The organism is Pseudomonas sp. GL93 (assembly GCF_003408955.1).
In the GTDB taxonomy this organism is placed as follows: Bacteria; Pseudomonadota; Gammaproteobacteria; order Pseudomonadales; family Pseudomonadaceae; genus Aquipseudomonas; species Aquipseudomonas paracarnis.
The window spans coordinates 1-57,108 of record NZ_NKRF01000005.1 but is presented as its reverse complement, the minus strand read 5'-3'; the positions used below and the strand labels follow the sequence as shown (position 1 = coordinate 57,108).

Sequence of the window (57,108 nt, the reverse complement as noted above, 5' to 3'; positions counted from 1 at the left end):
GGCCCTCGAACACAAACAGTTGTTCGCTCCACCCTTCCAAGTCAGGGTCCGGGCAATAACGATCACCAGGCTCAAGCCGCCACTCCCATAATTCGACCTCACGCCGTGCCGTAGCCTTGGCCAGCAACACCGCCTTACTGCCGACAATCTCGCCCGCCCAGGCCAGCTCATTGATACGGCTGTGGTCGCGCACATCCGGCGCCTGAATCAGATCACTGAACGCCACGTCCAACGCTTCGGCGACACGGTCCAGGGTCGACAGGCTGACGTTCTTCTCCCCTGCTTCTATCGCCACCAGCATGCGCCGGCTGACCCCGGATTTTTCCGAGAGCGCGGTCTGGCTCAGGTCGGCGGCATGGCGCAGGCGACGAACGTTCTGGCTGACGTGCTGCAGGACCGAAGCCCGTTGCGGATTTTCTTTGTGCACTATATTGCTCAATAGGTGGGTGTGCGCAGTATACTGCCCAGCGTGCGGCGCATTGTGCGGTCCGTGCTTTCCCCTTGCAAGACCGAGCCGCCATGACCGCCCCGAACTCCCCTTCGCGTTTCAACCGTTTCAGCAAAGCCGAATGCATCCTGGTGGTGATCACCATGATCTGGGGCGGCACCTTCTTGCTGGTGCAGCACGCCATGACTGTCAGCGGGCCGATGTTCTTTGTCGGCCTGCGCTTCGCGGCGGCGACGATTGTGGTGGGGCTCTTTTCCTTGCGCACCCTGCGCGACCTGACCCTGTTCGAATTGAAGGCCGGGGTGTTTATTGGGGTGGCGATCATGTTCGGCTACGGTTTGCAGACCATCGGCCTGCAAACCATCTTGAGCAGCCAGTCGGCGTTTATCACCGCGTTGTATGTACCGTTTGTGCCGCTGTTGCAGTGGCTGGTGCTGGGCCGTCGCCCCGGCTTGATGCCCAGCATCGGCATCATGCTGGCGTTTGCCGGGTTGATGCTGTTGACCGGCCCGGCGGGGGCCTCGCTGAATTTCAGCGCGGGTGAAATCGCCACCTTGATCGGTGCAGTGGCCATAGCGGCCGAGATCATTTTGATCAGCGCATTTGCCGGCCAAGTGGATATTCGCCGGGTGACCGTGGTGCAACTGGCCACGGCTTCAGTGCTGTCGTTCATGATGGTGGTGCCGATGGGCGAGGCGTTGCCGGGCTTTTCGTGGTTGCTGCTGTTCAGTGCCGTAGGCCTGGGCTTGACCAGTGCGGTGATCCAGGTGGCAATGAACTGGGCGCAGCAAAGTGTTTCGCCAACGCGGGCGACGTTGATTTATGCCGGTGAGCCGGTGTGGGCAGGCGTTGTGGGGCGGATCGCCGGGGAGCGGTTCCCGCCGATTGCGATGCTGGGCGCGGTGTTGATTGTGGTGGCGGTGACTGTGAGTGAGTTGAAGACGAAGGGGCAGAAGGCCGTTGAGCAGGCAGATGCCTTGGAACAGGAGCGTCAGGGCTAACCTGGGAACGCTGTGGTGCCAGGTCTATCGTCATCGCGGGCAAGCCCGAATACCAGTCAGTTAAGGCTCTTTGTAGGAGCGAGGGGGACGCCTAGTTCTTGCTCGCGAAAAACTTACAGGCGCCGCGTTCATTCAGCAAACCCACGTTATCGTTGACGTTTTTCGCGAGCAAGCTCGCTCCTACAGTAGGCGAGGGCAAGCCCGGCTCCCACAGGGTCGGCTTTTCAGTTCAGAGGGAGGTTGAAACAGTGCCAAATGGGAGGTTTCAGCCTACCTTGTAGGATCCTGCCACATCTTGCCGTTTGGTGATCGTGAAAGCGGCACGTATGATGCATCCCAAACTCCCGCAGATTAGAAGCCTATGTCCCTGATAGTTCTACTGCTTCTGCCTTTTATCGGCAGCTGTCTGGCGGCCTTGCTGCCGCATAACGCACGTAACACCGAATCCCTGTTGGCCGGCCTTGTGGCACTGGTCGGTACTATTCAAGTCGCCCTGCTCTACCCCCAGATCGCCCACGGTGGCGTGATACGCGAAGAATTCATGTGGTTGCCCAGCCTGGGGCTGAACTTCGTGTTGCGCATGGATGGGTTTGCCTGGCTGTTCTCGATGCTGGTGCTGGGCATCGGCACGCTGGTGTCGCTGTATGCGCGCTACTACATGTCGCCGGACGACCCGGTGCCGCGTTTCTTTGCGTTTTTCCTGGCGTTCATGGGCGCCATGCTTGGCCTGGTGATCTCCGGCAACCTGATCCAGATCGTATTCTTCTGGGAACTGACCAGCCTGTTCTCGTTCCTGCTGATCGGCTATTGGCACCACCGTGCCGATGCGCGACGCGGGGCGTATATGGCGCTGATGGTCACCGGCGCAGGCGGCCTGTGCCTGTTGGCGGGGGTGATGCTGCTGGGGCATATCGTCGGCAGCTATGACCTGGACCAGGTGCTGGCGGCGGGCGATCAGATTCGCGCGCATTCGCTGTACCCGGTCATGCTCGCCCTGGTGCTGATCGGCGCCTTGAGCAAAAGCGCGCAGTTCCCCTTCCATTTCTGGCTGCCCCACGCCATGGCGGCGCCGACGCCGGTTTCGGCCTACCTGCACTCGGCGACGATGGTGAAGGCCGGCGTGTTCCTGCTGGCCCGCCTGTGGCCGTCGCTGTCCGGCAGCGAAGAATGGTTCTGGATCGTCGGCGGTGCCGGCGCCCTCACTCTCCTCCTCGGCGCTTACTGCGCCATGTTTCAAAACGATCTCAAGGGCCTGCTGGCCTATTCCACCATCAGCCACCTCGGGCTGATCACCCTGCTGCTGGGCCTCAACAGCCCACTGGCCGCAGTTGCCGCTGTATTCCACATTCTCAACCACGCCACCTTCAAAGCTTCGCTGTTCATGGCCGCGGGCATCATCGACCACGAAAGCGGCACGCGGGATATCCGCAAGCTTAGTGGGCTGGTGCGCCTGATCCCGTTTACCGCGACCCTGGCGATGGTCGCCAGTGCGTCCATGGCCGGGGTGCCGTTGCTCAATGGCTTCCTGTCCAAAGAGATGTTCTTTGCCGAAACCGTGTTTATCTCGTCGACCCAGTGGGTGGAAATCGCCCTGCCGCTGATCGCGACCATCGCCGGTACGTTCAGCGTGGCCTATGCCTTGCGTTTTACCGTGGATGTGTTCTTCGGCCCGCCCGCCACGGACTTGCCGCACACGCCCCACGAGCCGCCGCGCTGGATGCGTGCACCGGTCGAGCTGTTGGTGTTCACCTGCCTGCTGGTGGGGATTTTCCCGGCCCAGGTGGTCGGCTCGATCCTCGCCGCTGCCGCCCTGCCGGTGGTGGGCGGTACGCTACCGGAATATAGCCTGGCGATCTGGCACGGCTGGAACGCACCGATGATCATGAGCCTGGTGGCGATGACCGGCGGCGTGGTGCTGTACCTGCTGCTGCGCAAGCAACTCAAGCGTGGCCGCTTCGAATACCCGCCGCTGATTGGCTACTTCAACGGCAAGCGCGGGTTCGAGCGCTGCCTGGTGGTGATGATGCGCGGTGTGCGCCGCATCGAGAAACGCATCAGCACCAAGCGCCTGCAAACCCAGTTGTTCCTGTTGGTGCTGCTGGCGGTGATCGGCGCGATGATCCCGATGCTAAACAGTGGCCTCAGTTGGGGCGACCGCCCGAAAATCCCGGGTTCCATCGTCTTCGTCACCCTGTGGTTGCTGGCGATTGCCTGCGCCCTCGGCGCCGCCTGGCAAGCCAAGTACCACCGGCTGGCGGCCCTGACCATGGTCAGCGTGTGCGGCCTGATGACCTGCGTCACCTTCGTGTGGTTCTCGGCGCCGGACCTGGCCCTCACCCAATTGGTGGTGGAAGTGGTCACTACCGTGTTGATCCTGCTTGGCCTGCGCTGGCTGCCACGGCGTATCGAGGAGGTTTGGCCATTGCCCAACACCTTGCGCAAGGCGCGAATTCGCCGGGTGCGCGACTTGCTGCTGTCCACCGTAGTCGGCGGCGGCATGGCGCTGTTGTCCTACGCGATGCTGACCCGCCAGACGCCCAACGATATCTCCTCGTTCTACTTAAGCCGTGCCCTGCCCGAAGGCGGCGGCAGCAATGTGGTGAACGTGATGCTGGTGGACTTCCGTGGCTTCGACACCCTGGGCGAAATCACCGTACTGGGCGCCGTGGCCTTGACCGTGTACGCCTTGCTGCGCCGCTTCCGCCCGTCCAAGGAAAGCATGGAGTTGCCACCCCAACAGCGCCAACTGGCGCCGGACGTGGCCACCGACCTGGTCAACCCGCGCCAGGCCAGTGACACCGCCCTGGGCTTTATGATGGTGCCGGCGGTGCTGGTACGCCTGCTGCTGCCGATTGCGCTGGTGGTGTCGTTCTATCTGTTCCTGCGCGGCCACAACCAACCTGGGGGTGGCTTCGTCGCCGGGCTGGTGATGTCGGTGGCGTTTATCCTGCAATACATGGTCGCCGGTACCCAGTGGGTCGAGGCGCAGATGAGCCTGCGGCCGATGCGCTGGATGGGCTTCGGCCTGCTGTCGGCCACCTTGACCGGGCTGGGCGCGCTGTTCGCCGGGTACCCGTTCCTCACTACGCATACCTGGCATTTCAGCCTGCCGCTACTGGGCGATATCCATATCGCCAGTGCGCTGTTCTTTGACGTCGGCGTGTACGCCATGGTCGTGGGCTCGACCCTGTTGATGCTCACCGCCCTCGGCCACCAGTCGGTGCGCGCGCATAAACCGAGCAACCAGCCCAAAGTGGTTGCTGCAACCGAAGGAGCCGCCTGATGGAAGAAGTCATCGCAATAGCCATTGGGGTCCTGGCGGCCTCTGGCGTCTGGTTGATCCTGCGGCCACGGACGTTCCAGGTGGTGATGGGTTTGTGCCTGCTGTCTTACGGGGTCAACCTGTTCATCTTCAGCATGGGCAGCCTGTTTATCGGCAAGGAGCCGATCATCAAGGACGGCGTGCCCCAAGACCTGCTCAACTACACCGACCCACTGCCCCAGGCCCTGGTGCTCACGGCCATCGTGATCAGCTTCGCCATGACCGCGTTGTTCCTGGTGGTGCTGCTGGCATCCCGGGGCCTCACCGGCACTGACCATGTAGACGGCCGGGAGCCCAAGGAATGACGTGGATGAATCAACTGATCGTCGCGCCGATCCTGCTGCCGCTGCTCACCGCCGGGCTGATGCTGATGCTGGGCGAGAAACGCCGCCCGCTGAAAGCCCAGATCAATCTGTGCTCCAGCATCGTCGGCCTGGGCGTGGCCATCCTGCTGTTGTACTGGACGCAACAAGGCGGCCCCGGCTCCATTGGCGTGTACCTGCCGGGCAACTGGCAGGTGCCGTTCGGCATCGTCCTGGTGGTGGACCAACTGTCGGCGATGATGCTGGTGCTTACCGGGGTTATCGGCGTCAGCGCGCTGCTGTTCGCCATGGCCCGCTGGGACCGTGCGGGCACCAGCTTCCATGCCCTGTTCCAGATCCAACTGATGGGGCTGTATGGCGCCTTCCTCACGGCCGACCTGTTCAACCTGTTCGTGTTCTTCGAGGTGCTGCTGGCCGCCTCCTACGGCCTGATGCTGCACGGTTCCGGCCGCGCGCGAGTGTCGTCGGGGCTGCATTACATTGCGATCAACTTGCTGGCGTCGTCGCTGTTCCTGATCGGCGCGGCGATGATCTACGGCGTCACCGGTACGCTGAACTTCGCCGACCTGGCGTTGAAAATACCGCTGGTGCCGGAGGCCGATCGCGGCCTGTTGCATGCTGGTGCAGCGATCCTGGCTACGGCGTTCCTGGCCAAGGCCGGCATGTGGCCGCTGAACTTCTGGCTGGCGCCCGCCTATTCCTCGGCCAGCGCGCCGGTGGCGGCAATGTTCGCGATCATGACCAAGGTCGGCGTGTACACCGTGCTGCGCCTGTGGACCCTGCTGTTCTCCGGCCAGGCCGGCGCCTCGGCGCTGTTTGGCGGCGACTGGCTGGTGTATGGCGGCATGGCAACCATCATTTGCGCGGCACTGGCGATGGTGGCGGCGCAGCGCCTGGAGCGCATGGCCAGCCTGAGTATCCTGGTGTCGGCCGGGATCCTGCTGTCAGCGGTAGGGTTTGCCCAGCCGAGCCTGACCGCTGGGGCGCTGTTCTATCTGGTCAGTTCAACCCTCGCACTGAGCGCGCTGTTTTTGCTGGCGGAGCTGATCGAGCGTTCGCGTTCGGCCAACGACCTGCCGCTGGATGAGGAGATTGATGCGCTGCCCAAAGCCATGGAATCGCTGCATCCGCGCCCGGGCGTGAACCTGGACGATGAGCAAAAAGCAGTGATCGGACAGGTCATCCCCTGGACCATGGCCTTCCTCGGCCTGAGCTTTATCGCCTGCGCGCTACTGATTATCGGCATGCCGCCGCTGTCCGGGTTTATCGGCAAGCTCAGCCTGTTGAGCGCGCTGATCAACCCACTGGGCCTGGGCAACGCCGTGGACGAATCGATCCGCCCGGCGGCCTGGGGCCTGGTGGCGCTGCTGATTCTCTCTGGCCTGGCCTCGCTCATCGCTTTCGCCCGCCTCGGCATCCAGCGCTTCTGGACCCCGGAAGAACGCCCATCACCGCTGCTGCGCCGCTACGAGTGTGTGCCGATCTTCCTGCTGCTGGGGTTGAGCATCGCGCTGACCTTCAAGGCCGAGGCGCTGATGCGCTACACCCAGGCCACCGCCGAAAGCCTGAACAACCCGGAACACTACGTGATGGCAGTGCTCGCGACCCGGCCAGTGCCCAGCCCTGAAGCCAAGGCCGCCGCTCTGGAGGTGCAGCCATGAAACGTCTGTTCCCTGCCCCCTGGCTGTCGTTGGCGTTGTGGGTATTGTGGCTGGTGCTGAACCTGTCGATCAGCCCCGGCAACCTGCTGCTGGGCGCACTGCTGGGTTTTCTCGCGCCACTGCTGATGGCACCGCTGCGCCCGCTGCCGATCCGCATCCGCCGCCCTGGGGTGATCATCCGCCTGTTTTTCCGGGTCGGCCTCGATGTGATCATCTCCAACCTGCACGTGGCCTGGGGCGTACTCACTTGCGGCTCACGCCCACCGCGCTCGCGCTTTATCAAGATCCCCCTGGACCTGCGCGACGCCAACGGCCTGGCTGTGCTGGCGATGATCACCAGCGTGACCCCCGGCACCGTCTGGTCGGAACTGGCCCTGGACCGCAGCATCCTGCTGCTGCACGTCTTCGACCTGGATGACGAAGCCTCGTTTATCCAGCAATTCAAGCACGCCTACGAACGGCCCCTGATGGAGATCTTCGAATGAGCGCCCTGCTCGCCAATGCGATCCTGTTCAGCCTGTTCCTGTTCTCCCTGGCGATGGTGCTGACCCTGGTCCGCCTGTTCAAAGGCCCATCCGCGCAAGACCGGGTACTGGCGCTGGACTACCTGTACATCCTGGCGATGCTGATGATGCTGACCCTGGGTATTCGCTATGCCAGTGACACCTACTTTGAAGCGGCGCTGCTGATCGCGCTGTTCGGCTTCGTCGGCTCGTTCGCCCTGGCCAAATTCCTGCTGCGTGGCGAGGTGATTGAATGATGCCGTTATGGGTTGAAATTATCGTGGCGGCGTTGCTGTTGCTCAGCAGCCTTTTTGCCTTGATTGGCGCGATTGGCTTGCTGCGGATGAAAGAATTTTTCCAACGCATGCACCCGCCGGCGCTGGCCTCGACGTTGGGGGCATGGAGTGTGGCGTTGGCGTCGATCATCTACTTTTCAGTACTCAAATCCGGGCCGATATTGCATGGCTGGTTGATTCCGATTTTGCTCGCGATCACCGTGCCGGTCACCACACTGCTCCTGGCGCGCACGGCCCTGTTCCGCAAACGCATGGCCGGTGATGACGTCCCCGCCGAAGTCAGCAGCCGCCGCTGATTCTTCAAACGAATGCAGTAAAAATGTGGGAGCTGGCTTGCCTGCGATAGCGGTTTATCAGTTACAGCATCATTGACTGAACTTACGCTATCGCAGGCAAGCCAGCTCCCACAGTGGATCGAGTGAAACGTTAAACAGTGTGCAAAAAAACGCCCCGAACCAGTCGGGGCGTTTTTTATTCAGCGTGCAGCTTTCAACGGTCAGTCAGCCAACCGCCACGTCGTCCCACCCTTCCCGTCTTCCAACACCACACCCATCGCGGTCAGTTGGTCACGGATACGATCAGACTCCGCCCAGTCTTTACCGGCACGAGCAGCCAAACGCGCCTGAATCAACGCATCCACTTGCGCCGCATCCACGCGCCCTTCAGCACCAGCCTGCAGGAAGTCATCGGCTTCCATCTGCAACACACCCAGCACGCTGGCCAGTTCTTTCAGGCGTGCCGCCAGGCCCGCTGCCGCGTCGAGATCAGTCTCGCGCAAGCGGTTGATCTCGCGCACCATCTCAAACAGCACGGCGCAGGCTTCCGGGGTGCCGAAGTCGTCGTTCATCACTTCGGTGAAGCGTGCAACGAAGGCTTCGCCGCCTGCAGGCGCCACCGCGGGCAAGCCTTTCAACGCGTGGTAGAAACGTTCCAGGGCGCCCTTGGCGTCCTTGAGGTTGTCTTCGGAGTAGTTGATGGCGCTGCGGTAGTGGCTGGACACCAGCAGGTAGCGCACCACTTCCGGGTGGTACTTTTCCAGCACGTCGCGGATGGTGAAGAAGTTGTTCAAGGACTTGGACATCTTCTCGCCATTGATGCGGATCATGCCGCAGTGCATCCAGGCGTTGGCGTAGGTCTTGCCGGTGGCGGCTTCGCTCTGGGCGATTTCGTTTTCGTGGTGCGGGAACTCCAGGTCGCTGCCGCCGCCATGAATGTCGAAGGTCTCGCCCAGGCAGCAGGTGGACATCACCGAGCATTCGATGTGCCAGCCCGGACGCCCGGCGCCCCAGGGCGACTCCCAGCTCGGCTCGCCGGGCTTGGTGGCTTTCCACAGCACGAAGTCGAGCGGGTCTTGCTTGGCTTCGTCGACTTCAATACGCGCGCCGATGCGCAGGTCTTCGATCTTTTTGCGCGACAGCTTGCCGTAGCCCATGAACTTGGCGACGCGGTAGTACACGTCGCCGTTGCCTGGGGCGTAGGCGTAGCCCTTGTCGATCAAGGTCTGGATCATCGCATGCATGCCCGGGATGTGGTCCGTGGCACGCGGCTCCATGTCCGGTTTGAGGATGTTGAGGCGCGCCTCGTCCTCGTGCATGGCGGCGATCATGCGCTCGGTCAGCGCATCGAACGCCTCGCCGTTTTCGTTGGCACGATTGATGATCTTGTCGTCGATGTCGGTGATGTTGCGCACGTACGTCAAGTCATAGCCACTGAAACGCAACCAGCGGGTCACCAGGTCGAAGGCAACCATGCTGCGGCCGTGGCCGATGTGGCAGTAGTCGTACACGGTCATGCCGCACACGTACATGCGCACCTTGTTGCCGTCCAGTGGCTTGAAGACTTCTTTGGTCTTGCTGAGCGTGTTGTAGATCGTTAGCACGATGTTTCCCTTAAATCACTGGCCCCACGAATCTCGCAAGGTCACGGTACGGTTGAATACCGGAGCACCAGGTTTCGAGTCTTTGATATCTGCGCAGAAGTAGCCTTCGCGCTCGAACTGGAAACGGTCTTCCGGCTGTGCGTTGCCCAAGGAGGGTTCGGCACGACAACCAGTGAGTACTTGCAGGGAGTCAGGGTTGATGTTGTCGAGGAAACTCGCGCTGTCTTCGGCCTTCTCAGGGTTTGGCGAGCGGAACAGACGATCGTACAGGCGCACTTCGCACTCGATGCTGGCAGCGGCCGGCACCCAGTGGACCACGCCCTTGACCTTGCGGCCTTCTGGGTTCTTGCCCAGGGTGTCCGGGTCGTAGGAGCAACGCAGCTCGACGATGTTGCCGTCGGCGTCCTTGATCGCTTCGTCAGCGCGGATCACGTAGCTGCCGCGCAGGCGCACTTCGCCGTTCGGCTCCAGGCGCTTGTAGCCTTTTGGCGGCTCTTCCATGAAGTCGTCACGGTCGATGTAGATTTCCCGGGCGAATGGCAACTTGCGCACGCCGAGTTCTTCTTTTTGCGGATGACGCGGCAGTTCGAGGTTCTCGACCTGGCCTTCCGGGTAATTGGTGATCACGACTTTCAACGGACGCAGCACGCACATGGCGCGCGGTGCATTGGCATCCAGGTCCTGACGGATGCTGAATTCGAGCATGCCGAAATCGACCACGCCGTCGGAGCGGTTGGTGCCGACCATGTCGCAGAAGTTGCGGATCGACGCCGGGGTGTAGCCACGGCGACGGAAGCCCGACAGTGTGGACATGCGCGGGTCATCCCAGCCATGTACGTGTTTTTCATCGACCAGTTGCTTGAGCTTGCGCTTGCTGGTGATGGTGTAGTTCAGGTTCAGCCGGCTGAACTCGTACTGACGCGGGTGCGCCGGGACCGGCAGGCTGTCCAGGAACCATTCGTACAGCGGACGATGGCTTTCGAACTCCAGGGTGCAGATGGAGTGGGTGATACCTTCGATGGCGTCCGACTGGCCGTGGGTGAAGTCGTAGTTGGGGTAGATGCACCACTTGTCACCGGTCTGGTGGTGGTGGGCATGGCGGATGCGGTACATGATCGGGTCGCGCAGGTTCATGTTCGGCGAGGCCATGTCGATCTTGGCGCGCAGCACGCGGGCGCCGTCCGGGAACTCACCGGCGCGCATACGGTTGAACCAGTCCAGGTTCTCTTCCACCGAACGGTCGCGGAACGGGCTGTTCTTGCCCGGCTCGGTCAGCGTGCCACGGTACTCCTTGGCCTGCTCCGGGGTCAGGTCGTCCACATAGGCCTTGCCGGCCTTGATCAGCTCGACAGCCCAGTCGAACAACTGGTCGAAATACTTGGAGGCATAGCGCACTTCACCGGACCATTCGAAGCCCAGCCACTTGATGTCGCTTTCGATGGCGTCGATGTATTCCTGGTCTTCCTTGGCCGGGTTGGTGTCGTCGAAACGCAGGTGCGTGACGCCACCGAACTCCTGGGCCAGGCCGAAGTTCACACAGATCGACTTGGCGTGGCCGATGTGCAGGTAGCCGTTGGGCTCTGGCGGGAAACGGGTGACGATCTGCGTGTGCTTGCCCGAATCCAGGTCCGCCTGGATGATCGGGCGCAGGAAATTGACCGGGACGGCAGGTCCGGCCTTGGTATTCGAGGTAGGGTCGACAGTGGGCTTGCTCATAGGATCCTTGAACAGACAGGTTCATGGCCGGTTGGGGCCAGACAAAACAAAGGGCTTATCATAGCTGATGCTGTCAAGGCGCTGACAGGGCTCAGGTGCATTTAACGCACCACTGGTAAAAAACCACCTCGAAATTCCTGCCGGGCACGCTAAACTGCGCGCCTTGGCCAACGTTTAGCCAGACAGGTAAGGTGCCCAGGCGCCCACACCCACGAATTCCCTGAAAAGAGTAGTGAACATGACTCAAGTCAAACTGACCACCAACCACGGTGACATCGTCATCGAGCTGAACGCCGAGAAAGCGCCGATCACCGTCGCCAACTTCATCGAATACGTGAAAGCCGGCCACTACGAAAACACCGTTTTCCACCGTGTCATCGGCAACTTCATGATCCAGGGCGGCGGTTTCGAGCCAGGCATGAAAGAGAAGAAAGACAAGCGTCCAAGCATCCAGAACGAAGCGGACAACGGCCTTTCCAACGACAAGTACACCGTCGCCATGGCCCGTACCATGGAGCCGCATTCGGCCTCCGCGCAGTTCTTCATCAACGTCGCCGACAACGCCTTCCTCAACCACAGCGGCAAGAACGTGCAGGGTTGGGGCTACGCGGTGTTCGGTAAAGTCACCGAAGGCACCGACGTTGTCGACAAAATCAAAGGCGTGTCCACCACCTCCAAGGCCGGTCACCAGGACGTTCCAGCCGAAGACGTGATCGTCGAGAAAGCCGAGATCGTTGGGTGATATTACTGATTTCAGATTTGCATCTGGAAGAGGAGCGCCCGGACATTACCCGGGCGTTTCTGGATCTGCTCCACGGCCGCGCCCGTGGCGCCCAGGCGTTGTACATTCTGGGCGACTTCTTTGAAGCCTGGATTGGCGACGATGGCATGACCCCCTTCCAGCGTTCCATCTGTGAGGCTCTGCGTGAGCTGAGCGACAGCGGCACCCCGATTTTCATCATGCACGGCAACCGCGATTTCCTGATCGGCAAGGCGTTCTGCAAAGCGGCAGGCGCCACCTTGCTCAAGGACCCGACGGTCGTGCAGTTGTATGGCGAGCCTGTGCTGTTGATGCACGGCGACAGCCTCTGCACCCGCGACCTCGGCTATATGAAGCTGCGGCGCATCCTGCGTAACCCGATTGTGCTGTTTATCCTGCGCCACCTGCCCTTGGGCACCCGACACAAACTGGCGCGCAAGCTGCGCAGTGAGAGCAGTGCTCAAGTGCGCATGAAGGCCAACGACATTGTCGATGTCACCCCTGAAGAAGTGCCACGGGTGATGCAGCACTTCGGCGTGCGCACCCTGGTCCACGGCCATACCCACCGCCCCGCCATCCATAAGTTGCAGATCGGCGACCAGGCGGCCAAGCGCATTGTGCTGGGGGACTGGGACAAGCAAGGGTGGGCGTTGCAAGTGGATGAGCAAGGCTTTCAACTGGCGGCGTTTGACTTCGTCAATCCGCAGTTGGCATTGCCAGGCGCATAACCCTGCGACACGACACCGATCAACCTGTGGGAGCTGGCTTGCCTGCGATGCAGACACCTCGGTGTATCAGATGCACCGAGGTGATGCTATCGCAGGCAAGCCAGCTCCCACACAAGCCAGCTCCCACAGGAACCGCGCTGACCTTATGATCAGTGCCCCGACGCCGCAGGCCCGGCCTTTGCGGTAAACGGCGGCTTGGCCAGCCACACCAGCAACATCAAGCCCATGAACATCCACCCCAGCAACGTGAAGTAATCCACGGTGGACATCATGTACGCCTGGCTGGTGAGAATCTGGTCCAGCTGGGTATAGGCCTTCTGCCCTGCCCCACCCAGCGCCTGCAAGGCATCGCGGGTGGACGAGTCGTAGACGGTCATGTTCTCGCTCATGTAGGCATGGTGCTGGTCGGCCCGGCGGATCCAGATCCAGGTGGTCAGCGAGGCCGCGAAGCTACCGCCCAAGGTGCGCAGAAAGGTCGCAAGCCCGGCACCGTCGGCAATCTGGTGCGGTGGCAGGTCGGACATCAGGATGCTCAAGGTCGGCATGAAGAACAGCGCCACGCCGATGCCCATGAACAGCTGCACCATGGCGATGTGGGTGAAGTCCACTTCGTTGGTGAAACCGGCGCGCATGAAGCAGCTCAAGCCAATCGCCAGGAACGCCAGACCCGCCAGCAGGCGCAGGTCGAACTTGTGCGCGTACTTGCCCACGAACGGCGACATCAGCACCGGTAGAATGCCGATCGGCGCCACCGCCAGCCCGGCCCAGGTGGCGGTATAGCCCATCTGGGTTTGCAGCCACTGGGGCAGGATCAGGTTGATGCCGAAAAAGCCCGCATAACCGAGGATCAACACAATGGTGCCGATACGGAAGTTACGGTGCGCGAACAGCCGCAGGTTGACCACGGGGTGCTTGTCGGTCATTTCCCAGATCACGAACACCGCCAGGGCAATCACCGAAATGGCCGCACCGATGATGATGAAGTTGGACTCGAACCAGTCCAGGTCATTGCCCTTGTCGAGGATGATCTGCAAGGCCCCCACCCCGACAATCAGGCTCAGCAGCCCAACGTAGTCCATCGGCTGGTAGCTGGTGACCACCGGGCGCTTTTTCAGCTGCGCACGCACCACCATCACCGCGAAGATACCGATGGGCACGTTGATGAAAAAGATCCACGGCCAACTGTAGCTGTCGGTGATCCAGCCACCGAGGATGGGACCTGCAATCGGCGCCACCACCGTAACCATCGCCAGCAACGCCAAGGCCATGCCGCGCTTGGCCGGCGGGGAGACCGCAATCAACAGCGTCTGCGTCATCGGGTACAACGGCCCGGCGACCAAGCCTTGCAGCACCCGAAAGCCGATCAGCTCGGGCATCGAGGTGGAAATCCCGCAGAGGAACGACGCCAGCACAAACAGGATGGTCGCCCACAGGAACAGCTTCACCTCGCCGAAGCGTCGGCTCAACCAGCCGGTGAGCGGCAAGGCGATGGCGTTGCTCACCGCAAACGAGGTGATCACCCAGGTGCCCTGCTCCGAACTCACCCCCAGGTTGCCGGAGATAGTCGGCAACGCCACGTTGGCGATGGTGGTGTCGAGCACCTGCATAAAAGTCGCCAGCGACAGCCCGATAGTGGCCATCAACAGGCTGGGCGGCGTGAACGAGGCGTTATTGCTCATCAGCGTTGCGCAGCCTTGGGAGCGGCGACGCTGTTGTCATGGATCAACTGGTTGATCATGGCATCGGCTTCGGCCAATTGGCGGTCATACACGTTGGTGGTGAACGAGGCTTTTTGCGGCGCCTGTTGCGCCAGCACCGGGCCGCTCTGATCGTGCAGGTCTACGTTGACCACGGTGCTCAAGCCCACTCGCAGCGGGTGCTTGGCCAGCTCTTCGGCGTTGATATGGATGCGCACCGGTACCCGCTGCACGATCTTGATCCAGTTGCCGGTGGCGTTTTGCGCGGGCAGCAAGGCGAACGCGCTGCCGGTGCCCGCGCCAAGGCTGTCGACGGTGCCGCTGTACTTCACGTCGCTGCCGTAGATGTCCGACTCGATATCCACCGGCTGACCGATGCGCATATCCCGCAGTTGGGTTTCCTTGAAGTTGGCGTCGTTCCACAGCTGGTCCAGCGGGATCACCGCCATCAGCGCGGTGCCCGGCTGCACGCGTTGGCCCAATTGCACGGTGCGCTTGGCCACATAGCCGGTAACCGGCGCGATCAAGGTGCTGCGCGCATTGGTCAGGTAAGCCTGGCGCAGTTGCGCGGCAGCCGCTTGCACATCGGGATGGGACGAAATCACCGTGTCATCCACCAGGGCATTGGTGGTTTTCAGTTGTTGCTCAAGGTTGGTCAAGGCGTTCTTGGCGGCGGTCAGGCTGTCGCGGGCGTGGGACAGTTCTTCCTGGGAAATTGCGCCGCCCTGGGCCAGCGTCTTGCGGCGGTTGTAGTTGTCCTGGGCCGTCTGTACATCGGCCTTCTGCGCATTGACCTGGGCTTTCATGCCATCGACATTGCTGTACAGGCCGCGCACCTGGCGCACGGTCCGGGCCAGGTTGGCCTGGGCACTCTGCAGGCCGACGGCGGCGTCGTTGGGGTCGAAGTTGATCAGCACCTGGCCTTCATGCACCAGGTCGCCATCGTCGGCGCCAATGCTGACCACGGTGCCGGTGACCAGCGGGGTGATTTCCACCACGTTGCCGTTCACATAGGCGTCGTCGGTACTCTCATTAAAGCGCCCGTAGAATTCATACCAGGCCCACACGCCCACCACACTCAGAATGACGATCAGCGCCAGGCCGATCAGCATCACTTTGCGTTTGCGGGGGTTGGTGTCTTTGGGTTGTTCGGTTGTGTTGGTGCTTTCGGCAGTGGCCATGACAAATACCTCAAATTATTCCGTGCGTGTAGCTGGGGTGGTCGCGGCCACGCTGTTGGCGTGATACCCGCCACCCAGGGCCTGCATCAATTGAATCGACAGGTCGATCTGCGCCGCATTCAAGGTCGCTAACTGACGCTGGGCCTGTAGCAGTTGCTGCTCGATGCTGAGCACATCCAGGTAGTTACCGATGCCTGAGCTGTAGCGTTGCACCCCGGTGTCGTAGGACTGCTGCGCGATGTCGGCCGCGTGTTGCTGGGCCTGGATCTGCCGGCCCGTATCACGCAATTGCGAAAGGCTGTTGCCGATATCACCCAAGGCTTGCACCAGGGTTTTGTTGTACTGGGCCACGGCCAGGTCGTAGTCGGCGTCGCGGGCATCGAGGTCGGCGCGCAGGCGGCCGCCATCAAAAATCGGCAGCGAAATCGTCGGTGCGATATTGAAGAAGCGGCTGGCCGAACCGAACATCGCATCGCCCAGCAACGACTCGGCGCCTGCGCTCGCGCTCAGGTTGAGGTTGGGGTAGAAGCGGGTTTTGCTGGCGTCGATGTTCTTGCTCGCGGCCTCTACGCGCCAGCGTGCGGCGACCAGGTCCGGGCGACGACCGAGCAGCTCGGCAGGCAGCACGGCCGGCACGGCCACGGCGCTGGGTTTGAGCACCGCTGGGCGAGCCAACTCGTCACCGCGGTCCGGGCCTTTGCCGAGCAACACAGCCAACGCGATCTTGGCGCTTTGAAGCTGTTTTTCCGCGTCAATCAGTTGCGACTGGGAGCTGGCTTCCAGGCTCTCGGTCTGCTGGTACTGATATTCGCTGTCGATACCAGAACTCAGGCGGCGCTTGCTCAGGTCGAGCATCTGGCGGGTACGCTTGAGGTCATCGACGGCCAGGTCACGCACGATATGGGCCTGGCCGAGGTCGCTATAGGCCTTGGCCACGTTCGCGGCCAGGGTCAGGCGCGCGGCCTGCTGGTCGACTTCGGCAGCACGGGCCTCGCCCAACGCCGCTTCCCAGGCGGCGCGCTGGCCGCCCCAGAGGTCGAAGTTGTAGTTGAAGCTGGCGCCGATGTTACGCACGGTCGAATAGGCATCGCCCTGCCCGCGGGGGTCCTGGTCCTTGGCCAGGCGCGAGCGGCTCACACCGGCGCTGGCATCCACCGTCGGCATACGGGCGGCGTTGGCGGCATAGGCCGCCGCTTCAGCTTGGTGGGCGCGGGCGTCGGCGACTTGCATGTCGGGGCTGTTTTGCAGGGCTTCCTGGATCAGGCCGTCAAGCTGTGGGTCGCCCAGGCTTTTCCACCAATCAGCGGCCGGCCAGGCGGCGCTCGACAGCGTCACGCCGCTGAGGGATTTGCCGGTGTGCAGGGTGTTGGCGTCGAGGCGCTGGCCCTGGGTGTCGAGGCCGCTGTAATTGGCGCAACCGGCCAACGTCATCGCCGCCAGCACCAGGCTGAGTGCGCGAGTGTTCATGATCTACCTACCCGCTGGATAGTGATGGGGTCACCCGCAGCGATCAGCATTTTCTTCAGGATCCGCTCCAGGGTTTCCAGCTCGCCCGGCTCAAGCACGCCGGCCAACTGGTTCAGGGCCTTGGCGCCGATGTGCGGGAGCATGTCCGCCAGGCGCTGGCCCTCGGTGGTCAGCACCAACTGCACCTGGCGGCGATCCAGCTCGGAGCGCTTGCGGCTGAGCAAGTCTTTTTGCTCCAGCCGGTCGAGCATCCGCGTCATCGAGCCGCTATCGAGTGACAGATTGCGGCACAGCTCCGCCGGGGTATCGACGCCGAACTGGGCCATGATGATCAACACCTTGAACTGCGCGGCGGTGATGCCGTGGGGTTCCATGTGGGTGTCGATGATGCGGTCCTTGAGGATCGCGGCGCGGCCCAGCAACAGGCCTAGGTGGCAGTTGTGGAAGTTGTCAGGGGTGAAGTGAGGCATCGAAAGTCACCTTATTACTGCCTAGGCAGTGAATGTGTGACGAGATGTTACTGCTTAGGCAGCGAATGTCAAATGGAATAATTAGGTTGCTTGGTAGTTGAGTAACTTAGAGCCTTGGACAGCAATCAAATCAGGGAGAGCCAGTTAAGGCTTTTTGTAGGAGCGAGCTTGCTCGCGAAAAACTCACAGGCGCCGCGTTCGTTCAGGATGCACGCGTTATCGTTGACGTCTTTCGCGAGCAAGCTCGCTCCTACATTTTTTGATCGAGCGAGGCTTAGAAATCCCGCTTATAGAAAATATCCAATGAACTGGCCACACCCGTGGCCACTTCCAGGTACACCTTCTTGCTCAGCAGGTAGCGCAAGGCAATGGTATTGGCCGGCTCGAACACCCCTACCCCGTAACGCAGGCTGAGCTTCTCGTTGATCTTGCCGCTGGCCACCACTGCGGTGCTGTTACCCGTACCCTGGGTGTCGAGATCAAAGTCCTGGATGCCCAGCTTGTTGGCGATATCCGAGGTCACGCCGGCGCTGCCCATCAAGCCCAGGCCCAGGGCGGCTTCGGCGAGCATGTTGTTGTCTTCGCCGGTGTTGGTGCGCGAACGGCCCAGCACCAGGTACGACAGCGCATCTTCCTGGGCCATGGCCGGCTCGGAGAAGATCTGAGTGGTCGGTTGTTCAGCGCTGCCGCTCAGGCGTATGCCGGCGGTCACGGTGCGCGACGATTCGACCACCACGCGCACGGCTTCGATATCCAGGAACGGTTGGTCCAGCGGCCCGGCAAACAACAGCCGTGCACGACGCACGTTGAGGCGTTGGCCGTAGGCGCGGTAGCGGCCGTCGTTGAGCCACAGCTCGCCGCGGGTGTCCATGTTGTCGCCGATATGCACATGGCCCTGGACCTTGGCGGTGAGGCCGAAGCCGGCGAAGTTAAGCTGGTCTTCACCCACCTCTACGTCGATATCCATGGCCATGGCCATCGGCGGTTTACCCTCTTCGGTCTGGCTGCCGATGATCACGGTATCGTCGGAAACCTTGACCGTCGAAGGCGGCAATTCGCGCACGGTGATATCGCCACGGGGGATGTGGACTTTGCCGGCAATCGCCAGTTTGTCGTCCTTGAGGCTGATCTTCAGGTCGGGCGCCACTTCCAGCTTGGCGTAGGGCTCCACGGTGACTGGCAGTTGCGAGCCTTTGAGGCTGAGGTCGACCACCAGGGCGCGGCCCCAGTCGATCTGGCCCTTGAGGCTGCCCTGCCCGGCCTTGCCGCTGTGCCAGCCGCCGTTGAGCTGCACACTTTCGCCGGCGATCTGCGCCTGCAGGTTCAAGCCCTCGAGGCTGATGGGCAGTTCCGGCCCGGAGACTTCGCCGTCCACTAGGTTCACGTTGCCGTTGACCAGGGGCGCGAGCAAGCCGCCGGAGATACGGCCATTGCCGTTGAGTTTGCCGTTGAGTTTTTCCACCATCGGCACAAAGGGCCGCGCGACGGCGAGGTCCAGGCCGGTGAGGCTGAACGTGCCAGTGATCGGCTTGTTGTTCGGCAGCGGGTTAATCTGCGCCTGTAGCAACAACTCGCCAAGCTTGCCACCATGGAAATTCAGTTGGGCGTCGATGCGCTTGGGGTTGAGGGTGGTTTCCAGCTTCAGGGTGTCGTAGGGGAAATCCAACCACTGGCCCTTGTCACGCACGCGCAAGGTGCCGCCACTGGCGTCCACCGCAACCACACCTTTTGGGCCGCTCTGGGGCAGGTCGAGTTGCACATCGGCGTTGAGCCTGCCCTGCCAGGCAAAGTCTTTGGGCAAAAACGCCGCGAGGCTCTCGAGGGGGAATTGCTTGAGGTGGTAACGCAGCTTCGGCTCCGGCATCAGGCGCTGGTCTTCACCACACAGGCTGGCGCCGCCGGAGACCCAACAGTGTGCGCCGAAGGTTAGCTTGCCATCGGCCAGGCGTTCGATCTTCGCCGGGGCTTGCAGCCGCCAGTCTTGGCCACCGGCTTGCACGTCGCCACTGGCCAGGCGCCCGCGCCAGTTGTCTTTGTCGAGGTTGCCGTCCAGGGCCAGGGCCAGCTTGACCAGCGGGCCGGTCAGGTCCAGTTGGACTTTCTGACTCTTGATATCGCCCTGGGCGCTGGCGGTGAGGTTGCCGACTTGCGTCTCGCCGCTTTGAATACCGCTGGCCTTGAGGTCGAGCTTGGCGCGTTGTGCGCTATCGAGGTTGGCGTCCAGGTTGAGGCTTTGCAGACGGTTGTCGGCAAAGGCCAGTTGCTGCCCCTTGAGGTCGAGTTTGCCTTGAGGGGCTTTCAAGGTGCCGGCCACCTCGACACGCCCGTTGACTTGCCCACGCAGTTGCGGCCAGAGCTGGGCCAGGCGCGCCAGCTTGATGTCGATCTGCCCGGCCAGACGCTGTTGCAGGCTGCCGCTGCCGTTGATGCGGTTGTCGCCCAGGCGGATGTCCAGGTTGGCGAGAGTCCATTGTTCGCCGGCGCCTTCGGCCTTGGCCGCGAGCACGGCGGTTTGGCCGCGCAGGCGACCCTTGAGGTCCAGGTCGGCGTTGAGCTTGAGCTGTTCATTTTTGAACTCGCCTTTGCTGCGCAGCGGCCCGGCCAGAGTGCCGGGCAACTCTGCGACCCAATAGGCCGGGTTCAGCGCCGACAGATCCAGGGCGGTGTCCCAGGCAATGCCGTCGGCAAATTGCAGGTTCAGGTGGCCTTCGGCCTTGCCTTGGCCGGCACTCAGTTTCAGCTCAGGCAGGAAGACCTGCTTGAGGTCGCCACTGAAGGGGGTGACCACATTGAACTTGCCCGCCGGGCCGTCGAGGTCGGCCTTGAGATTGCCCAGGTAGTTGCCGTCTTTATAGGAGATTTCACCGTTGAAGGTGCGCAAGGCCACTTGCGGTTCGTCGATGGCCGGATAGAGGCGGTGCCAGGGAAAATCCAGCCAGTCGATCTTGGCGTCCGCACTGAAGCCTTGCTGCCAGTCCAGGTTGGCACTGAGCTTGAGGCTTTGCTTGTCGCCGGCCGTCAGGTCCAGGCCGGCGATCTGCGCGCCCTTGGCGTCAACCTTGCCCTTGAGCAGTAAATCCACCGGGCCTTTTTCGGCCGGGAGCACGGCCTTGCCCAGCAACTGGTAGCCATTGCTCAGGTCGCCTTTGGCGCTCAAGTCCAGTTGGTTGAGTTGCAGGGTATCGGGCAGGTCTGCGCTGGGTTTGAACGACTCGGAGGTGATGTGCAACTGCGCCGGAAGGTTTTCCACCAGGGGCTGCAGCTCGCCAGTGAGCTTGGCCGGCAGGTAGCCGCTGCTGTCGGCGTCGAGCTTGAGGGTTTTGAGCAGGTCGCCGTCGATCTTGAGCGCGACCGTCCAGGGGGCACCGCCTGGGGCGTAGGGCAAGCTCAGGTTGCCGGTAGCATTCAGCGGCCAGTCGCCGGTAGGTTGCAGCAGGCCGGCGAGGTCCAGTATTAGATCGTCGCGCTGCAGATGCATCGAGTCGATCTGCAGGCCGGCGGTAGTCCAGTGCGCCGCCAGTTGCAGGCCCTTGAGTTCTTCATTGCCGTTGAACAGCAGGCTGCCAATGCGCACATCGCCCAACTGCAGGGCAACCGGCAGCTTCAGGTCGGGCAGTTGAATCGGCCCGCTGTCGCTCTCTTCGGCACTGGGAGCGAATTCCAGGCTGACCTGTTCCACCTCCAGTCGGTTGATGCACAGGGTCATGCGCAGCAGGCAGCCGGGCGACCAGTCAAACGTCGGCGCATTCAACTCGACGCGGCTGCCATCCTGCTGCCATAGCAGATGATCGGCGCGCCACTGCCCGCCCAGGCGGCCTTGGAAATTTTCCACGCTCAAACCTGGCACCTGGCCCAAGGCCCAACGACTGCCCGCCTGGGTGCCAAGCACTGACCACAGCGCCAATAACAGCAAGGCGAGGATGGCAACCAGCACCAGCCCCGCTATTTTCAAACCACGCATCACAGCTCAGGCCCCATGGAAAAGTGCAAGCGAACGCCGCCCGGATCTTCGAGGGCATGGGCCAGGTCGAGGCGAATCGGCCCCACCGGGGAGACCCAGCGCACGCCGACGCCCACGCCAGTTTTCAGGCTGGGCAAGTCGAGGTTGTTGAACGAGTTGCCCTGGTCGATGAAGGTCGCGATACGCCATTTATCGGTGATGGAATATTGATACTCAGCGCTCAAGGCCACCATGTAGCGGCCACCGATGCGGTCGCCCCTATCGTTCTCGGGCGACAGCGTCTGGTACTCGTAGCCGCGCACGCTCTGGTCGCCACCGGCAAAGAAGCGCAAGGAAGGAGGCACGGATTTGTAGCCATTGGTGGCACTGCCGCCAAATTGCGCGCGGCCCAGAAAGCGGTGATTGTCCCACAAGGTGGTCAGGCCTTTGACGGTGGCTGTGCCGTAAAGCAGGTTGGTGTCGGACCCCAGGCCCTCTTTGGCGACCTTGGTGTCGAACATCAGGCGGTAGCCGTGGTGCGGGTCGATGCGGTTGTCACTGCGCAGGTAGGAATAACTCACGCCTGGCATCAGCAGGTTGCTCAGGCCTGAGTCATTGCCCAGGCGGTATTCTTCGCGCTGGTACTTGAGAGAGATCACCCGCGTCCAGCCACTGGGCAACTTGCTGTGCCATTCGGGGCCGATGGTGAGCAACTTGCTCAGGGTGTCGGTGTTGGCGATCTCTTCATTCTGGTAGCCGCCGGCAAAGCGCAATTTGTCGGTGAGCGGCGGGTCGAGCGGGATGTCGTACCACAGCCCGACGTTCTGCCGCGGCGCCGACAGTTCGGCTTCCCAGCCATAACTGTGGCCCTGGGGGTTGACCCAATGGCGCGTCCAGTTGGCTTTGCCCCGTGGGCCGACGTCGGTGGAATAACCCAGGCCCAGGCCCATGGTGCGCGGTTTGCGGGTGTCCAGTTGCACCGCGACCGGGATCACGTCATCGGTGGCGGCGGTAGGGCTGGCATCCACGCGTACGCCTTCGAAGAAGCCACTGGCTTGCAGGTTCTGGTTGAGTTCGGCGACCAGTTCGGAGTCATAGGGCGTGCCGGGCTTGAACGGCACCATGCGCTGCAACAGCTCTTCATCAAAGGGTGTGTCGCCGGTAAAGCTGACCTTGCCCATGCTGTAGCGCGTGCCGCTGTCGTAAATGAGTTCGATGTCGGCCACGCCCGCTTGAGGGTCTACGGCAAGTTTCTGGCTGGTAAAGCGCCCACTGAAAAAGCCATAGCGCGAGGCCTGGTTCTGAATCAGGCGCTTGGCGTCTTCGTAATGGCCATGGTTGAGCACGGCGCCGGACTTGAGGTCGTCGCTGGCGGGCACGCGAAAAGCCTTGAGGCTCGCGGCCTGGCCATCGACCCTTAGGGTGACGTCGCGCAAATGCACCGGTTCGCCGGGGTCGATGGTGAGGGTCAGGCGCGGGTTCTTGCCGCCCTTCACCTCGCTGGCGATCTGTGGCTGATAGTAGCCCAAGGCCTGCGCGGCTTTGCGCGCCTGCTCCTCGGCGCCACGGCTGAACCGCAGCAAGGCTTCTTCATCACGATCGCCGACCCCGCCGATGTAGCCTTCGATGTTGGCTTTCAGCGCGTCGTTTGAGGGTTTGATCCGCACGTCCAGTTCGCTTTGCGCCAATGCGCCGCAGCTTGTGAACAGCAGAATCAAGCCGCTGGTAAATCTTCCTGGAAACTTCATAGGCGCGGATGCTACACGAGCGAGGGAGGAACTTTGAACCAGGATTAGTCTGAATAATTCTGTTCTAAGCCGTTGCAGGATGTAACGCCTGGGGATTGGGATGGTAAAACACATGCTCGCGCACCGGCCCTACGGCGACTTCGCCGATTTCCTCATAGCCCTGTCGCTTGTAGAAATCCAGATAACGGGAGTTGCCGGTGTCGAGCACCACGCCGGATGAATGCGGGTCGTCGGCACACCAATTGTGTACCGCTTCCAGCAACTGCTCACCATGGTGCTTGCCCTGAAACTGCGGGTGAATGCCCAGCAACGGCAGCACATGCACAGACTCGTTGGGCAGGCACGCCATGACGGCATGATGGTATTCCAGGTAACGCCGCGTACCGCGCACGCCCGTGCTCAGCCACATGCGGATTTGCCAGGCCCAGCTTTCGGTGATGCCCAGGCGCCGTTGCGGCGGCGCAATCAGGGCGATGCCAATCAGCCGATCGTTGACGAACAGGCCGATGGCAGGGAGTTTCTGAAAGAAGTGCTGCTTGACCAGTTCGCGCACGGTGGCACGTACTCGCTGCTCATAGCCCGCTCGCTCGGCTTCGAAAATATAGGCGAAGGTCGGTTCATGGCGATACGCCTGGTACAGCAGGGAACGCGCCTCGCGGGAATAACCGCTATTGAGCAGGCGGATTTCGGCAGTGGCCGTCGAAGTGTCTGGCATAACAGTCAATCTCCCTGGGCGCCACTCAAACATGGCGTTCTTATGGGTACGAACCTACACAGCTCCAGTCGTTCCCAGACATTAGCAGCGCATTCACCCTACCGCCACGCTGGCCCCCATCCGACTTGTCGGCTAGCATCGCCCTTTTGCCAGACTGGACTGCCGACCATGAAAATCGTCTCCTTCAATATCAACGGGCTGCGTGCTCGCCCTCATCAGTTGGCGGCGCTGATTGAAAAGCATCAACCGGACGTGATCGGCTTGCAGGAAACCAAGGTCCACGATGATCAGTTCCCGTTGGCCGAAGTGCAGGCCCTGGGTTATCACGTGTACTACCACGGGCAGAAAGGCCATTACGGCGTGGCGCTGCTCTCGCGCCAACCGGCCTTGAGCATGCACAAAGGTTTTGCCAGCGATGAAGAAGACGCCCAACGCCGGTTTATCTGGGGCACCTTCGCCGATGAAAACGGCCAGCCGGTGACCATCATGAACGGCTATTTCCCTCAGGGCGAAAGCCGCGACCACCCAACCAAGTTCCCGGCCAAGCAGCGCTTCTATGAAGACTTGCAACAATTGCTGGAAAGCCAGTTCAGCAATGACCAGGCACTGGTGGTGATGGGCGACGTGAACATTTCCCCAGAGGACTGCGATATCGGCATCGGCGCCGACAACGCCAAGCGCTGGCTGAAAACCGGCAAGTGCAGCTTCCTGCCGGAAGAACGCGAGTGGATGGCACGTTTGAAGAACTGGGGCCTGGTGGACAGCTTCCGCCACCTCAACCCGGACGTGACCGACCGCTTCAGCTGGTTCGATTACCGTAGCCGTGGGTTTGAGGACGAGCCCAAGCGTGGGCTGCGTATTGATGTGATCATGGCATCCACCGGTTTGGTGCCACGGGTCAAGGATGCGGGGGTGGATTACGACCTGCGCGGGTTGGAAAAACCGTCGGACCATGCGCCGATCTGGCTGGAACTGAGCTGACCTCAAAAATGGATTGTAGGAGCGAGCTTGCTCGCGAAGAACTTGAAAGCGCCGCGTTAAAACAGATTCGCTGCGTTATCGTTGACGCTTTTCGCGAGCAAGCTCGCTCCTACAGGGCATCAGGGTTTGCCAGCGCCCGTGTCGGTCATATGACTGCAATCCAACTGACTTAATCTCCCGGCACTCCCTTGGCTTGAGAAGGTGCCGGCATGATGCTGCGCGTTCTGTTCCTGTGTTTTGCAATCGCACTCCCCGCCGTGGCGGCCCCTCTGTCCATTCCCGACCAAGGCCCGGCCCTGCGCATCCAGGGCTCCAACACCATCGGCGCGGCCCTCGGCCCGGCGCTGGTCAAGGGTTTGATGGAGCATCAGGGCTTGCAGGACGTACACGCTGAAGCAGGTGCCGGGGCGAATGACCAGCGCGTGGTCGGCACGACGCGCCAAGGCAAGACGGTCACCATCGAGGTCGCGGCCCACGGTTCCAGCACCGGCTTTGCGGCGCTGAAGAACAACCGCGCCGACCTCGCCGCAGCGTCCCGCCCGATCAAAGACAGCGAGCTGGTGGACCTCGATCCCCTGGGTGACTTGAAAAGCCCAGGCGCCGAGCATGTGATCGCCATTGATGGCCTGGCAATCATCGTTAACCCGCGCAACCCGCTCAATAGCCTCAACACCGAGCAATTGGCGCAGATCTTCAACGGCGAGGTCAGCACCTGGGAGGCACTGGGAGGTACAGGCGGGACCATCCATTTATATGCCAGGGATGATCAGTCCGGCACCTTCGACACTTTCAGGGAACTGGTGCTGAGCCGCCGCGGCCAACCGCTCGCGCCGTCGGCCAAGCGCTTTGAATCCAGCGAACAGCTGTCCGATGCGGTGAGCCAAGACCCCCAGGGCATCGGTTTTATCGGCCTGCCCTCTGTGCGCCAGGCCAAGGCGGTGGCGATTGTCGACGGTGACTCGCAACCGATGTTGCCGCTGACCAGCCTGATCGCCACCGAAGATTACCCGCTGTCACGCCGGCTGTTCTTCTACTTGCCACCCTCCTCCCCCAACCCGTGGGCGAAGGCGTTGGTGGAGTTTACCCAAGGCAGCAAAGGCCAGGCGATTGTGGCTGCCAATGGCTTTATCGCCCAGCAGGTGCAGGCGATTGGCGTGACGCCGCGCCCGTCGATGCCTGACGATTACCAGGCCATCGCCCGGGACGCTCAGCGCCTGACGGTAAATTTTCGCTTCGACGAGGGCAGCGCCAGCCTCGACAACAAGGCGCGCCAGGACGTGCAGAGAGTGGTGGCCTATATCAGAAGCCACGGCAAGCTGGATAAACAGGTGACGCTGGTGGGGTTTGGCGATACCAAGAACGACCCGCAACGTGCGGCCTTGTTGTCGAAATTGCGGGCGATGGCGGTGCGCCGGGAGCTGGCCAAGAGCGGTGTGGTGCTCAAGGATATTCGCGGGTTTGGTGCGCAGATGCCGGTGGCGGCCAATACTGCGGATGAGGGGCGGATCAAGAATCGGCGGGTGGAGGTGTGGGTGTACTGAGGATCGTTCCCACGCTCCGCGTGGGAATGCCGCTCTGGACGCTCCGCGTCCGCTCTTGAAAGGGTGACGCAGAGCGTCACGGGAGGCGTTCCCACGCAGAGCGTGGGAACGATCGCAGAGCGTGGGAACGATCATCAGTGCTACTGCCCGCCGCGCATCAATTCCCGTGGCACATATTTGCCAATCTCAAACTTGCCAATCGCCGCGCGGTGCACTTCGTCCGGGCCGTCGGCCAGGCGCAGGGTGCGTTGCATGGCGTACATATAGGCCAGCGGGAAGTCGTTGGACACCCCGGCGCCGCCGTGCAGCTGGATCGCGCGATCGATGACCTTCAAGGCCACATTCGGGGCCACCACCTTGATCTGGGCGATTTCGCTTTTCGCCACTTTGTTGCCTACGGTGTCCATCATGTACGCCGCTTTCAAGGTCAGCAGGCGTGCCATGTCAATTTCCATGCGTGAGTCGGCGATCTTGTCGATATTGCCGCCCAACCGCGCCAAGGGCTTGCCGAAGGCGGTGCGGCTGACCGAGCGTTTGCACATCAATTCCAACGCACGTTCGGCCATGCCGATCGAACGCATGCAGTGGTGGATACGGCCTGGGCCAAGGCGGCCCTGGGCGATCTCGAAGCCACGGCCTTCGCCCAGCAACACGTTTTCATAGGGCACGCGCACATTGTCGAACAGCACTTCGGCATGCCCGTGGGGCGCATCGTCGTAGCCGAATACCGGCAGCGGCCGCAGGATTTTCACGCCTGGGGTATCGACCGGCACCAGGATCATCGAGTGCTGCTGGTGACGCGGCGCATCGGGGTTGCTCAGGCCCATGAAGATCAGGATCTTGCAGCGCGGGTCGCAGGCGCCGGAGGTCCACCATTTTTTGCCGTTGATCACCCACTCGTCGCCCTGGCGTTCGGCACGGGCGGCCATGTTGGTGGCGTCCGAGGACGCCACATCCGGTTCGGTCATGGCAAAAGCCGAGCGAATCTCGCCGCGCAGCAAGGGTTCAAGCCAGCGCTGTTTCTGTTCTTCGTTGGCGTAGCGCACCAGCACTTCCATATTGCCGGTGTCGGGGGCAGAGCAGTTGAATGGCTCAGGGCCAAGCAACGAGCGGCCCATGATTTCCGCCAAGGGTGCGTATTCAAGGTTGCTCAGGCCGGCGCCCAGTTCGGATTCCGGCAGGAACAGGTTCCACAAGCCCTCGGCCTTCGCCTTGGCCTTGAGTTCTTCCATGATCGCCGTGGGCTGCCAGCGATCACCTTCGCTGACCTGGCGTTCAAACACTGGTTCGGCCGGGTAGACATAAGCGTCCATGAACGCAGTGACGCGTTCACGCAGTTCCTGAACCTTGGGCGAATAGGCGAAATCCATGGGCAGCTCCCTTCTCTGAGAGGTTGTTTAGGTCATGCATTCGATGCTAGAACAGCGTTGATAATTTACCTAGCCTATTCTCGGCGTGTATTAACATTCATCACCGATATATGATCGGCGTATGAGCACCTAACAATAAGAGCGCAACGAAATGAATCTGAGCAAGGTCGATCTCAACCTCTTCATCGTCTTTGATGCGATCTACACCGAAGCCAACCTGACCCGCGCCGGGCAGATCGTCGGCATCACCCAGCCGGCGGTGTCCAACGCCCTGGCACGGTTGCGCGAAACCTTCAACGACCCGCTGTTCGTGCGCACCGCCCAAGGCATGGTGCCCACGCCCATGGCGCAGAACATCATCGGCCCGGTGCGCAATGCGTTGTCATTGCTGCGCGTGTCGGTGCAGGAAAGCCGCATCTTCAACCCGCAACAGGCGGCCAAGACCTACCGCATCAGCATGACCGACCTGACCGAGGCCGTGATCCTGCCGCTGCTGTTCCAGCGCCTGCGTCGCCTGGCGCCGACCGTGGTGATCGAAAGTTTCCTGTCAAAACGCCGGGAAACCACCAAGGAACTCGCGGCCGGGCGCCTGGACTTTGCCGTGGATGCACCGCTCAACACCGACCCGCAGGTGCGTCACGTAAAGCTGATGGAAGACCGCTACGTGTGTGCCATGCGCAAGGGCCACCCGATGGCGGGCAAGGACAAATTCACGCTGGATGATTACCTGTCGCTGACCCATATCCACATCTCCAGCCGCCGCAACGGTTTGGGCTATGTGGACCTGGCCTTGGGCAAGATGGGCATTCAGCGCAAGATCGCCCTGCGTTCCCAGCATTACCTGATGGCCTCCCAGGTGCTGCAACAGACTGACATGGTGATGACCGTGCCCGAGCGTTTCGCTCGCCGTCATGAACTGCACTGGTTCCAACTGCCTGTCAACAGCGTGCCACCGGTGGAAACCCATTTGTACTGGCACGAAAGCACCGACCAGGACCCGGCGAACCGCTGGATGCGTGAACAGATGATCGAGTTGTGCCAGCAGGTGACGGCCCAGGAAAAGAAAGTCCTGCAGCCTTGACGTTTACGTCAACCTGCAATTAGCTTAGCGCCAAGACTTCCTTGAGCACCGCCATGAGCACCACCTACAGCATCTCCGACCTCGCCCGCGAGCTTGATATCACCACCCGCGCCATTCGTTTCTATGAAGAACAAGGCCTGCTGGCCCCCGAACGTCGGGGCCAGGAGCGCATTTACTCGGCGCGGGACAAGGTCAGCCTCAAGCTGATCCTGCGCGGCAAACGCATCGGTTTCTCCCTGGCCGAATGCCGCGAACTGATCGAACTCTACGACCCCACCGGCGGCAACCAGATCCAACTCAACAGCATGCTGGCCAAGATCGCCGAACGCCGTGAACAGCTGGAACAGCAACTGCTGGATATCGAACAGATGAAGCTGGAACTGGACACCGCTGAAGAGCGTTGCACCCAGGCCCTGGCGCAGACCATCAGCCAAGCCGGCCATTGACCAGAAGGTAACTGCCATGTCCCTCCCCTCCCACGTACGCCTGGTTGAAGTCGGCCCGCGCGACGGTTTGCAGAACGAAGCCCAGCCCATCAACGTGGCGGATAAAGTCCGACTGGTGGACGCCTTGAGCGCCGCCGGCTTGAGCTATATCGAAGTCGGCAGTTTTGTCTCGCCCAAATGGGTGCCGCAAATGGCCGGCTCCGCCGAAGTGTTTGCGCAGATCCAGCGCAAGCCCGGCGTAACCTATGGCGCACTGGCACCGAACCTGCGCGGGTTCGAGGATGCGCTGGCGGCCGGGGTCAAGGAAGTCGCGGTGTTTGCGGCGGCGTCCGAGGCGTTCTCCCAGCGCAATATCAATTGTTCCATCAGCGAAAGCCTGGAGCGCTTCGCACCGATCATGGCCGCCGCCAAGCAGCACGGCATCAGCGTGCGCGGCTATGTGTCCTGTGTACTGGGTTGCCCCTATGAAGGCGATATCGCGCCGGAGCAAGTGGCGGCCGTCGCCCGCGAGCTGTATGCCATGGGCTGCTATGAAGTGTCCTTGGGAGACACCATCGGTACCGGCACGGCGGGCGCTACCCGGCGCCTGTTCGAGGTGGTCGGCGCGCAAGTGCCACGGGACAAGCTGGCCGGGCATTTCCATGACACCTACGGGCAGGCCATCGCTAACATCTACGCCAGCCTGCTGGAAGGCATCACGGTGTTCGACAGCTCTATCGCAGGCCTGGGCGGCTGCCCTTACGCCAAAGGCGCCAGCGGTAACGTGGCCACCGAGGACGTGCTGTACCTGCTCAACGGCCTGGGCATCGACACGGGCATCGACCTGGAACGCTTGATTGGCGCCGGCCAACAGATCAGCCAGGTGCTGGGGCGGCCTACGGGTTCCCGTGTGGCGAAGGTGCGTAACGCCGGGTGAGTAGCACAGCTGTGACAATGTGTTACCGCACACCGCCATAACGGGTAACGCGGGAACAAAATCCGCCGCACCGACTGGAAAAAAATAATGAAAAAAACCCAACCAATTGATTTTAAAGGCTTTTTAAAAGTTGGCACGCCTTCTGCTATTTCTATGGCATAACAAGAATAAAAAGCGCCAAACCTAATAAAAATAAGACGAAACGACTCTGACATAACAAAAACAACACGGCAGAGACGCAGCTAACAGATTTTTTTGGAGAAGATGTGCTTCCCAGGGTACGGCATGCCGCAACCCGCAACCGGCTAGAGAAAAATAAAACTACCTCAGGTAGCTACCCACTGGTTGGATCGTTTACGAAGAAGCAGGTCAGCGTTCAAAAAAATACGTTTGCTCTTGACCCCGGATGGGGGTCGCAAAAAAAGCGGTACGGGCCACGGCTACCAAAAACAACAACAGGCCGCCCCTCAATAATAAGAAAAGAGCAGGCAACGACAAATTAAAGGGGACCTTCGGGTCCCCTTTGTGCTTTTCGCAAAGCTGCCACAGGTCAAAAATGTGGGAGCGGGCTTGCTCGCGAACGCAGAGTGACCGTCGACACATCATTGACTGAACCACCGCATTCGCGAGCAAGCCCGCTCCCACAATGGTTTTACTTCACTATCAAGATTGCATCTGCAGCTCTTCGATCGAGATTTCGCGCATGCGAAATTTCTGGATCTTGCCCGTTACCGTCATCGGAAACTCATCCACGAATTTGAAATACCTGGGCGTCTTGAAATGGGCGATGCGGTCCTTGCACCAGCTCAACAACTCCAGCTCGTTGGCCACCTGACCGGGATGGAACTTGATCCAGGCAACAATCTCTTCGCCATAACGCTCATCCGGGATGCCAACGATCTGCACGTCCGCCACGGCCGGATGGGTAAAGAAAAACTCTTCCAGCTCCCGCGGGTAAACGTTTTCACCCCCACGAATGATCATGTCCTTGTTACGCCCGGCAATGCACACGTACCCCTGATCATCCATGGTCGCCAAGTCGCCGGTGTGCATCCAGCCAGCATCGTCGATGGCCTCACGGGTGCCTTCAGGATTGTTCCAGTAACCGAGCATCACGCTATAGCCTCGGGTGCACAGCTCACCGATCACACCACGCGCCACGGTGTTACCGGCCTCGTCGACAATCTTGGTTTCCAGTTGCGGTTGGGTGCGGCCCACGGTGGTGACACGCCGCTCTATGTCATCGTCTGCGCCGGTCTGCAGCGACACCGGGCTGGTTTCGGTCATGCCGTAGGCAATCTGCACCTCTCCCATGTGCAGCTCATGGATGACCCGACGCATCACCTCGATCGGGCATGTCGCCCCGGCCATGATCCCGGTGCGCAGGCTGGACACGTCGAACTCGGCTCGGCGTGGGTGATCGAGCAGCGCGATGAACATGGTCGGTACGCCATATAAGCCGGTGGCTTTTTCTTCGGCGACGGCGCTCAACGTCAACAGCGGGTCGAAGCCGTCATTGGGGTAGATCATGGTGGTGCCGTGGGTGATACAACCGAGGTTGCCCATGACCATGCCGAAGCAGTGATACAGCGGCACCGGGATCACCAGGCGGTCCCCTGCCGTCAGGCCCAGGCTTTCACCGACCATGTAACCGTTGTTGAGGATGTTGTGGTGACTGAGGGTGGCGCCCTTGGGGAAGCCGGTGGTGCCGGAGGTGTATTGGATATTCACAGGTTGATCGAAATGCAGACTGGCCTGGCGGCTGTGCAGTTGCTCGGGCGACACGCCTGCGCCAAGGGCTGCCAAGTGCGACCAGGGCATGAATTCAGGCGGCGGGCTGGGGTCGAGGCTGATAAGGCCGCGCAGCTCGGGCTTCAGCGCGTGGAGCATGGCGTGGTAATCGGAGCTCTTGAACGAACCGGCGCATACCAGCCATTGGCAGCCGGACTGCTTGAGCACGTAGTCCAATTCGTTGCTGCGATAGGCCGGGTTGATATTGACCAGGATCACCCCGAGCTTGGCGCTCGCCACCTGGCAGATCAGCCACTCGGCACAGTTAGGCGCCCAGATACCCATGCGGTCGCCGGTTTGCATGCCCAGGGCGAGGAACGCGCGGGCGTGCAGCTCAACCGTCTCGGCCAGCTGCCGCCAGGTGTAGCGCCGTTGCTGGTGGCGCACCACCAAGGCTTCGCCATCTGGATACTGCGCAACGGTATGATCGAATGCCTGGCCAATGGTCATGGCCAGCAAGGTCTTGTCCTGGGAGCCACGGCTGTAGCTCGGGTGCGGTTGATCCATAACGACCCCTGTTATCTTTTTTGTAGGTTGACGTATACGTAAACTACGATTGACAGCGCCGTAACGCAAGCTTACGTTAACGTAAAGGTGAGCGCCCTCCTCCCGCGCCCCGCCCACACAACAACAAAGCTCACATTAAGGTGCCTGTCCATGAGTTACCCGTCCCTGAACTTCGCCCTCGGCGAGACCATCGACATGCTGCGCGACCAGGTGCAGTCCTTCGTGGCCAAGGAGATCGCACCGCGCGCGGCCCAGATCGACATCGACAACCTGTTCCCCGCCGACCTGTGGCGCAAGTTTGGGGACATGGGCCTGCTGGGCATCACCGTGCCCGAGGAGTACGGCGGTGCCGGCCTTGGTTACCTGGCCCATGTGGTGAGCATGGAAGAAATCAGTCGTGGCTCGGCTTCGGTGGCGTTGTCCTACGGGGCGCACTCCAACCTGTGCGTCAACCAGATCAACCGCAACGGCAACCACGCACAAAAACTCAAGTACCTGCCCAAGCTGATCAGCGGCGAACATATCGGCGCCCTGGCCATGAGCGAGCCGAATGCCGGTTCTGACGTGGTGTCGATGAAACTGCGCGCCGACAAGCGCGGCGACCATTACGTACTCAATGGCAGCAAGACCTGGATCACCAACGGCCCGGACGCCAATACCTATGTGATCTACGCCAAGACCGACCTGGAAAAAGGCCCCCACGGCATCACCGCCTTCATCGTCGAACGCGACTGGAAAGGCTTCAGCCGCAGCAATAAATTCGACAAGCTGGGCATGCGCGGCTCCAACACCTGCGAGCTGTTTTTCGACGACGTCGAGGTACCCGAAGAAAACATCCTCGGCGTGCTCAATGGCGGCGTGAAAGTGTTGATGAGCGGCCTGGACTACGAACGTGTGGTGCTCTCTGGTGGCCCTACCGGGATCATGCAGGCATGCATGGACCTGATCGTGCCCTACATCCACGACCGAAAGCAGTTCGGCCAGAGCATCGGCGAATTCCAGTTGATCCAGGGCAAGGTCGCCGACATGTACACCCAACTCAACGCCAGCCGCGCCTACCTCTACGCGGTGGCCCAGGCGTGCGAGCGCGGCGAGACCACGCGCAAGGACGCTGCGGGCGTGATCCTCTACAGCGCCGAGCGCGCCACGCAAATGGCCCTGGATGCGATCCAGATTCTGGGCGGCAATGGCTATATCAACGAGTTCCCCGCCGGGCGCCTGCTGCGTGACGCCAAGCTCTACGAAATTGGCGCGGGCACCAGCGAGATTCGGCGGATGTTGATCGGTCGCGAACTGTTCAACGAAACCCGCTGAAGGAGCACGCCCATGGCCACCCTGCACACCCAGCTCAACCCGCGCTCGGCGGAATTTGCCGCCAACCGCGCGGCGATGCTTGAACAGGTTGACGCCCTGCACAGCCTGCTCGCCCACGTCCACCAAGGTGGCGGCGCCAAGGCCCAGGAGCGCCACACCTCACGCGGCAAACTGTTGCCCCGCGAGCGTATCAACCGTCTGCTCGACCCGGGCTCGCCGTTTCTCGAGCTGAGCCAACTGGCCGCCCACCAGGTGTATGGCGAAGACGTCCCGGCAGCCGGGGTGATTGCCGGCATCGGTCGGGTGGAAGGCGTCGAATGCATGATCGTGGCCAACGATGCCACGGTCAAAGGCGGCTCCTATTACCCGCTGACCGTTAAAAAACACCTGCGCGCCCAGACCATCGCCGAGCAGAACCGCCTGCCGTGTATCTACCTGGTGGACTCCGGCGGCGCCAACCTGCCGCGCCAGGACGAGGTGTTCCCCGACCGCGAGCACTTCGGGCGGATCTTCTTCAACCAAGCCAATATGAGCGCCCAGGGCATTCCCCAGATTGCCGTGGTGATGGGCTCGTGCACCGCAGGCGGCGCCTACGTGCCGGCCATGGCCGACGAAGCGATCATGGTGCGCCAGCAAGCCACCATCTTCCTCGCCGGCCCGCCGCTGGTGAAGGCCGCCACCGGTGAAGTGGTGAGCGCCGAAGACCTGGGCGGTGCCGATGTGCACTGCAAGGTCTCGGGCGTGGCCGACCACTATGCCGACAGCGATGAGCACGCCCTGGCGCTGGCGCGACGCAGCGTGGCCAACCTCAATTGGCGCAAGCAAGGTGAGCTGCTGCAACGCCCGCCGGTGGCGCCGCTGTACAGCGGCGAAGAGTTGTATGGCGTGATCCCGGCGGATGCCAAGCAACCCTTTGATGTGCGCGAAGTCATCGCGCGGCTGGTGGACGGCTCGGTGTTCGATGAGTTCAAGGCCTTGTTCGGCACGACCATGGTGTGCGGCTTCGCGCACTTGCACGGCTACCCGATTGCGATCCTGGCCAACAACGGCATCCTGTTCGCCGAAGCCGCGCAGAAAGGCGCGCACTTTATCGAACTGGCCTGCCAGCGCGGGATCCCCCTGTTGTTCCTGCAAAACATCACCGGCTTTATGGTCGGCCAGAAATACGAAGCCGGCGGCATTGCCAAGCACGGCGCCAAGCTGGTCACCGCCGTGGCGTGCGCCAAGGTGCCGAAATTCACCGTGATCATCGGTGGCAGCTTTGGTGCGGGTAACTATGGGATGTGTGGCCGCGCCTACGACCCGCGCTTTTTGTGGATGTGGCCCAACGCACGCATTGGCGTGATGGGGGCCGAACAAGCCGCCGGGGTACTGGTGCAGGTCAAACGCGAACAGGCTGAGCGCGCCGGCAACGGTTTCAGTGCCGAGGAGGAAGCCGCGATCAAACAGCCGATTCTCGACCAGTATGAAACCCAGGGCCACCCCTACTACTCCAGCGCACGCTTGTGGGATGACGGCGTTATCGACCCGCTGCAGACCCGCGACGTGCTGGCCCTGGCCTTGTCCGCCGCACTGAACGCCCCCATCGAGCCGAGCCGCTTCGGCGTGTTCCGCATGTAACCTGTAGGAGCGTGCCTGTTGTGGCGAGGGAGCTTGCTCCCGCTGACTGCGCAGCAGTCCCGGCTTTTTTGGGGGCGCTGCGCACCCCAGCGCAAGCAAGCTTGCTCGCCACAACAGGCGCGCTCCTACAGGAGGCCTCTCATTATCATGGAGCTCCTTGCATGAGCGACTTCAACACCCTCGAACTGATCACCGACCTCCGTGGTTTTGCCACGTTGTGGCTCAGCCGTGAAGCCAAGAACAACGCGTTCAACGCCGAGATGATCCGCGAACTGATCCTGGCCCTTGACCGCGTACAAGGCGACCCGTCCCTGCGCTTTCTGGTGCTGCGCGGGCGCGGCAAGCACTTCAGTGCCGGCGCCGACCTGGCCTGGATGCAACAGTCGGCCGAGCTGGACTACCACACCAACTTGGACGACGCCCGGGAACTGGCGGAGCTGATGTACAACCTGTCCAAGCTGAAAATCCCCACGCTGGCGGTGGTGCAAGGCGCGGCCTACGGGGGCGCGCTGGGCCTGATCAGTTGCTGTGACATGGCCATCGGCGCCGACGACGCGCAGTTCTGCCTGTCGGAAGTGCGTATCGGCCTGGCGCCGGCGGTGATCAGCCCGTTCGTGGTGCAGGCCATCGGCGAACGCGCTGCCCGTCGTTATGCACTCACAGCCGAGCGGTTCGGCGGCCAGCGCGCACGGGAGATCGGCTTGCTGGCGGAAAGTTATCCGGCCCAGAGCCTGGATCAACAGGTCGATCAGTGGGTCACCAACCTGTTGCAAAACAGCCCGGCGGCCATGCGTGCCAGTAAGGATTTGCTGCGCGAAGTGGGCAACGGTGCCCTCACCCCCGCCTTGCGACGCTATTGCGAAAATGCCATCGCGCGTATTCGGGTGAGCGCCGAGGGCCAGGAAGGTTTGCGCGCGTTTCTGCAAAAACGTGCGCCAAGTTGGCAAACCCAGGAGCCGCGTTCATGAGCACGCTCACCACCGTTCTGGTAGCCAACCGTGGCGAGATCGCCTGCCGGGTCATGCGCACCGCCAAGGCCATGGGATTGACCACCGTGGCTGTGCACAGCGCCATCGACCGCGATGCCCGCCATAGCCGTGAAGCCGATATCCGCGTCGACCTGGGCGGCAGCAAAGCCACCGACAGTTACCTGCAAATCGACAAGCTGATTGCCGCCGCCCACGCCAGCGGCGCCCAGGCGATTCACCCCGGCTACGGCTTCCTCTCGGAGAATGCCGGCTTCGCCCGAGCCATCGAGGCGGCAGGCTTGATCTTCCTCGGCCCGCCCGCCTCGGCCATCGACGCCATGGGCAGTAAATCCGCGGCCAAGGCCCTGATGGAGACGGCTGGCGTACCGCTGGTGCCGGGTTATCACGGTGAGGCCCAAGACTTGGAGACCTTTCGCGCCGCTTGTGAACGTATCGGCTACCCGGTGCTGCTCAAGGCCACGGCGGGTGGCGGTGGCAAGGGTATGAAGGTGGTTGAGGACGTCAGCCAACTGGCCGAAGTCCTGGCTTCCGCCCAGCGTGAAGCGCTGTCGTCTTTCGGCAACGGGCAGATGCTGGTGGAGAAATACCTGCTCAAGCCGCGGCATGTCGAGATCCAGGTGTTTGCCGACCAGCAGGGTCATTGCTTGTACCTCAATGAGCGGGACTGCTCGATCCAGCGCCGCCATCAAAAAGTTGTCGAAGAAGCACCGGCGCCGGGCCTGAGTGTTGAGCAACGCCGGGCCATGGGCGAAGCAGCCGTGCGCGCTGCCCAGGCCATCGGGTATGTGGGCGCAGGTACGGTGGAGTTTTTGCTGGATGCCCGTGGCGAGTTTTTCTTTATGGAGATGAACACGCGGTTGCAAGTGGAGCATCCGGTGACCGAAGCGATTACCGGCCTCGACCTGGTGGCCTGGCAGATCCGGGTTGCCCAGGGCGAGGCGCTGCCGATCACGCAAGAGCAGGTCGCGTTGAACGGTCATGCGATTGAAGTGCGGCTGTATGCCGAAGACCCGGCCAATGACTTCCTGCCCGCTACCGGGCACTTGGCGCTGTACCGCGAGTCCAGCCCGGGCCCTGGGCGCCGCGTGGACAGTGGCGTCGAGCAAGGGGACAGCGTGTCGCCCTTCTACGACCCGATGCTCGGCAAGTTGATCGCCTGGGGCGAAGACCGCGAACAGGCGCGCCTGCGCTTATTGAGCATGCTGGATGAGTTTGCCGTCGGCGGGCTCAAAACCAACCTGGGCTTTTTGCGGCGCATCATCGGGCACCCTGCGTTTGCCGCGGCCGAGTTGGACACCGGGTTTATCCCGCGCTATCAGGATGAGCTGTTGCCGACGCCGGGGGCCTTGAGCGATGAGTTCTGGCAGGCGGCGGGCTTGGCGTTTATGCAGAGCTTGCCGGTGGGTGACGGGCCTTGGGCAAGTCACCAGGGCTTTCGCGCGGGCCTGCCTGCCGAAGTGTCGCTGCACCTGAGTTGCAATGGGCAGGATCGGCTGGTGACGCTGGCGGGGCACACCGCACAGTTATGCGGCGAACAGTTGCTGACTGAACATCAGGGCGTGCGCCGTGCTCATCTGGCGGTGCGCAGTGAAGGCAGCCTGTACCTGCGCTGGGACGGCGAGATGCATGCCGTCAGCCTGTTCGACCCGATTGCGGCGGTCGAGGCCAGTCAATCTCATCAGGGCGGCCTCACCGCACCGATGAACGGCAGCATCGTGCGAGTGCTCGTAGAGGTGGGCCAAACCGTTGAAGCCGGCGCTCAGCTGGTGGTGCTCGAAGCCATGAAGATGGAGCACAGTATCCGTGCGCCCCACGCCGGGGTGGTCAAGGCGCTGTTCTGCCAGGAAGGTGAAATGGTGGCCGAAGGCAGCGCGCTGGTGGAGCTTGAATCGGCCGGCTAGAACCTCGCCGTGGCTTGCACCACCACACCCAGGAGGCGGCAGCCGTCGGTGAGCAGCACCTTGGGGTAAGTAGGGTTGAGCGGCACCAGGTAGTGCTGGCCGCTTTCTTCCTGCAATTGGCGAAAGGTGGCCTGGGGGTTGCCAGCCCATTGGGCCAGCACCAATTTACCGGGCTCGGGCGCGATCGCCGGGTCAACCAGGATCATCATGCCAGCCGCAATGCTCATGCCCGTGGGGGCGGTCATGGCGTCTCCCGTCACCGGCAGCCAGAATGCCTCGCCTCGGGCGCGGTAATCGGTCAATTCGTAGCGCTCGGTGCTATAAGGCGCACGCTCTTCACGCAGCTCGCAGGCCTGCTTCCAGTCGCTGACCGGGTAGCGGAAATACGGGTTGTAGTGCGCTTCCCGTTCAGGCACTTGCGCGGCCCGTTCACGAATCTCCAGCGCCACCTCCAAATACCCCAACCCCAGTTCGGCCAGCACGCGGTTCATGTCCGCCAGGCTCGGCACGCGGCGTTTGTTGAGCCAATGGCCGATGCCGCCCTGGGACATGCCCAGGCGCTGCGCCAATTCATCCTGCGTGACCTTGCGGTCTTTCATGTTGGCTTTAACCAACGCTATCCAGTTATCCATGGCGCATCACAATACGGCGCTTATTTTTCCGGGCAATAAACAGTTTGTAGTAATCCTTAAAACGACAGGAATACGATACGTACTATCATCAAGCCCAAGGATTTCGACACCCACCGGAGTACTGCCGCTTATGACGACCCGCACGCACCCAACGCCCGAAACACCCGAACTGACTGAAGTAAACGACATGTGCAACAGTGGCGCGGCCCAGCGCGCACTGGACTACTACTTGAAAGAAAATCGGTCGACGCCGAATTCGGACGGGACCATGTTCGCGATCAAACCCGAAGTCAGCCAGGAGGAAGCCCTGATACATGCCTCGGACCTGTTGCGCAGTGCAGCGGCTACCGCCTACGAGTCGGCGTGCAGCCATCAGGGCAACCAGCGCGACCTGGCATTTTCGTTGGTGTATTTGATCGATATGGCGAAGGCGATGGTGGAGCGGTCGTTGCAAGCGCCAAGAGCGGCGGCAAACGCGTAGCAGGCATGAAAGAAAAATATTTCTATCCCACGGATAAAAACATTTGACTTGCAAATGATAATGATTATTATTGGACTCAGCTGGTCGCGAGATCAGTCGATAGACCAAGAGACCTTAGGTCGGACTCTTGGAATATCTCCTCATCAGGCTAATCACGGTTTTTGACCCGGCTCTTTGGCCGGGTCTTTTTTTTGCCAGTTTCCCTGGCGTGGCTTCAGGCTAATGAAGACTGTGTGTTGCTTGATGGCACGCATGGTAGCAAAAGACTATCGCCCAAAGAAAGTCGCCCGAGTGCTCTAGCGCGTATCTCTGCGAATTAGCGCTTGAGAATCAATCTCATAGACTCTAAGCTGCGGCGGCGTCACGGATGACGCCCCCTCCCCCTGCAACAATTTTTGCATCCAGGTTTTACCGAACGCCTGTGTAAGATAGCCGCCACATCACTCATATTCAGGCAACCAGACTATGACCGTGGCCTTGACCTCCATCAAGATCAGCACCGACTTCGACAGCGGCAACATCCAGGTTCTGGATGCCAGCGACGCTTATCAGTTGTTGCTGGCAATTAAACCCGACACCCGCAGCGATCACTACCAATGGTTCCACTTCAAGGCCGAAGGCATGCACGTGGGGCACACCCATACCTTTCGCCTGAGCAACGCGGGGCGCTCGTCCTACAAACATGCCTGGAGCGGCTACAACGCCGTGGCATCCTACGACCATATCAACTGGTTCCGGGTACCGACGCGCTTTGATGGCGAGATCCTGCACATCACCCTCCAGACCCGGCAAAAGCACGTCTGGTTTGCCTATTTCGAACCCTACAGCCGTGAACGCCATGATTGGCTGATCGAGCAAGCCCTGAAGTACGCCGGGGTCACCCTGCTGGCCACCGGCAAGAGCGCGGAAGGCCGCGATATCCAACTGCTGCGCCGAGGCAAAGGGATCGAAGGCCGGCGCAAGGTGTGGATCATCGCCCAGCAGCACCCCGGCGAACACATGGCCGAGTGGTTTATGGAGGGCGTGATTGAGCGCCTGCAAAAAGACGGCGACGACGAACTGAAAAAACTGCTGGCCGTCGCCGATCTGTACCTGGTTCCGAACATGAACCCGGACGGTGCCTTCCATGGCCACCTGCGCACCAATGCCATGGGCCAGGACCTCAACCGCGCCTGGCAAAGCGCCAGCCAGGAACTCAGCCCCGAAGTCCTGTTCGTCCAGCAACAGATGGAAAAATACGGCGTGGATATGTTCCTCGACATCCACGGCGATGAAGAAATCCCCTACGTGTTCACCGCCGGCTGCGAAGGCAACCCCGGCTACACGCCGCGCATCGAAGCCCTGGAAAAACACTTCCGCAGCCATTTGAGCCACCTGACCCGAGACTTCCAGACCACCCACGGCTACACCCGCGACCTGCCCGGCCAAGCCAACATGACCCTGGCCTGCAACGCGGTAGGAGAAAAATACGACTGCCTGTCCCTGACCCTGGAAATGCCCTTCAAGGACAACGACGACGCGCCCAACCTGCGAACTGGCTGGTCAGGCGATCGTTCGAAACAGTTGGGCAAGGACGTGTTGAGCAGCGTCGCAGATATCGTCGGGCGTTTGCGCTAACGCCCTGTGACAAGCTCTTTGTGGCGAGCGGTCAATCCTTGCTGCCGGTCATGCTTTGCAAGACACCATCGCGGCGGATCAAACCGTGGAACAACGCGGCCGCCAGATGCACCAGCACGGTGAGAAACAGCAGATAGGCCAAATAGCCGTGAGCCTTGCGCAGCAACGCGAACAACGGCGCATTCGCCCCCACCAGCGCGGGCAATTGCAGGTTACTGCTGAGCATCACCGGGTCACCGGCCGCTGAAATCATCGCCCAGCCCAGCAGCGGCAACACCAGCATCAAGGCGTACAACAGCACATGGGAAGCCTTGGCTGCGAGCCTTTGCCACACCGGCAAATCCGCTGGCAACGGCGGCTGGCGCGTGGAAAAACGTACCGCCAGGCGCACGATCACCAGTGCCAGAATCGCAATGCCCAGCGGCTTGTGCAGGTGGATCAGCCACTCATGGCGCTCCGACACCGACGCCGCCAAACCCGCGCCGATAAACAGCATGGCGATGATCATCAGCGCCATCAGCCAGTGCAGCACGCGCGCCAGGGGCGCAAAGAACCGTGGTTGAGCATTCATGGCTTCGACTCCTGAGGGGCGCTGTGCAAGGGGCTGACTTCACCGGCCCGGCGCAGGTACGAGCTGGCATAGGCGGCCGAACGGGCGGCCAGCAAAGGGTCATTGGAGGCTTGGATACCACTGGGCAGAATCAGCGGGTCAAAGTTGATATCGCGGCAATCGCCGTCTGCCTGGGGCTGGCTGCTTTGCAGCACAAGGGTGCCAGCGTTGAGCACCTTGTGTGCGCCGCTCCAGGTCTTGCTCGCATCGTCCAGCGGGTCGCCGGGGTTGGCCAGGGTCATGTTCAACTGCCAACGCAACGGCCCGACAGCCAGACGTCGCACCAAATCCTGCTCCAGGAAGTCACTGCCCGCAGGTGCGGTATCACCCGCCGCGTCCTGGCTCTGGGGCACCACCTCCCAACGCACGGCCTGGCGCTTGCCATCGGCAGCCACCAGGTAAAACGCGTTGATGCCGTTATAGGTTTCAGTCGCGTAACTGGCCGATGGCTTGGCGGTTTTGACCCAGGCCAGGAACGGCGCGGTCTCGGGGTGTGCGGCAAAAAACGCCGGCATGCTCGACGGGTTCGGCTTGCCGGTGGCCGGGTCTGGCGCGCCGGCCTTGAGCAACTGGTAGAACGCCTCGGGCGTGCCCACCGGGAACACCGGCATGCTGTTCATCCCCGTACGCCATTGCTGGCCGTTGGCCTGGCTGAACTGCACGGCGAAACTGCGAATCGGCACACTGCTGTCCGGCGCGTAGGGGTTGCCGCTGGGCAAGGCAAAGCGGCCGATGATCGGGGTCTTGGCCTCGCTGAACACCTGGGCACTGGAATAGGCACGGGCCTCGGTACTGCTCTGGAAATAACCCGCCACGCATACGCCCTTGGCATGGTTACGGCGAAAGCCCGGATGCACGCCGTTATTGGTTTCCAGGGCATTGACCAAGGTCTTTGGCCGCAGACGTTGTGGGTCGAGCGTGCCATTGACGTAGGCAAATGCCCCTACCACCACCGCCACTACGCCCCCAATACACGCCAGCCTGACCAGCAGGCTGGCGGTACTAAGAGGCGGACGCGGCGGTAAAGAGTGATCAACCATAAAAAACTCCAGGGCCAGTGGCCGCAGGGGAAAAGTGTTATGAGACGAATCTCACGTAGGCTTATTCCCCGTTCACTGTAGTTTTTTTGTACTAGACGCGCTGGTAGATCCACTCCGTTCTATCGCTGGTTAAACAATGGCTGTCGTTTGCGAAGAAACGCCTGCATGCCTTCTTGCTGATCAGGCGTGGCGAACAGGCCATGAAACAACCTACGCTCCTGACGCACACCTTCGTGCAAGCCGACCTCCAGGGATTGTTCCACCGCCTGTCGTGCTGCGCGGGTGGCCGTTCGAGAAAAGGACGCAATTTGTGCCGCCACTGCCAGTACTTCATCCAGTAAGTTCGCGGCCGGGTAAACGCGAGACACCAACCCTGCCTGCTCGGCTTCCTGGGCGGTCATTGGCCGCCCCGTCAATACCAGGTCCATCGTCTTGGCCTTGCCAATCAACCCTGTCAAACGTTGGGTCGCCCCCATCCCCGGAATAACCCCCAGCTTGATTTCTGGTTGGGCAAAAGTGGCGGTATCAGCGGCGAAAATCATGTCGCACATCATCGCCAGTTCGCAGCCGCCGCCATACGCATAGCCTGTCACTGCGGCAATCGTGGGGGTGCGCAAACGGGTGAAACCTTCCCAGCCGGCGAAGTAGTCTTCGTTGAGCATGTCCAGATAGGATTTGCCGCTCATTTCTTTGATATCGGCCCCTGCCGCAAAAAACTCGCGGGTTCCCGTAATCACAACACACCCGACCCCAAGGTCTTGGTCCACTGCAGCCAAATGGCCGATCAGTTCCTTCATCATCGCCGAACTCAGCGCATTCTTGGCTTCAGGGCGGTTGAGCTTGATCAGGACCACGCGGTCATGACGTTCCATTAAAACATTCATCGGCATCTCCAACGATTTGATTGATATCGCTCTCACTTCAGGCTGTCTCAGGAATCCCAGATGGCACCCTGGGCGGGTATCCCGCGCGCTTCCAACTCTTGCACCACGCGTTGAGTCAACGCCTGGTTGGCAATACAAATCACCGCTTCGGCGCCGCAGGCTTGCACCGCGCCATAGGCCAACTGCACCAGGTCGGGCTTACCGCGCTCATCGGTGTCCCAGATCACTGCATGTGGCTGGGCCCGCAGAATCTCCTCCACCAGTTCATCGCCGTAGGTCTTCCTCGGGCTACGCGTGGACCAGATCAATTGAATAGGGACCTTAGCTGCGAGCAAATGCGGCATGACAGGCCCAATCCCGCTGCCTGTGGCGATGTACACCACAGACCTGAACAGGGTTTCTACATTGGCAACACCGGCGGTGGTAATGCCCTTGACCCATACATAACGGGGCAAGTCCTCGATAAACTCCCCGGCCCAATCGCCTGCGCGGGAAATGATCAGGCGAAAACCCGCCTCGCCTGGCGCGCAAATATTGGCAAAGGAGTGCCATTCCAACAGCGGGCTACGGCTGATTGCGCTGGATGAACCGGCGAATGGTGAGGTGTGGCTCAAGCGTGTAATCACGGCATGTGTGGAAGGCCGCGTGTGTTCAACGGCAACCTTGCGCAGCCGCAACCAGGGCAGCAGGATGCTCAGGGTCAGCAGGACCAGCATCCAGAACGAAAGGCTGTGCAACAGGTTCGATGTGGTCGATAACGTTTGCCACCAGAACAATAGCAACGCGCTCCAACCGGCAAACCGATGAACCCGTTCAAACCCGTTGTGAAAGCGGCTTCGGATACGTGGTTGAGCCATAACCACCATGAACAGCAACACGCTGAGCAGCAAAACGCTGATCCCCAACGAGCCTGCCGAAATACTGTCCGGTTGCCGCAGATAATGCGTGACCTGCACACCGACCAGGCCCGCAAACCATCCCGTGGCCGCCAAGGCTGCGCCGCTGTGCAGCCCGCCGAAGTGATACACCTTGGCTGCGCTTCGCCGCACACCGAGCGGCCATGTACGCGGTATCCGCGTCGCCAGCCAAAACAGGCCATTGATCAGGTATTGCTGGCGAATCAGGATGGCGATCGACAGGTTAATCAGCACCATGTCCGACAGCGTCTGCACTGCAATGGCTTGCAGGTCCACAGCCAACAGCACAAAAACAGCGTTGCCAATCAAAACCCCTGAAGCCAGGCGGTTGTAATAAGAAAACATCGGCAGTGAAGCCCAGCGTCGCCAAAGCGCTGGCTTGGGCGGCACAACAGTACGGGTCAGCGCATCAATCATGACCAGGCCCCTGGGTCAAAACCGCTTGCGCCGCCACCTGCGACTCCCGGGCCACTTGCAGTAACAGTGCCTTGTCGATCTTGCCCCTGGCGGTCAGGGGAAAATCCTCCACCGAGTAGATGGACTGCGGCACGCAGTAGTAGGCCAGGCGCTGTTGACATGCCAACCGGCAAGCCTCTATGTCAGCGTTGGCTGGGGAGACAAAGGCCACCAACGTACGATTGTCCAGCTTCAACGTGACCGCGCGCATGCAGTTCTCACCGGCCTCCAAAGCTGCCGACACCGCGTCCAGCTCTACGCGGAAACCGCGAACCTTCACCTGGTCATCCACGCGACCTAAATGTTCGAGTCGGCCGTCAGCTACCCAGCGCCCAAGGTCTCGCGTACGGAACATCACCGCATCGCCACCGCGAAAGGGATCCGGGCGGTACCGGTCCAAGGTCAATGCCTTGTTGTTCAGATAGCCCGCCGTTACCCCCGTTCCACCGGCCCACATCTCGCCCATCTCGCCTATTGCGCAGGCACGCCCCTGGTAATCGAGCACATAGACGGTGTTATTCGGTGTTGGCCTGCCGATAGTCAATGGTGTTCCTGGTACGTGCAGGTGCAACGTGTTCACGATGGTGGTTTCGGTGGGCCCGCACCCGTTGTAGAACGTACAGTGTTCGGCCCAACGGTCTGCAAGCGCCTGGGAGCAGGCCTCTCCGGCCACCGCAATGTACTTGAGGTCGGGACATTGCAAAGGGTCAAGGGTAGCCAGTATCGATGGCGTTGCGATCAACACGTTGCACTGGGCCGCTGTCTGCGCGATATCTTTGCCGCGAATCAGCAAGGTCGCGCCATGCGCCAGGCAACCGAGTATTTCCCAGGCAGCCATATCAAAGCCGATATTGAGAATCTGCCCAACAGTGCGACCCGGCGCCATTCCCATCTGCCCAGGTTGGGTCAACAGAATGTTGCACACGTTACGGTGGCTGACACACACGCCGTTGGGACGCCCAGTGGTTCCGGAAGTAAACAGCACAAAGCACAGGCCATCGGGACTGACCTCGGCGGACACGCCATCATTGTTCTCAGCCACCCAAGGGGTTTGCGCAATGAACGTGTCCAGACACAGGCAGCGGGAGGCCGCGTCTGCCGGAATGTGCTCCAACAGGCTCGACAAGGTCAGAATGACCGGACTGGACAACGACTCCAGAACCATACCCAACTGCAGGGTAGGCACGATTCTGGCGTCCTGGGGGACATACGCGGCACCAACCTTCAACACCGCCAGAAGCCCTACCAGCATGGGGATCGAACGTTCGACGAACAACCCCACCGTGTCACCCGGCTTCACACCCTTTGCAAGCAGGTGCACAGCCAAACGGTTGGCTTGTCGGTTGAGCTGTTCATAGCTGATACGTTGGCCCGCGCACACGGCCGCTGTGGCGTGGGGCGCCGACTTCGCTTGTGCCTCGATGGCGTGGTGTACGTTGGCGTAGGCGGCCAGCGCTGAAGGCCCGCATCCCCATTGCTCAAATAGAACTCGCTGCGCGGCAGGCAAATGAGCCAGCGAGGCGTTGGAAAAAAACTGTTTAACGCTCGGCGAATACGTCATGAGCACCCTCTCACTATTGGCCTGCCGGCTGAATACCGACAGATACAAGGGTGGATAGAGGGCTGCGCACGAGATTACAGACTCTCAAGCTATGCAGAAGCTTCCCACTCATACCCGGGGAAGTTTCTTTGCACAGTGCATGGAATAAGCTACACAGATCGACGTCTACCTCAACACAAGTGAGTAGACTCATCCCATGCATGAACTCGACGAACAGTTACGTGAACTCATCCCCAGGTTGCGGCGTTTTGCCGTGTCCCTGACGCGCAACAGCAGTAGCGCCGATGACCTGGTGCAATCGACCCTGGAGCGCGCCATCGTCGCCTGGGCCGATAAACGTCTGGAGGGCGATTTGCGCGCCTGGCTGTTTTCGATCCTCTACCGGCAGTTCCTCGACGCCCACCGCCGCAACCGCCGCTATGCGCGCATGCTCGAATTCTTCATCGGCCGCGATGACGTGCAACCTTCGGTGGAACGCACGGTGCTGGCCCAATCCACCCTGCAAGCCTTCGACCAACTGAACACCGAACAGCGCGCCCTGCTGCTGTGGGTGTCTGTCGAAGGCTTGAGCTACAAGGAAGTGGCCGAGATCCTCAAGGTGCCCATCGGCACCGTGATGTCACGCCTGTCTCGCGCACGCCAAGCGCTGCGTCAACTCAGCGATGGCGAAGTGACCGGCCCTGCCCTGCGGAGACTCAAATGATCAGCCTGCCCCCCAGCGAACGCGATTTACATGCCTACGTCGATCACCAATTGCCGGACACTGATCGCCGTGTGCTTGAAACCTGGCTGGCCAGCCACCCCGAAGTGGCGGCCCAGGTACAGGCCTGGCAACAGGATGCACAGTTGCTGCGTGCGTCGTTGAGCGGCGCCCTGCAACAACCGCACAACCCGGCATTGGACCCGGCCCTGATTCGCCAGCGCATCAAGAAACAGTCCCGTCGGCACCTGGCCACAGCGGCGTTGCTGCTGATCGCCGTGAGCCTCGGCGGGTTTGGCGGTTGGCACGCCCGCGAAGCCACCCAGCCCCCGCTGCTGCCGATGACCGACGCCATGCAGGCCTACCGCCTGTTTGCCCAGGACGGCATCATGCCCGCCGACTACAACGCCCAGGACCGCGGCACCATGCAGGCCTGGCTCGACCGTTATTTCAACCAGGCCCATCGCCTGCCCGACCTGAGCCAAGCCGGTTTCAAGCCGGTCAGCGGGCGCCTGCTCACCACCGACCAAGGCGCGGCGGCCATGGTGCTGTACCAGGACGCGCAAGGTCGGCGCATCAGCTTCTACATCCGCCCGCCGGGCCCGAACAACGGTTTCCTGCCCCGCGGCAGCCGCAGTGCCGATGGCTTGCAGGCCGACTACTGGTCGGGCGGCGGCTACAACTATGCGATGGTCAGCCCGGTGGACCAGGCCACCGCGCTGCAGACGCGGTTCTAGAAACCGACGTCCAGCACCACATTATCCAGATAGGTGCCAGCTGGCGGCGTGGGCTGGTCCGTGTAGACCTTGGCGTTGTAGTTGTACACCTGGCTACCGACGCCCAAGCCGTTGCCAGGGTTGACCTCGGCCGTGGAACTGGCCCGCCGCGCCGCGCCGACACTGCCCCAGCGCGTGGTGCCGGCGCTTTGGAAAATGTCATAGGCCAGGTAATTGCCGCCGGAAACCATACGCCGCCGGCCGCCGACGCTCACCGGGTTCTGGCCATCGCTCAAGCCCACGGTATAGGCGCTGCCCTTGGTGCAAGCGATGTTGATGGTCTGCCCGGTCACCGCAGTAAACCCGCTGACCACCGGCGCGCTGCCAAAGCTGATATTCGGGGCAGTGATCTGGCAGTCGTTGGTCACGGTCATGCTGACGGTCAGGGACGCCGTGCCACTGCCGGTGTCACGTCCCAGGCAAATGCCGCCAAGGCCGATCCCCGAGCAATAATTCCACTGCCAGGCGATGCTCAATGTCTCGGTGTACACCCCAGCGGCGACGTTGCTGCCGGTGATGCTGCTCAGGTACAACGGCACGGTTTTCGCGCCGGGCCCTGCGATCAGGCCAATGCTCTGGGCGATGCCGCCAGCGCCGCCAAAATCGAATTGGCTGCCACGGGTGATGGGATAGCTGGTGCTGTTGTTGCCATAAATCGTGTAGCTGATCACATCACCGGTCGGCCCGACCATGCCACTTTGCGACGAGGTGATCGTGGCGTAAAAGTGGTCGGTGGACACCAGCAGCGATATCAACGCCGAGGTGCAACTCAACCCTGAATTGGTTGTGGAGCTGGTTTGCGCGGCGGTGCGCAGCGTCATCGAACTGATCGAACCAAAACTGGCCGGCACGGTGGACGCCACCGAACACGCCGCCATGGCCTGCCCGCAAAACAACAACCCTACGCCACATAACCCTACGCTGCCCCTCATCTGAACACTCCCTGTTCAAGCCCTCATTGGCAGACTAATGGCCCGATCAAGGGCACGTCCTGTTGCTGCGCATCAATATCGAATGTCGCCTGGCAGCTGCGGCCTTCACCCAGGGTGACCTGCAAGGTGTTGTGGGCGCTGAGGTTTTCCAGATACACCAGGCCATCCCAGCCGACCACCGCTTGGGTGTTGCTTTGCTCGTGCACTACCAGGCTGCCCAGCGGCAACTCCTGATGCTGGCGATCCACCAGGGTGATGCTTGCGGCGAGCACCCGGCGCAGGGGGAACTCCAGCAGGTAACCGCTGCCCCTGCGTACCGACACGCGCTGCTCCACATTGGGGCTTTGCACATTCGCCGGCAGGTTCAAGGGGTCGATCTCATATTTACCGCGGTAATACGCACTGCTCCACGGCACCAGTAAATGGCCATTGCGGTCGGTCTGGCCCACCAGCTGGTTTTCGTAGCGCACCGGAATCCCGGCAAAACCCTGGGTGCTCACTACCACAAAGGCGTCATTGATGCGGTTGGCGGCAAAGGTTTCACCGCCCATCCACACCAGCGAGCCGCTGGCATCGGCCCAGCGCGTCAGGGCCTCGCTGCTGCCGTACACGCCGGCCTGCAACTGCACCGACTGCAAACGCCAGGTCAGGTCGGCCTGGCGATAGCTGGGGGCATCGCCCTGGGCATAGCCGAGGTTGTAGCCCACCCCGCCTTCGCTGGGCACCGCGCGGCTGTAGTTGATGCGCTGGCGACTGGCGCCGTCCTTGCTGCGCTCGGCGCTCAAGGCCAGGCTGCCGTTGAGGTCGAACGGGATGACCAGTTGCGCCTGCATGGCCCAGTTGCTGTCGCCGATTTCGCGGTTGGCCGACAGATAGAAACTGGTGTTGCGCCACAGCGGCTTGCTCCAGCTCAGGTTGAGCAGGCGCGTGCGCGAGTCGTCTGCCGCCTGCACGTCGAAATAACCCAGGCCCAGGCTGCCGAAACGCTGGAGGTTAAGGCTCAGGGTCACCTGCTCGCTGCGCTTGCTGAGGCTGGCGTAAGGGGTGTCGACCAGGGTCAGGTCGGCATATTCGTCGCGACGTTCCACCCGTTGGTACATAAAGCTGTAGCGCGTGCTGTTGTACTGGTAACCGAGGCTCAGTTGCTGGCCGGTGCGGCTGTCGAACTGGCTCTGGCTGAGGGCGGTATTGAGCACACCGAAGTTGCCTAGGCGCAGGTTGCCGCCGAGCCCGCCGAGGGTCAGGTCGCTGGAGGCTTCGGCGTGGCTTTCCAGGGTCAGGTGATCGGAATAGCCATAGCGGAACGTGCCACTGGCCACGCCCGGCCCGTAGCCGAAATCCCGCAGGGTGTAGTCACGGCGCAAGGTACCGGCGGCCAGCGAAAAATCCGTCAAGCCTTGTTGCAGCAAGGTGCTGGTGACGTAGAACGGTACGGTGGTCGACACTTGGCGGCCCAGGGCATCGGTGGTGACCACCACGGCCTCGCCGGCACCGTTGATGAACGGGATGTTGGTCAGGGTGTAGGGGCCGGGTTGCAGTCGCGCGCTGTCGGATTTGTAGCCGTTGATAAACAGGTCCACCGACGAGGGCACCGCCGCCTCACCGGCAAACTGCGGCAAGGGGTACGTGACCAGGTCGGGGCGCACGGCAAAATCCCGGGACAGTTGCACCCCGCCCAGGCGCACCGAACTGCTCCAAGGCAGCGCGCCGCTGATCACGTCGCCAGCCTCGTAGGTCAGCAGGCGTTCATCATCGGAAAAACGCCAAGTGGTGTCGTAACGTCGGTAACCATTGTTGAGGGTGCCGCCGCTGATGCCATCGGACAGGGTCTGGCGCAGTTGCCCGGTGTTGGACAAGGTGCCCCAGGTGTCGAACAGCCGCACTTCGTTCCAGGCCGCGAGGTAACTGCCGCCGTCGTCGGTGTCATTGAAATACACGTCATAGTTGAGCAAGGCGCCGAAGCTGCTCATGGCCTGGGTACGCGGATAGGTATTGCGGTTGCCGATGAACTGTTCCTGCAGCCAGGAGGGCGGCACATCCAGCAGCAGGCGCTGGCCGTTGCTGTCGTAGTCGCTGTGCAGGCCCGGTACTTGGTCCAGGGCCACACTGCCGACGGGCTCACCCGGCAGTTTCATGCCCACGTCCTGCAACGCGCTGGCCGGCACAAACAGCTGGCCGGCGCGCTGCTCGACCGCGATGACGCGGCCGGTGTCCATCTGGTTGACCACCAGTTCCAGAAACAGCTGTGCATCGGCAACTGCCTCCATACTGCCGGGCGGCGGCGGCAAGTCGCCCGCCATCGCTGCGCCCCACAGCCCGCTTGCCACTGCCACCGACGGCCATAAAACCCGAGCCCAACCACGACTCACCATGGCGTTGTGTCCTTCAATGGACATCTCCATCCTGTTAAAACCCGGGCGCGTGCCCGTTGCGCTACATAACGGCTATCGCTTGGGCGCCAGACTCTCCAGTTGCGGCGCGCCGTTGACCCTGACCTGCAACGGCTGGTCGGCCGATACGGCATCCGGCACCGGCCAACGCATGCTCGCGCCAGGCAGCACATAGCCGAGCAAGCCGTCCACCAACGGCCGGGTCTGCCCGCCCTGTTTGAATGACGCATCGGTAAGCCGCGCATGCACGGCGCCCTGGTTGTGCACCTCGATGTAGTTGCGCCCTGCCACGTTGACCTTTTGCCAGCTCAACTGCGGCTTGCCCGCGCCCTTGGGGTCACGTTGGCGGGTGGCGTCGTCCTTGCTCCACAGGCCGGCGCCGTAGGCAAACAACGGCACCGAATAACGCATCTGAAAGCGAATCGCCGCCGCCGTGTTCTTGCCCTCCGGAGGCGTGGGCACCTGAAGCGCCGAAGGGATTTCATCAATGATGATGCGATAGGCCAGCTCCTGTCCCGGCGGCACTTCCCGGGTGCGGGTCAGGCGCACCAGTTGTTTCTGGCCGGGCTCGATTTTGGCCACGGGCGGGCTGCCGATCACATCGCGCTGGTTCTGGTACTGCTCGTCGAAACCGTTCTGGCTCCAGGCAAACACGCGGATCTGCAGGTTGGCGGTCTCGGTGCCACGGTTCTCCAGCCACAGCGCGCTGGCCTGTTGGTCAGCCTCCAGCACCGGGTCGATGGGCCAGATCAGCACCGAACTGGCCGCCTGTACGAACCCTGCCGAGCACAACGCCCCCAAGGCGAAACCCGTTGTCCATAACCGTCGCAGAGCACAACCCATAACACCCCTCCTTAAAACCGTTAGCCCTACCACGTCAGCTGCACCTGCAGCGTGTCGCTGTACGTCCCCCCAGGCTGATTGCCCGGTAAAACTACCCGCCCGTAAATCGGCAGGCTGATGTTGCTCGCATCGCTGTAGGCCACGCTGACGCTCTGGCTGATGCCCAGACTCTGGCTGAACGCCGCATCGCGAAACAATTGGTAAGCCACCCGCGCGCTGCCACTGTTGAGCTGCAAGTTGCGCCCGGTGCTGCTGTGCAGGCCACCATCCACGCTCATGCTCAGGGCCACGCCCGGCGTGCATTGCAGGGTAACGCCGCCAGTGAGAGCCGCTGTGACCGTGCTGGTGGCCAGGGCCGAATAGCTGCCGTAGGCCAAGGTGCCGTAGTTGGCGCCGCCGCCCACGACCAGACAGCCCGGCGTGATGGTCGCACTCACCTGGAAGCTCTGGTTGACCACTGCCGACAGCGGCAACGGCATCGCCAGGCCGATGGCGAGCAACACCCTGCGCCACATCGTTAGAACGTCAGTTCCACGGCCACGGTGTCGGTGTAGGTGCCCGCTGGCAGCCCCGCCTTGCCCACCGCCCGGCCGTAAAGGTTGACGGTCTGCGCGACGCCGGTACTGGTGGCGAGTGTCACCACGCCGTCAATCGCCAGAAGCGCGGAACGCCCGCTGTCAGTGTAGAAATCGTAGGGCACGAAGTTACCCACGCCATCGGCCAGCGCACGGGTGCCACCTGGGGAAGCGCCATCGTGGGCCCCGGCACGCACCTTGATCGTTGGCGCGGTGCCAGCCGAACACAGGATCGATAACGCCCCGCCGGTACCGGTGCCGCCGAGCAACTGGGCGTCGGCATTGGTAAACAGGCTGTTGGTGGTGCCGAAGTTCAAGCTACCGAAATTCAGCCCGGTGGCCGCTCCAGAGCCGTTGACCTGGCAACTGGCGATCAAGGTCAGGCTGGAACTGATCTGCCCGGTCACCGTGGTCGCCGCGTTCAGGCTGGACGCCAGCCCCAGGCCCAGCGCACAGAGGCCGATTCGCGATACAAGTACATGCATGATATCCATCCTCATGGTTTACCAATCCAGAGTCACCGTCAGGGTGTCTGTGTAGAGGCCGGCCGGTAGGGCCCTGGTATTCGCCACCACGGAGCCGAATACCGGGATCGGTACCTGGGTGCCCTGGGTCACGACGAAATTGCGTTGCTGGCCGATGCTGTAGGCACTGCGCCCCTGAGGGTCAGCCGACAGTCGATAGGGAATGGTCTGGCGGCCATTGCTCAGGCGCCGCGTGGTGCCGTCGCCGTTAGCGCCCCCGTCGATGGTTACCGTGAAACTGCTGACCACCGAGGGGTTGCAGGACACCGACAGCGGCGCCTTGTCGCCATCTGAAATCGCCGCGTCCAAGGTCTCGTTCCACGTCGGGCCCTGGCTGCCAAAGTCCAACAGCGCGGTGCCGCCTTCGGGCGTGACCGGCGCGGTTTCCACGCCCTTGCTCACTTCACAACTGGCAGTGATCACCAACCGCGCGTGGACCTGGCCGTTGACCACCGCCGCCTGCGCGTCATCCGCCAGCAACAGCAGGCCGCCCAGGGCCGTCACGGCCAGGTAGCGGCTTACCATGTGACCGTAACCTTGAGCAGGTCGGAATATCGGCCAACGGCGGGGATGTCTTTGAGCGGTTCGATGCGGCCATACAGCGGCAGGTCTACGGAGCCGGTATCCGGTACGCGGCCGCTGATCGGCACGTCCACCGGCAAGGGGATCAGCCGCGCGGCGTCGGCATAGATTCGATAGGGGATGGGCCGGCTGGAGGACACCGGATTGGCGAGATAACGCACTTCGCCGACGCCGCCATGCAGGCCGCCGTCAACGCGCACTTGATAAGGCGTGTCGGGGTTACATTCCAGGCGCGGCTGGCGTTGGCTGATCAGGGCCGCAATCAGCGGGCCGGCCGGGTCATCCAGACGTGGGCCGCTGCCGAAATCCAATACGCCAAGTTGCTCGATGCCCGCATTGCGGGTGGTGCCCACCAACTGGCAACCCCGCTGCACGTCGATGCGCACCTCCACCTGAAGTTGCGCAGCAAACACCGTGTTGCAGAGCATCGTGCCCATGACAGTCAATACCGCTGGTCCCTTCACTGCCCCAATTCCTTATACAGGGGTGACAACTGTGTATGAGGTTAGCCAGTTAACGCGAAAGTGCCAGTTTGCAAGGCTTGGGGCCCTTCACTATTGGTCAAATGGCATTGAGCGTCCTACAGTGAACGACCATCGCAATACAGAGTGATTATTCTTGGCCGTGCTTGCCCTGTTCCAGCGCCTGCTGGGTAAAAAAACCGACGCCTCGGACGCCTCGCCTATCCCGGCGTATTTTCAAAAAAAGGCCGTACAACAGGGCTATACCCTCAGTGATGGGCAAATCCGGGCGATTACCGCCCTGAATCGCGAAGCCCAACACCTGCTCAACGGCCAGGCCACGCGCAGCCTGTACCTGCACGGCCCGGTGGGGCGTGGCAAAAGCTGGCTGCTGGACGGATTTTTCCAGGCACTGCCCATCGCCGAGAAGCAGCGCGTGCATTTCCACACCTTCTTCGCCCGGCTGCACCAGGGCATGTTCCTGCACCGCGAGGATGACGATGCCCTGGGCGTCACTCTGGACGAGCTGCTGGCCAGCTGCCGAGTGCTGTGTTTCGACGAATTCCACGTGCACGATATCGGCGATGCGATGCTCATCAGCCGTTTGTTCAAGGCCCTGTTCCAGCGCGGCGTGCTGGTGCTGGTGACCTCCAACTACCCACCCGAAGGCTTGCTGCCCAACCCGCTGTACCACGAACGCTTCAAACCGGTGATCGAGCTGATCGCCGCGCGCATGGAGGTGCTGGAAGTCAGTGCGCCTCAGGACTTTCGCAGCCTGGCTCAGGCCCACGCGCAACAACGCTTCACGGGCGGCCAGTACGTCTGGCCAGGTACGGCTGGCCAGCGTGAAAGCCTGGGCCTGCCTGCCACAGATTGCCCGGCGCAAACCCTGAAGGTCGGCACTCGGCAGTTACAATGCCGAGGCCATCAGGCACGAACCATCGCGTTCACCTTCAACGACCTGTGCGAACAGCTCACAGCGGTCATGGACTACCTGTTGTTGTGCCAGGACTTCGACCACTGGATCATCGACGGCCTGCCGCAGCTGGCCGAATGCCCCATCGCCGTGCAACAGCGCTTTATCAACCTGGTGGACGTGCTCTACGACCAGGACAAGCAACTGACACTTATCGGTCACCAGCCCCTGGATAAATGCCTGGAAGGCCAGGCCATCGACCTCGCCCGCACCGCCAGCCGCCTGCGCCAATTGCACACGCCGTGCCCGCAAACCGCGCCCGAGCCGCTATCATGAGCGCCTTTTACGCCTCCTTCCGAGCACCGCGCCCTGCATGAATACCCTCGCCCAACTCAAGGCTGGCCAATTGGCCGGCGCTACACGCCTGGATTTGGCCTGCGGGCTGACCGAGTTCCCCCGGGAAATCTTCGAACTGGCCGACTCGCTGGAAATCCTCAACCTCACCGGCAACGCCCTGAGCAGCCTGCCTGACGACCTGCACCGCCTGACGCACCTGCGTGTGCTGTTCTGTTCGGACAACGCCTTTACCGAACTGCCGCAATGCCTGGGCCAGTGCGTCAAGCTGAGCATGATCGGCTTCAAGGCCAACCAGATCAGCCAGGTAGCCGCAGCTGCCCTGCCCCCGCAGTTGCGCTGGCTGATCCTCACCGATAACTGCATCAGCCAGTTGCCCGATGAACTGGGCCAACGCCCGTTGCTGCAAAAGTTGATGTTGGCCGGTAACCAGTTGACCGACCTGCCGCCAAGCCTGGCCCAGTGCCAAAACCTGGAGTTGACCCGCACCCCCTCCAACCGCCTCACCCACCTGCCGCAGTGGCTGCTGACCCTACCGAGCCTGACCTGGCTGGCCTACGCCGGCAACCCCGTGGAAATGGCCGTGCAGGTGAGCAGTGATGAGGCGACGCCGAACATCGCCTGGCAGGAACTGGAAATGGGCGAAGTCCTGGGCGAAGGCGCCTCGGGGATTATTCGCAAGGCGCTGTGGAAACCCCGTGCGGTGCCGGTCGCGGTCAAGCTGTACAAGGGCACCATCACCAGCGACGGTTCACCGCTGCATGAAATGCAAGCCTGCATCGCTGCCGGGCTGCATCCCAACCTGATCAAGGTTGAAGGACGCGTCGTCGGCCATCCCGATAACCAGGCCGCGCTGGTGATGGACCTGATCGACCCGAGTTACCGCAACCTCGCGGCCCTGCCGAGCCTGGCGTCGTGCACGCGGGATGTCTACGAACCCAGCACCCGTTTCAGCCTGGACGTGGCACTGCGCATGGCGCGGGGCATTGCTTCGGTGGCGGCGCACCTGCATCGGCACGGTATTACCCATGGTGACCTGTATGGTCACAATATTTTGTGGAACGCAGCGGGTGATTGCTTGCTGGGAGACTTTGGCGCGGCGTCATTCCATGCCACGGCGGACACGCTGGAAACCCGTGCGTTGCAGCGTATTGAAGTGCGGGCGTTCGGGGTGCTGCTGGGGGAGTTGTTGGAGCGGGTTGAGGCCAGTGACGAAAGCTTGCAGGCACTGCAACAACGCTGCTGCCAGCCGGATGTGCTGGCGCGACCGAGCTTCGAAGAGATCGAAGCCTTGCTGGAATCTCTGCTGCACCCCTGAACCAATGTGGGAGCGGGCTTGCTCGCGAATGCGGTGTGACAGTCAACAGATGTATTGGCCTGTTATACACATTCTGATGTTATTTAAAAAAAAAAAAAAACTAGGACAGTGACGTGTAGCTCAATAGCCAGGTGGTAACTCACCAGGACGCGCATGCTCAACGCTCGATGACACATGTGGTTCCGCGTGTGTAGGTTGCTCGTCTATTCAAGCGCTCGTGACGCTGA

Annotated in this window: 49 protein-coding genes (1 of these 49 only partly in view); 24 read left to right on the top strand and 25 right to left on the bottom strand. The window is 61.6% G+C overall.

All coding sequences use genetic code 11. From position 1 onward, the window contains the following. Positions 1–427, bottom strand: partial view of a helix-turn-helix domain-containing protein gene (locus CER19_RS01980; protein ID WP_116665202.1) — the 5' portion only. It extends 137 nt beyond the left edge of the window; the window shows 427 of its 564 coding nt (coding positions 1–427); the start codon lies at positions 425–427; the stop codon falls past the left edge of the window. Between the two features lie 92 nt (positions 428–519). Here CER19_RS01980 and CER19_RS01975 point away from each other — a divergent pair, with 92 nt between their 5' ends. From CER19_RS01975 to CER19_RS01940, 7 genes are all read left to right on the top strand, one after another. Beyond that, positions 520–1,449: a DMT family transporter gene (locus CER19_RS01975; protein ID WP_116665201.1), complete on the top strand. Its 930-nt coding sequence runs from the start codon at positions 520–522 to the stop codon at positions 1,447–1,449. A 361-nt stretch (positions 1,450–1,810) separates the two neighbouring features. After that, positions 1,811–4,732 (top strand): monovalent cation/H+ antiporter subunit A, encoded by a 2,922-nt coding sequence (locus CER19_RS01965; protein ID WP_116665200.1) that lies wholly within the window; start codon positions 1,811–1,813, stop codon positions 4,730–4,732. Then, positions 4,732–5,076 (top strand): Na+/H+ antiporter subunit C, encoded by a 345-nt coding sequence (locus tag CER19_RS01960; RefSeq protein ID WP_003192163.1) that lies wholly within the window; start codon positions 4,732–4,734, stop codon positions 5,074–5,076. Before CER19_RS01965 ends, CER19_RS01960 begins: the two co-directional genes overlap by 1 nt. Further along, entirely contained in the window at positions 5,073–6,755 is a 1,683-nt protein-coding gene (locus tag CER19_RS01955) for a monovalent cation/H+ antiporter subunit D (RefSeq protein WP_003192165.1), read from the top strand. Before CER19_RS01960 ends, CER19_RS01955 begins: the two co-directional genes overlap by 4 nt. Continuing rightward, positions 6,752–7,240, top strand: a complete 489-nt coding sequence (locus tag CER19_RS01950; protein ID WP_044267902.1) for a Na+/H+ antiporter subunit E — start codon at positions 6,752–6,754, stop codon at positions 7,238–7,240. The genes CER19_RS01955 and CER19_RS01950 overlap by 4 nt, the downstream gene beginning before the upstream one ends. Further along, positions 7,237–7,515 (top strand): K+/H+ antiporter subunit F, encoded by a 279-nt coding sequence (locus CER19_RS01945; RefSeq protein ID WP_003192168.1) that lies wholly within the window; start codon positions 7,237–7,239, stop codon positions 7,513–7,515. Before CER19_RS01950 ends, CER19_RS01945 begins: the two co-directional genes overlap by 4 nt. Further along, positions 7,512–7,850: a Na+/H+ antiporter subunit G gene (locus CER19_RS01940; protein ID WP_116665199.1), complete on the top strand. Its 339-nt coding sequence runs from the start codon at positions 7,512–7,514 to the stop codon at positions 7,848–7,850. Before CER19_RS01945 ends, CER19_RS01940 begins: the two co-directional genes overlap by 4 nt. Positions 7,851–8,050: 200 nt before the next feature. On the opposite strand, the gene cysS is transcribed toward CER19_RS01940, so the two are convergent. Next, positions 8,051–9,433 (bottom strand): cysteine--tRNA ligase, encoded by a 1,383-nt coding sequence (gene cysS / locus CER19_RS01935; protein WP_116665198.1) that lies wholly within the window; start codon positions 9,431–9,433, stop codon positions 8,051–8,053. 15 nt (positions 9,434–9,448) lie between these two features. Then, positions 9,449–11,149 carry a glutamine--tRNA ligase/YqeY domain fusion protein gene (locus CER19_RS01930; protein ID WP_116665197.1) on the bottom strand — a complete coding sequence of 567 codons (1,701 nt, stop codon included), beginning with the start codon at positions 11,147–11,149 and terminating at the stop codon, positions 9,449–9,451. A gap of 238 nt (positions 11,150–11,387) precedes the next feature. On the opposite strand from CER19_RS01930, the gene CER19_RS01925 reads away from it, so the two are divergent. Both CER19_RS01925 and lpxH read left to right on the top strand, forming a co-directional pair. Continuing rightward, complete coding sequence (locus CER19_RS01925; protein ID WP_003174772.1) at positions 11,388–11,891, top strand: peptidylprolyl isomerase; 504 nt, start codon at positions 11,388–11,390, stop codon at positions 11,889–11,891. Further along, on the top strand, positions 11,888–12,637 hold the full coding sequence (gene lpxH, locus CER19_RS01920) for a UDP-2,3-diacylglucosamine diphosphatase (RefSeq protein ID WP_116665196.1): 750 nt from the start codon (positions 11,888–11,890) through the stop codon (positions 12,635–12,637). Before CER19_RS01925 ends, lpxH begins: the two co-directional genes overlap by 4 nt. A 149-nt stretch (positions 12,638–12,786) precedes the next feature. Here lpxH and CER19_RS01915 read toward each other — a convergent pair whose 3' ends face one another. The 7 genes from CER19_RS01915 to CER19_RS01885 form a co-directional block, all read right to left on the bottom strand. After that, positions 12,787–14,316: a DHA2 family efflux MFS transporter permease subunit gene (locus CER19_RS01915; protein WP_116665195.1), complete on the bottom strand. Its 1,530-nt coding sequence runs from the start codon at positions 14,314–14,316 to the stop codon at positions 12,787–12,789. Beyond that, positions 14,316–15,515 carry an efflux RND transporter periplasmic adaptor subunit gene (locus tag CER19_RS01910; RefSeq protein ID WP_116665194.1) on the bottom strand — a complete coding sequence of 400 codons (1,200 nt, stop codon included), beginning with the start codon at positions 15,513–15,515 and terminating at the stop codon, positions 14,316–14,318. The genes CER19_RS01915 and CER19_RS01910 overlap by 1 nt, the downstream gene beginning before the upstream one ends. A 15-nt stretch (positions 15,516–15,530) precedes the next feature. Continuing rightward, the gene (locus CER19_RS01905) at positions 15,531–16,982 is read right to left on the bottom strand and encodes an efflux transporter outer membrane subunit (protein WP_047711171.1); all 1,452 of its coding nucleotides are present in this window, start codon (positions 16,980–16,982) and stop codon (positions 15,531–15,533) included. Beyond that, complete coding sequence (locus CER19_RS01900; RefSeq protein ID WP_003192182.1) at positions 16,979–17,452, bottom strand: MarR family winged helix-turn-helix transcriptional regulator; 474 nt, start codon at positions 17,450–17,452, stop codon at positions 16,979–16,981. Before CER19_RS01900 ends, CER19_RS01905 begins: the two co-directional genes overlap by 4 nt. Before the next feature lie 274 nt (positions 17,453–17,726). Further along, positions 17,727–21,413, bottom strand: a complete 3,687-nt coding sequence (locus CER19_RS01895; RefSeq protein WP_178088093.1) for a translocation/assembly module TamB domain-containing protein — start codon at positions 21,411–21,413, stop codon at positions 17,727–17,729. Continuing rightward, positions 21,413–23,140, bottom strand: a complete 1,728-nt coding sequence (locus CER19_RS01890) for an autotransporter assembly complex family protein (protein WP_116665192.1) — start codon at positions 23,138–23,140, stop codon at positions 21,413–21,415. Before CER19_RS01890 ends, CER19_RS01895 begins: the two co-directional genes overlap by 1 nt. A gap of 64 nt (positions 23,141–23,204) precedes the next feature. After that, on the bottom strand, positions 23,205–23,855 hold the full coding sequence (locus CER19_RS01885) for an N-acetyltransferase (RefSeq protein WP_116665191.1): 651 nt from the start codon (positions 23,853–23,855) through the stop codon (positions 23,205–23,207). Positions 23,856–24,023: 168 nt separating this feature from the next. On the opposite strand from CER19_RS01885, the gene xthA reads away from it, so the two are divergent. Then, positions 24,024–24,836 carry an exodeoxyribonuclease III gene (gene xthA / locus CER19_RS01880; RefSeq protein WP_116665190.1) on the top strand — a complete coding sequence of 271 codons (813 nt, stop codon included), beginning with the start codon at positions 24,024–24,026 and terminating at the stop codon, positions 24,834–24,836. A gap of 209 nt (positions 24,837–25,045) precedes the next feature. Then, complete coding sequence (locus CER19_RS01875; protein ID WP_116665189.1) at positions 25,046–26,377, top strand: substrate-binding domain-containing protein; 1,332 nt, start codon at positions 25,046–25,048, stop codon at positions 26,375–26,377. Between the two features lie 140 nt (positions 26,378–26,517). Here the strand turns inward: CER19_RS01875 and CER19_RS01865 are convergent, their stop codons facing one another. Further along, a complete protein-coding gene (locus CER19_RS01865) occupies positions 26,518–27,747 on the bottom strand; it encodes an acyl-CoA dehydrogenase (RefSeq protein WP_116665188.1) in 1,230 nt (409 codons plus the stop codon). Positions 27,748–27,898: 151 nt separating this feature from the next. Between CER19_RS01865 and CER19_RS01860 the strand changes: the two genes are divergently transcribed. Genes CER19_RS01860 through CER19_RS01850 form a run of 3 tightly spaced genes read left to right on the top strand, consistent with a single transcriptional unit; the run spans position 27,899 to position 30,190 of the window. Next, positions 27,899–28,828 (top strand): LysR family transcriptional regulator, encoded by a 930-nt coding sequence (locus CER19_RS01860; RefSeq protein WP_116665187.1) that lies wholly within the window; start codon positions 27,899–27,901, stop codon positions 28,826–28,828. 53 nt (positions 28,829–28,881) lie between these two features. Continuing rightward, a complete protein-coding gene (locus CER19_RS01855; protein WP_003192195.1) occupies positions 28,882–29,274 on the top strand; it encodes a MerR family DNA-binding transcriptional regulator in 393 nt (130 codons plus the stop codon). Between the two features lie 16 nt (positions 29,275–29,290). Beyond that, positions 29,291–30,190, top strand: coding sequence for a hydroxymethylglutaryl-CoA lyase (locus tag CER19_RS01850; protein WP_116665186.1), 900 nt, complete (start codon positions 29,291–29,293; stop codon positions 30,188–30,190). Positions 30,191–30,853: 663 nt separating this feature from the next. Here CER19_RS01850 and CER19_RS01840 read toward each other — a convergent pair. Beyond that, positions 30,854–32,488 carry an AMP-binding protein gene (locus CER19_RS01840; RefSeq protein ID WP_116665184.1) on the bottom strand — a complete coding sequence of 545 codons (1,635 nt, stop codon included), beginning with the start codon at positions 32,486–32,488 and terminating at the stop codon, positions 30,854–30,856. 150 nt (positions 32,489–32,638) lie between these two features. On the opposite strand from CER19_RS01840, the gene CER19_RS01835 reads away from it, so the two are divergent. The 4 genes from CER19_RS01835 to CER19_RS01820 all read left to right on the top strand — a co-directional run bounded on the left by CER19_RS01835 (position 32,639) and on the right by CER19_RS01820 (position 38,312). Continuing rightward, a complete protein-coding gene (locus CER19_RS01835) occupies positions 32,639–33,802 on the top strand; it encodes an isovaleryl-CoA dehydrogenase (RefSeq protein ID WP_032896578.1) in 1,164 nt (387 codons plus the stop codon). Between the two features lie 12 nt (positions 33,803–33,814). Continuing rightward, the gene (locus CER19_RS01830; protein ID WP_116665183.1) at positions 33,815–35,422 is read left to right on the top strand and encodes a carboxyl transferase domain-containing protein; all 1,608 of its coding nucleotides are present in this window, start codon (positions 33,815–33,817) and stop codon (positions 35,420–35,422) included. Positions 35,423–35,583: 161 nt separating this feature from the next. Next, positions 35,584–36,390, top strand: coding sequence for a gamma-carboxygeranoyl-CoA hydratase (locus tag CER19_RS01825; protein ID WP_116665182.1), 807 nt, complete (start codon positions 35,584–35,586; stop codon positions 36,388–36,390). Beyond that, the gene (locus CER19_RS01820; RefSeq protein ID WP_116665181.1) at positions 36,387–38,312 is read left to right on the top strand and encodes an acetyl/propionyl/methylcrotonyl-CoA carboxylase subunit alpha; all 1,926 of its coding nucleotides are present in this window, start codon (positions 36,387–36,389) and stop codon (positions 38,310–38,312) included. The genes CER19_RS01825 and CER19_RS01820 overlap by 4 nt, the downstream gene beginning before the upstream one ends. Here the strand turns inward: CER19_RS01820 and CER19_RS01815 are convergent. Beyond that, positions 38,309–38,944, bottom strand: a complete 636-nt coding sequence (locus CER19_RS01815; RefSeq protein ID WP_116665180.1) for a LexA family transcriptional regulator — start codon at positions 38,942–38,944, stop codon at positions 38,309–38,311. The genes CER19_RS01820 and CER19_RS01815 overlap by 4 nt on opposite strands. Positions 38,945–39,131: 187 nt before the next feature. Here CER19_RS01815 and CER19_RS01810 point away from each other — a divergent pair, with 187 nt between their 5' ends. Continuing rightward, positions 39,132–39,425, top strand: coding sequence for a DUF6124 family protein (locus tag CER19_RS01810; protein WP_116665179.1), 294 nt, complete (start codon positions 39,132–39,134; stop codon positions 39,423–39,425). A 465-nt stretch (positions 39,426–39,890) separates the two neighbouring features. Further along, entirely contained in the window at positions 39,891–41,042 is a 1,152-nt protein-coding gene (locus CER19_RS01805; RefSeq protein WP_116665178.1) for a M14-type cytosolic carboxypeptidase, read from the top strand. 31 nt (positions 41,043–41,073) lie between these two features. On the opposite strand, the gene CER19_RS01800 is transcribed toward CER19_RS01805, so the two are convergent. From CER19_RS01800 to CER19_RS01780, 5 genes are all read right to left on the bottom strand, one after another. Next, positions 41,074–41,613: a cytochrome b gene (locus CER19_RS01800; RefSeq protein ID WP_032896571.1), complete on the bottom strand. Its 540-nt coding sequence runs from the start codon at positions 41,611–41,613 to the stop codon at positions 41,074–41,076. After that, positions 41,610–42,692, bottom strand: coding sequence for a catalase family peroxidase (locus CER19_RS01795; RefSeq protein ID WP_116665177.1), 1,083 nt, complete (start codon positions 42,690–42,692; stop codon positions 41,610–41,612). Before CER19_RS01795 ends, CER19_RS01800 begins: the two co-directional genes overlap by 4 nt. 119 nt (positions 42,693–42,811) lie before the next feature. After that, entirely contained in the window at positions 42,812–43,576 is a 765-nt protein-coding gene (locus CER19_RS01790; RefSeq protein WP_032896566.1) for an enoyl-CoA hydratase-related protein, read from the bottom strand. A gap of 47 nt (positions 43,577–43,623) precedes the next feature. Continuing rightward, the gene (locus tag CER19_RS01785) at positions 43,624–44,910 is read right to left on the bottom strand and encodes a hypothetical protein (protein WP_116665176.1); all 1,287 of its coding nucleotides are present in this window, start codon (positions 44,908–44,910) and stop codon (positions 43,624–43,626) included. Further along, the gene (locus tag CER19_RS01780) at positions 44,903–46,510 is read right to left on the bottom strand and encodes an amino acid adenylation domain-containing protein (RefSeq protein WP_116665175.1); all 1,608 of its coding nucleotides are present in this window, start codon (positions 46,508–46,510) and stop codon (positions 44,903–44,905) included. The genes CER19_RS01785 and CER19_RS01780 overlap by 8 nt, the downstream gene beginning before the upstream one ends. A gap of 196 nt (positions 46,511–46,706) precedes the next feature. Here CER19_RS01780 and CER19_RS01775 point away from each other — a divergent pair, with 196 nt between their 5' ends. Next, the gene (locus CER19_RS01775) at positions 46,707–47,213 is read left to right on the top strand and encodes a sigma-70 family RNA polymerase sigma factor (RefSeq protein WP_116665174.1); all 507 of its coding nucleotides are present in this window, start codon (positions 46,707–46,709) and stop codon (positions 47,211–47,213) included. Beyond that, positions 47,210–47,947 (top strand): anti-sigma factor, encoded by a 738-nt coding sequence (locus CER19_RS01770; RefSeq protein ID WP_116665173.1) that lies wholly within the window; start codon positions 47,210–47,212, stop codon positions 47,945–47,947. The genes CER19_RS01775 and CER19_RS01770 overlap by 4 nt, the downstream gene beginning before the upstream one ends. Here the strand turns inward: CER19_RS01770 and CER19_RS01765 are convergent. The 7 genes from CER19_RS01765 to CER19_RS01735 form a co-directional block, all read right to left on the bottom strand. Then, entirely contained in the window at positions 47,944–48,918 is a 975-nt protein-coding gene (locus CER19_RS01765; RefSeq protein WP_178088092.1) for a spore coat U domain-containing protein, read from the bottom strand. The two genes, CER19_RS01770 and CER19_RS01765, sit on opposite strands and share 4 nt — an antisense overlap. Positions 48,919–48,941: 23 nt before the next feature. Next, complete coding sequence (locus tag CER19_RS01760) at positions 48,942–51,290, bottom strand: fimbria/pilus outer membrane usher protein (protein WP_116665300.1); 2,349 nt, start codon at positions 51,288–51,290, stop codon at positions 48,942–48,944. Positions 51,291–51,362: 72 nt separating this feature from the next. Further along, positions 51,363–52,151, bottom strand: coding sequence for a molecular chaperone (locus CER19_RS01755; protein WP_116665171.1), 789 nt, complete (start codon positions 52,149–52,151; stop codon positions 51,363–51,365). A gap of 26 nt (positions 52,152–52,177) precedes the next feature. After that, on the bottom strand, positions 52,178–52,666 hold the full coding sequence (locus tag CER19_RS01750; protein ID WP_116665170.1) for a spore coat U domain-containing protein: 489 nt from the start codon (positions 52,664–52,666) through the stop codon (positions 52,178–52,180). Between the two features lie 2 nt (positions 52,667–52,668). Further along, positions 52,669–53,211: a spore coat protein U domain-containing protein gene (locus CER19_RS01745; RefSeq protein WP_003192220.1), complete on the bottom strand. Its 543-nt coding sequence runs from the start codon at positions 53,209–53,211 to the stop codon at positions 52,669–52,671. 18 nt (positions 53,212–53,229) lie between these two features. Then, positions 53,230–53,775 (bottom strand): spore coat protein U domain-containing protein, encoded by a 546-nt coding sequence (locus CER19_RS01740; RefSeq protein ID WP_116665169.1) that lies wholly within the window; start codon positions 53,773–53,775, stop codon positions 53,230–53,232. After that, positions 53,769–54,260 carry a spore coat U domain-containing protein gene (locus CER19_RS01735; protein WP_116665299.1) on the bottom strand — a complete coding sequence of 164 codons (492 nt, stop codon included), beginning with the start codon at positions 54,258–54,260 and terminating at the stop codon, positions 53,769–53,771. The genes CER19_RS01740 and CER19_RS01735 overlap by 7 nt, the downstream gene beginning before the upstream one ends. A 190-nt stretch (positions 54,261–54,450) precedes the next feature. On the opposite strand from CER19_RS01735, the gene zapE reads away from it, so the two are divergent. Both zapE and CER19_RS01725 read left to right on the top strand, forming a co-directional pair. Next, on the top strand, positions 54,451–55,545 hold the full coding sequence (gene zapE, locus CER19_RS01730) for a cell division protein ZapE (RefSeq protein ID WP_116665168.1): 1,095 nt from the start codon (positions 54,451–54,453) through the stop codon (positions 55,543–55,545). 37 nt (positions 55,546–55,582) lie between these two features. Continuing rightward, positions 55,583–56,881, top strand: coding sequence for a protein kinase (locus CER19_RS01725; RefSeq protein ID WP_116665167.1), 1,299 nt, complete (start codon positions 55,583–55,585; stop codon positions 56,879–56,881). Positions 56,882–57,108 lie beyond the last annotated feature (227 nt).

What these genes read in the sequence shown, in the direction of transcription:
- xthA (WP_116665190.1), top strand. Translation starts at nt 24,024, where the DNA reads ATGAAAATCGTCTCCTTCAATATCAACGGGCTGCGTGCTCGCCCTCAT.
- CER19_RS01745 (WP_003192220.1), bottom strand. Translation starts at nt 53,211, where the DNA reads ATGCATGTACTTGTATCGCGAATCGGCCTCTGTGCGCTGGGCCTGGGG.
- CER19_RS01890 (WP_116665192.1), bottom strand. Translation starts at nt 23,140, where the DNA reads ATGAAGTTTCCAGGAAGATTTACCAGCGGCTTGATTCTGCTGTTCACA.
- CER19_RS01925 (WP_003174772.1), top strand. Translation starts at nt 11,388, where the DNA reads ATGACTCAAGTCAAACTGACCACCAACCACGGTGACATCGTCATCGAG.
- CER19_RS01815 (WP_116665180.1), bottom strand. Translation starts at nt 38,944, where the DNA reads ATGGATAACTGGATAGCGTTGGTTAAAGCCAACATGAAAGACCGCAAG.
- CER19_RS01780 (WP_116665175.1), bottom strand. Translation starts at nt 46,510, where the DNA reads ATGACGTATTCGCCGAGCGTTAAACAGTTTTTTTCCAACGCCTCGCTG.
- CER19_RS01770 (WP_116665173.1), top strand. Translation starts at nt 47,210, where the DNA reads ATGATCAGCCTGCCCCCCAGCGAACGCGATTTACATGCCTACGTCGAT.
- CER19_RS01760 (WP_116665300.1), bottom strand. Translation starts at nt 51,290, where the DNA reads ATGGTGAGTCGTGGTTGGGCTCGGGTTTTATGGCCGTCGGTGGCAGTG.
- CER19_RS01825 (WP_116665182.1), top strand. Translation starts at nt 35,584, where the DNA reads ATGAGCGACTTCAACACCCTCGAACTGATCACCGACCTCCGTGGTTTT.
- CER19_RS01955 (WP_003192165.1), top strand. Translation starts at nt 5,073, where the DNA reads ATGACGTGGATGAATCAACTGATCGTCGCGCCGATCCTGCTGCCGCTG.
- CER19_RS01820 (WP_116665181.1), top strand. Translation starts at nt 36,387, where the DNA reads ATGAGCACGCTCACCACCGTTCTGGTAGCCAACCGTGGCGAGATCGCC.
- CER19_RS01775 (WP_116665174.1), top strand. Translation starts at nt 46,707, where the DNA reads ATGCATGAACTCGACGAACAGTTACGTGAACTCATCCCCAGGTTGCGG.
- CER19_RS01795 (WP_116665177.1), bottom strand. Translation starts at nt 42,692, where the DNA reads ATGGTTGATCACTCTTTACCGCCGCGTCCGCCTCTTAGTACCGCCAGC.
- CER19_RS01790 (WP_032896566.1), bottom strand. Translation starts at nt 43,576, where the DNA reads ATGAATGTTTTAATGGAACGTCATGACCGCGTGGTCCTGATCAAGCTC.
- CER19_RS01865 (WP_116665188.1), bottom strand. Translation starts at nt 27,747, where the DNA reads ATGGATTTCGCCTATTCGCCCAAGGTTCAGGAACTGCGTGAACGCGTC.
- CER19_RS01750 (WP_116665170.1), bottom strand. Translation starts at nt 52,666, where the DNA reads ATGTGGCGCAGGGTGTTGCTCGCCATCGGCCTGGCGATGCCGTTGCCG.
- CER19_RS01910 (WP_116665194.1), bottom strand. Translation starts at nt 15,515, where the DNA reads ATGGCCACTGCCGAAAGCACCAACACAACCGAACAACCCAAAGACACC.
- CER19_RS01960 (WP_003192163.1), top strand. Translation starts at nt 4,732, where the DNA reads ATGGAAGAAGTCATCGCAATAGCCATTGGGGTCCTGGCGGCCTCTGGC.
- CER19_RS01945 (WP_003192168.1), top strand. Translation starts at nt 7,237, where the DNA reads ATGAGCGCCCTGCTCGCCAATGCGATCCTGTTCAGCCTGTTCCTGTTC.
- CER19_RS01725 (WP_116665167.1), top strand. Translation starts at nt 55,583, where the DNA reads ATGAATACCCTCGCCCAACTCAAGGCTGGCCAATTGGCCGGCGCTACA.
- CER19_RS01895 (WP_178088093.1), bottom strand. Translation starts at nt 21,413, where the DNA reads ATGCGTGGTTTGAAAATAGCGGGGCTGGTGCTGGTTGCCATCCTCGCC.
- CER19_RS01850 (WP_116665186.1), top strand. Translation starts at nt 29,291, where the DNA reads ATGTCCCTCCCCTCCCACGTACGCCTGGTTGAAGTCGGCCCGCGCGAC.
- CER19_RS01740 (WP_116665169.1), bottom strand. Translation starts at nt 53,775, where the DNA reads ATGGTAAGCCGCTACCTGGCCGTGACGGCCCTGGGCGGCCTGCTGTTG.
- CER19_RS01900 (WP_003192182.1), bottom strand. Translation starts at nt 17,452, where the DNA reads ATGCCTCACTTCACCCCTGACAACTTCCACAACTGCCACCTAGGCCTG.
- CER19_RS01965 (WP_116665200.1), top strand. Translation starts at nt 1,811, where the DNA reads ATGTCCCTGATAGTTCTACTGCTTCTGCCTTTTATCGGCAGCTGTCTG.
- CER19_RS01810 (WP_116665179.1), top strand. Translation starts at nt 39,132, where the DNA reads ATGTGCAACAGTGGCGCGGCCCAGCGCGCACTGGACTACTACTTGAAA.
- CER19_RS01765 (WP_178088092.1), bottom strand. Translation starts at nt 48,918, where the DNA reads ATGAGGGGCAGCGTAGGGTTATGTGGCGTAGGGTTGTTGTTTTGCGGG.
- CER19_RS01835 (WP_032896578.1), top strand. Translation starts at nt 32,639, where the DNA reads ATGAGTTACCCGTCCCTGAACTTCGCCCTCGGCGAGACCATCGACATG.
- CER19_RS01975 (WP_116665201.1), top strand. Translation starts at nt 520, where the DNA reads ATGACCGCCCCGAACTCCCCTTCGCGTTTCAACCGTTTCAGCAAAGCC.
- CER19_RS01800 (WP_032896571.1), bottom strand. Translation starts at nt 41,613, where the DNA reads ATGAATGCTCAACCACGGTTCTTTGCGCCCCTGGCGCGCGTGCTGCAC.
- CER19_RS01940 (WP_116665199.1), top strand. Translation starts at nt 7,512, where the DNA reads ATGATGCCGTTATGGGTTGAAATTATCGTGGCGGCGTTGCTGTTGCTC.
- CER19_RS01805 (WP_116665178.1), top strand. Translation starts at nt 39,891, where the DNA reads ATGACCGTGGCCTTGACCTCCATCAAGATCAGCACCGACTTCGACAGC.
- CER19_RS01755 (WP_116665171.1), bottom strand. Translation starts at nt 52,151, where the DNA reads ATGGGTTGTGCTCTGCGACGGTTATGGACAACGGGTTTCGCCTTGGGG.
- CER19_RS01950 (WP_044267902.1), top strand. Translation starts at nt 6,752, where the DNA reads ATGAAACGTCTGTTCCCTGCCCCCTGGCTGTCGTTGGCGTTGTGGGTA.
- CER19_RS01875 (WP_116665189.1), top strand. Translation starts at nt 25,046, where the DNA reads ATGATGCTGCGCGTTCTGTTCCTGTGTTTTGCAATCGCACTCCCCGCC.
- CER19_RS01830 (WP_116665183.1), top strand. Translation starts at nt 33,815, where the DNA reads ATGGCCACCCTGCACACCCAGCTCAACCCGCGCTCGGCGGAATTTGCC.
- CER19_RS01905 (WP_047711171.1), bottom strand. Translation starts at nt 16,982, where the DNA reads ATGAACACTCGCGCACTCAGCCTGGTGCTGGCGGCGATGACGTTGGCC.
- CER19_RS01855 (WP_003192195.1), top strand. Translation starts at nt 28,882, where the DNA reads ATGAGCACCACCTACAGCATCTCCGACCTCGCCCGCGAGCTTGATATC.
- CER19_RS01930 (WP_116665197.1), bottom strand. Translation starts at nt 11,149, where the DNA reads ATGAGCAAGCCCACTGTCGACCCTACCTCGAATACCAAGGCCGGACCT.
- CER19_RS01735 (WP_116665299.1), bottom strand. Translation starts at nt 54,260, where the DNA reads ATGCTCTGCAACACGGTGTTTGCTGCGCAACTTCAGGTGGAGGTGCGC.
- CER19_RS01860 (WP_116665187.1), top strand. Translation starts at nt 27,899, where the DNA reads ATGAATCTGAGCAAGGTCGATCTCAACCTCTTCATCGTCTTTGATGCG.
- CER19_RS01840 (WP_116665184.1), bottom strand. Translation starts at nt 32,488, where the DNA reads ATGGATCAACCGCACCCGAGCTACAGCCGTGGCTCCCAGGACAAGACC.
- CER19_RS01785 (WP_116665176.1), bottom strand. Translation starts at nt 44,910, where the DNA reads ATGATTGATGCGCTGACCCGTACTGTTGTGCCGCCCAAGCCAGCGCTT.
- CER19_RS01915 (WP_116665195.1), bottom strand. Translation starts at nt 14,316, where the DNA reads ATGAGCAATAACGCCTCGTTCACGCCGCCCAGCCTGTTGATGGCCACT.
- CER19_RS01885 (WP_116665191.1), bottom strand. Translation starts at nt 23,855, where the DNA reads ATGCCAGACACTTCGACGGCCACTGCCGAAATCCGCCTGCTCAATAGC.